This window comes from Synechococcus sp. YX-04-1 (genome assembly GCF_030546365.1).
Taxonomy (GTDB): Bacteria; Cyanobacteriota; Cyanobacteriia; order PCC-6307; family Cyanobiaceae; genus Parasynechococcus.
This window is the reverse complement of sequence record NZ_JAUONZ010000005.1, coordinates 1-57,373: the sequence shown is the minus strand read 5'-3', so window position 1 is coordinate 57,373 and position 57,373 is coordinate 1. Positions and strand designations below refer to the sequence as shown.

At 60.5% G+C, this 57,373-nt stretch carries 53 protein-coding genes and 2 pseudogenes (1 of these 55 cut by a window edge); 35 read left to right on the top strand and 20 right to left on the bottom strand.

The annotated features are described in order from the left end of the window. The 3 genes from Q3Y53_RS09690 to gyrA form a co-directional block, all read right to left on the bottom strand. Positions 1-7,244: the 5' portion of an autotransporter outer membrane beta-barrel domain-containing protein gene (locus Q3Y53_RS09690; RefSeq protein ID WP_303535471.1), read on the bottom strand. It extends 3,448 nt beyond the left edge of the window; 7,244 of the gene's 10,692 nt are visible here — the first part of the coding sequence; its start codon is at positions 7,242-7,244; the stop codon falls past the left edge of the window. Between the two features lie 203 nt (positions 7,245-7,447). Beyond that, positions 7,448-8,686 (bottom strand): lycopene beta cyclase, encoded by a 1,239-nt coding sequence (gene crtL / locus Q3Y53_RS09685; protein WP_303535469.1) that lies wholly within the window; start codon positions 8,684-8,686, stop codon positions 7,448-7,450. Positions 8,687-8,688: 2 nt separating this feature from the next. After that, positions 8,689-11,286 carry a DNA gyrase subunit A gene (gyrA, locus tag Q3Y53_RS09680; protein WP_226424376.1) on the bottom strand — a complete coding sequence of 866 codons (2,598 nt, stop codon included), beginning with the start codon at positions 11,284-11,286 and terminating at the stop codon, positions 8,689-8,691. Between the two features lie 72 nt (positions 11,287-11,358). Here gyrA and Q3Y53_RS09675 point away from each other — a divergent pair, with 72 nt between their 5' ends. From Q3Y53_RS09675 to rsmD, 5 genes and pseudogenes are all read left to right on the top strand, one after another. Next, the gene (locus tag Q3Y53_RS09675; RefSeq protein ID WP_303535466.1) at positions 11,359-11,922 is read left to right on the top strand and encodes a CAAD domain-containing protein; all 564 of its coding nucleotides are present in this window, start codon (positions 11,359-11,361) and stop codon (positions 11,920-11,922) included. Positions 11,923-11,971: 49 nt separating this feature from the next. Next, complete coding sequence (locus tag Q3Y53_RS09670) at positions 11,972-13,135, top strand: GuaB3 family IMP dehydrogenase-related protein (RefSeq protein ID WP_303535464.1); 1,164 nt, start codon at positions 11,972-11,974, stop codon at positions 13,133-13,135. 180 nt (positions 13,136-13,315) lie between these two features. Continuing rightward, positions 13,316-13,639: a thioredoxin gene (gene trxA / locus Q3Y53_RS09665; protein WP_009790257.1), complete on the top strand. Its 324-nt coding sequence runs from the start codon at positions 13,316-13,318 to the stop codon at positions 13,637-13,639. Between the two features lie 26 nt (positions 13,640-13,665). Beyond that, a complete protein-coding gene (gene hisH / locus Q3Y53_RS09660; RefSeq protein WP_303535462.1) occupies positions 13,666-14,307 on the top strand; it encodes an imidazole glycerol phosphate synthase subunit HisH in 642 nt (213 codons plus the stop codon). Further along, a pseudogene (gene rsmD / locus Q3Y53_RS09655) lies at positions 14,304-14,840 on the top strand (16S rRNA (guanine(966)-N(2))-methyltransferase RsmD); the annotation flags it as partial. The gene hisH and the pseudogene rsmD, both read left to right, overlap by 4 nt. Positions 14,841-14,853: 13 nt before the next feature. Here the strand turns inward: rsmD and petG are convergent. Next, complete coding sequence (petG, locus tag Q3Y53_RS09650; RefSeq protein WP_071823076.1) at positions 14,854-14,970, bottom strand: cytochrome b6-f complex subunit V; 117 nt, start codon at positions 14,968-14,970, stop codon at positions 14,854-14,856. A 56-nt stretch (positions 14,971-15,026) separates the two neighbouring features. Between petG and Q3Y53_RS09645 the strand changes: the two genes are divergently transcribed. The 13 genes from Q3Y53_RS09645 (at position 15,027) to Q3Y53_RS09585 (ending at position 26,145) form a co-directional block, all read left to right on the top strand. Next, positions 15,027-15,440, top strand: coding sequence for a c-type cytochrome (locus Q3Y53_RS09645; protein WP_025362444.1), 414 nt, complete (start codon positions 15,027-15,029; stop codon positions 15,438-15,440). A 9-nt stretch (positions 15,441-15,449) separates the two neighbouring features. Next, a complete protein-coding gene (locus tag Q3Y53_RS09640; protein WP_303535453.1) occupies positions 15,450-16,196 on the top strand; it encodes an RNA methyltransferase in 747 nt (248 codons plus the stop codon). Between the two features lie 28 nt (positions 16,197-16,224). Beyond that, complete coding sequence (locus Q3Y53_RS09635; RefSeq protein WP_303535450.1) at positions 16,225-17,373, top strand: serine hydrolase; 1,149 nt, start codon at positions 16,225-16,227, stop codon at positions 17,371-17,373. After that, entirely contained in the window at positions 17,370-18,722 is a 1,353-nt protein-coding gene (locus Q3Y53_RS09630) for a DUF3370 domain-containing protein (RefSeq protein ID WP_303535448.1), read from the top strand. Before Q3Y53_RS09635 ends, Q3Y53_RS09630 begins: the two co-directional genes overlap by 4 nt. A 20-nt stretch (positions 18,723-18,742) precedes the next feature. Continuing rightward, positions 18,743-19,831, top strand: coding sequence for a magnesium chelatase ATPase subunit I (gene bchI, locus Q3Y53_RS09625; RefSeq protein ID WP_303535446.1), 1,089 nt, complete (start codon positions 18,743-18,745; stop codon positions 19,829-19,831). An 18-nt stretch (positions 19,832-19,849) separates the two neighbouring features. Continuing rightward, positions 19,850-20,314, top strand: a complete 465-nt coding sequence (ruvC, locus tag Q3Y53_RS09620; RefSeq protein ID WP_226424384.1) for a crossover junction endodeoxyribonuclease RuvC — start codon at positions 19,850-19,852, stop codon at positions 20,312-20,314. After that, positions 20,311-20,859 carry a 5-formyltetrahydrofolate cyclo-ligase gene (locus tag Q3Y53_RS09615; protein WP_226424385.1) on the top strand — a complete coding sequence of 183 codons (549 nt, stop codon included), beginning with the start codon at positions 20,311-20,313 and terminating at the stop codon, positions 20,857-20,859. The genes ruvC and Q3Y53_RS09615 overlap by 4 nt, the downstream gene beginning before the upstream one ends. A gap of 11 nt (positions 20,860-20,870) precedes the next feature. Further along, a complete protein-coding gene (locus Q3Y53_RS09610; RefSeq protein WP_303535439.1) occupies positions 20,871-21,314 on the top strand; it encodes a hypothetical protein in 444 nt (147 codons plus the stop codon). 7 nt (positions 21,315-21,321) lie between these two features. Next, positions 21,322-21,744: a SufE family protein gene (locus Q3Y53_RS09605; RefSeq protein WP_226424387.1), complete on the top strand. Its 423-nt coding sequence runs from the start codon at positions 21,322-21,324 to the stop codon at positions 21,742-21,744. A 75-nt stretch (positions 21,745-21,819) separates the two neighbouring features. After that, positions 21,820-23,139, top strand: coding sequence for a homoserine dehydrogenase (locus tag Q3Y53_RS09600; protein ID WP_303535437.1), 1,320 nt, complete (start codon positions 21,820-21,822; stop codon positions 23,137-23,139). A 101-nt stretch (positions 23,140-23,240) separates the two neighbouring features. Continuing rightward, the gene (locus Q3Y53_RS09595) at positions 23,241-23,477 is read left to right on the top strand and encodes a hypothetical protein (protein ID WP_303535436.1); all 237 of its coding nucleotides are present in this window, start codon (positions 23,241-23,243) and stop codon (positions 23,475-23,477) included. An 89-nt stretch (positions 23,478-23,566) separates the two neighbouring features. Beyond that, positions 23,567-25,126, top strand: a complete 1,560-nt coding sequence (locus tag Q3Y53_RS09590; protein WP_303535434.1) for an ABC transporter substrate-binding protein — start codon at positions 23,567-23,569, stop codon at positions 25,124-25,126. Then, entirely contained in the window at positions 25,126-26,145 is a 1,020-nt protein-coding gene (locus Q3Y53_RS09585; RefSeq protein ID WP_226424391.1) for an ABC transporter permease, read from the top strand. Before Q3Y53_RS09590 ends, Q3Y53_RS09585 begins: the two co-directional genes overlap by 1 nt. Here Q3Y53_RS09585 and Q3Y53_RS09580 read toward each other — a convergent pair. Next, positions 26,139-27,785, bottom strand: coding sequence for an alpha/beta hydrolase (locus Q3Y53_RS09580; RefSeq protein WP_303535431.1), 1,647 nt, complete (start codon positions 27,783-27,785; stop codon positions 26,139-26,141). The two genes, Q3Y53_RS09585 and Q3Y53_RS09580, sit on opposite strands and share 7 nt — an antisense overlap. 5 nt (positions 27,786-27,790) lie before the next feature. Between Q3Y53_RS09580 and Q3Y53_RS09575 the strand changes: the two genes are divergently transcribed. Beyond that, positions 27,791-29,080, top strand: a complete 1,290-nt coding sequence (locus Q3Y53_RS09575) for an MFS transporter (RefSeq protein WP_303535776.1) — start codon at positions 27,791-27,793, stop codon at positions 29,078-29,080. Between the two features lie 6 nt (positions 29,081-29,086). Then, the gene (locus Q3Y53_RS09570; protein WP_303535429.1) at positions 29,087-30,223 is read left to right on the top strand and encodes a hypothetical protein; all 1,137 of its coding nucleotides are present in this window, start codon (positions 29,087-29,089) and stop codon (positions 30,221-30,223) included. An 18-nt stretch (positions 30,224-30,241) separates the two neighbouring features. Here Q3Y53_RS09570 and ychF read toward each other — a convergent pair whose 3' ends face one another. Continuing rightward, positions 30,242-31,333, bottom strand: coding sequence for a redox-regulated ATPase YchF (ychF, locus tag Q3Y53_RS09565; RefSeq protein ID WP_303535426.1), 1,092 nt, complete (start codon positions 31,331-31,333; stop codon positions 30,242-30,244). A gap of 51 nt (positions 31,334-31,384) precedes the next feature. On the opposite strand from ychF, the gene Q3Y53_RS09560 reads away from it, so the two are divergent. The 4 genes from Q3Y53_RS09560 to Q3Y53_RS09545 are packed head-to-tail and all read left to right on the top strand — an operon-like array spanning position 31,385 to position 37,327. After that, positions 31,385-32,551, top strand: a complete 1,167-nt coding sequence (locus tag Q3Y53_RS09560; protein WP_226424395.1) for an efflux RND transporter periplasmic adaptor subunit — start codon at positions 31,385-31,387, stop codon at positions 32,549-32,551. Between the two features lie 24 nt (positions 32,552-32,575). Then, a complete protein-coding gene (polA, locus tag Q3Y53_RS09555; RefSeq protein WP_303535423.1) occupies positions 32,576-35,536 on the top strand; it encodes a DNA polymerase I in 2,961 nt (986 codons plus the stop codon). Positions 35,537-35,582: 46 nt separating this feature from the next. Then, a complete protein-coding gene (gene cysS / locus Q3Y53_RS09550; RefSeq protein ID WP_303535772.1) occupies positions 35,583-37,064 on the top strand; it encodes a cysteine--tRNA ligase in 1,482 nt (493 codons plus the stop codon). Between the two features lie 20 nt (positions 37,065-37,084). Then, complete coding sequence (locus tag Q3Y53_RS09545; RefSeq protein WP_226424397.1) at positions 37,085-37,327, top strand: hypothetical protein; 243 nt, start codon at positions 37,085-37,087, stop codon at positions 37,325-37,327. Positions 37,328-37,347: 20 nt separating this feature from the next. Here the strand turns inward: Q3Y53_RS09545 and Q3Y53_RS09540 are convergent, their stop codons facing one another. After that, positions 37,348-38,667 (bottom strand): sodium-dependent transporter, encoded by a 1,320-nt coding sequence (locus tag Q3Y53_RS09540; protein ID WP_226424398.1) that lies wholly within the window; start codon positions 38,665-38,667, stop codon positions 37,348-37,350. Between the two features lie 79 nt (positions 38,668-38,746). On the opposite strand from Q3Y53_RS09540, the gene Q3Y53_RS09535 reads away from it, so the two are divergent. The 3 genes from Q3Y53_RS09535 (at position 38,747) to Q3Y53_RS09525 (ending at position 41,728) form a co-directional block, all read left to right on the top strand. Next, on the top strand, positions 38,747-39,994 hold the full coding sequence (locus Q3Y53_RS09535; protein ID WP_303535769.1) for a 1-deoxy-D-xylulose-5-phosphate reductoisomerase: 1,248 nt from the start codon (positions 38,747-38,749) through the stop codon (positions 39,992-39,994). 2 nt (positions 39,995-39,996) lie between these two features. Further along, the gene (locus Q3Y53_RS09530; protein WP_226424400.1) at positions 39,997-40,359 is read left to right on the top strand and encodes a ferredoxin; all 363 of its coding nucleotides are present in this window, start codon (positions 39,997-39,999) and stop codon (positions 40,357-40,359) included. A gap of 373 nt (positions 40,360-40,732) precedes the next feature. Further along, a complete protein-coding gene (locus Q3Y53_RS09525) occupies positions 40,733-41,728 on the top strand; it encodes a fatty acid desaturase (protein WP_303535419.1) in 996 nt (331 codons plus the stop codon). A gap of 35 nt (positions 41,729-41,763) precedes the next feature. On the opposite strand, the gene Q3Y53_RS09520 is transcribed toward Q3Y53_RS09525, so the two are convergent. From Q3Y53_RS09520 to Q3Y53_RS09505, 4 genes are read right to left on the bottom strand one after another with little or no spacing between them, the layout of a single operon-like run. Continuing rightward, on the bottom strand, positions 41,764-42,795 hold the full coding sequence (locus Q3Y53_RS09520) for an alpha/beta fold hydrolase (RefSeq protein ID WP_303535417.1): 1,032 nt from the start codon (positions 42,793-42,795) through the stop codon (positions 41,764-41,766). Then, positions 42,795-44,216, bottom strand: coding sequence for an NAD(P)(+) transhydrogenase (Re/Si-specific) subunit beta (locus Q3Y53_RS09515; protein WP_226424403.1), 1,422 nt, complete (start codon positions 44,214-44,216; stop codon positions 42,795-42,797). The genes Q3Y53_RS09520 and Q3Y53_RS09515 overlap by 1 nt, the downstream gene beginning before the upstream one ends. Continuing rightward, entirely contained in the window at positions 44,216-44,512 is a 297-nt protein-coding gene (locus Q3Y53_RS09510; RefSeq protein WP_115025338.1) for an NAD(P) transhydrogenase subunit alpha, read from the bottom strand. The genes Q3Y53_RS09515 and Q3Y53_RS09510 overlap by 1 nt, the downstream gene beginning before the upstream one ends. Further along, the gene (locus Q3Y53_RS09505; protein ID WP_303535412.1) at positions 44,512-45,651 is read right to left on the bottom strand and encodes a Re/Si-specific NAD(P)(+) transhydrogenase subunit alpha; all 1,140 of its coding nucleotides are present in this window, start codon (positions 45,649-45,651) and stop codon (positions 44,512-44,514) included. The genes Q3Y53_RS09510 and Q3Y53_RS09505 overlap by 1 nt, the downstream gene beginning before the upstream one ends. Before the next feature lie 125 nt (positions 45,652-45,776). Between Q3Y53_RS09505 and Q3Y53_RS09500 the strand changes: the two genes are divergently transcribed. Further along, complete coding sequence (locus Q3Y53_RS09500; protein WP_226424405.1) at positions 45,777-46,355, top strand: EF-1 guanine nucleotide exchange domain-containing protein; 579 nt, start codon at positions 45,777-45,779, stop codon at positions 46,353-46,355. A gap of 34 nt (positions 46,356-46,389) precedes the next feature. On the opposite strand, the gene Q3Y53_RS09495 is transcribed toward Q3Y53_RS09500, so the two are convergent. Continuing rightward, positions 46,390-46,623: a hypothetical protein gene (locus tag Q3Y53_RS09495; RefSeq protein ID WP_303535409.1), complete on the bottom strand. Its 234-nt coding sequence runs from the start codon at positions 46,621-46,623 to the stop codon at positions 46,390-46,392. A 45-nt stretch (positions 46,624-46,668) separates the two neighbouring features. Between Q3Y53_RS09495 and Q3Y53_RS09490 the strand changes: the two genes are divergently transcribed. The 3 genes from Q3Y53_RS09490 (at position 46,669) to trxB (ending at position 49,954) form a co-directional block, all read left to right on the top strand. After that, the gene (locus tag Q3Y53_RS09490) at positions 46,669-48,120 is read left to right on the top strand and encodes a DEAD/DEAH box helicase (RefSeq protein ID WP_303535767.1); all 1,452 of its coding nucleotides are present in this window, start codon (positions 46,669-46,671) and stop codon (positions 48,118-48,120) included. Between the two features lie 96 nt (positions 48,121-48,216). Continuing rightward, positions 48,217-48,465 carry a hypothetical protein gene (locus Q3Y53_RS09485; RefSeq protein WP_226399074.1) on the top strand — a complete coding sequence of 83 codons (249 nt, stop codon included), beginning with the start codon at positions 48,217-48,219 and terminating at the stop codon, positions 48,463-48,465. Between the two features lie 106 nt (positions 48,466-48,571). Next, positions 48,572-49,954: a thioredoxin-disulfide reductase gene (trxB, locus tag Q3Y53_RS09480; protein WP_303535404.1), complete on the top strand. Its 1,383-nt coding sequence runs from the start codon at positions 48,572-48,574 to the stop codon at positions 49,952-49,954. 12 nt (positions 49,955-49,966) lie between these two features. On the opposite strand, the gene infA is transcribed toward trxB, so the two are convergent. Next, positions 49,967-50,236, bottom strand: a complete 270-nt coding sequence (infA, locus tag Q3Y53_RS09475) for a translation initiation factor IF-1 (protein WP_006041809.1) — start codon at positions 50,234-50,236, stop codon at positions 49,967-49,969. A gap of 200 nt (positions 50,237-50,436) precedes the next feature. Here infA and Q3Y53_RS09470 point away from each other — a divergent pair, with 200 nt between their 5' ends. Next, positions 50,437-51,084, top strand: coding sequence for a pseudouridine synthase (locus tag Q3Y53_RS09470; protein ID WP_303535364.1), 648 nt, complete (start codon positions 50,437-50,439; stop codon positions 51,082-51,084). On the opposite strand, the gene Q3Y53_RS09465 is transcribed toward Q3Y53_RS09470, so the two are convergent. The 5 genes from Q3Y53_RS09465 to Q3Y53_RS09445 are packed head-to-tail and all read right to left on the bottom strand — an operon-like array spanning position 51,032 to position 54,392. Further along, a complete protein-coding gene (locus Q3Y53_RS09465; protein WP_226424409.1) occupies positions 51,032-51,844 on the bottom strand; it encodes a methyltransferase domain-containing protein in 813 nt (270 codons plus the stop codon). The two genes, Q3Y53_RS09470 and Q3Y53_RS09465, sit on opposite strands and share 53 nt — an antisense overlap. Continuing rightward, a complete protein-coding gene (locus tag Q3Y53_RS09460) occupies positions 51,844-52,059 on the bottom strand; it encodes a hypothetical protein (RefSeq protein ID WP_303535362.1) in 216 nt (71 codons plus the stop codon). The genes Q3Y53_RS09465 and Q3Y53_RS09460 overlap by 1 nt, the downstream gene beginning before the upstream one ends. Before the next feature lie 53 nt (positions 52,060-52,112). Next, positions 52,113-53,075: an NAD(P)H-binding protein gene (locus Q3Y53_RS09455; RefSeq protein ID WP_226424410.1), complete on the bottom strand. Its 963-nt coding sequence runs from the start codon at positions 53,073-53,075 to the stop codon at positions 52,113-52,115. A 56-nt stretch (positions 53,076-53,131) separates the two neighbouring features. Further along, positions 53,132-53,233, bottom strand: coding sequence for a cytochrome b6-f complex subunit PetM (petM, locus tag Q3Y53_RS09450; protein WP_226424411.1), 102 nt, complete (start codon positions 53,231-53,233; stop codon positions 53,132-53,134). Between the two features lie 28 nt (positions 53,234-53,261). After that, entirely contained in the window at positions 53,262-54,392 is a 1,131-nt protein-coding gene (locus Q3Y53_RS09445) for a N2,N2-dimethylguanosine tRNA methyltransferase (protein WP_226424412.1), read from the bottom strand. 37 nt (positions 54,393-54,429) lie between these two features. On the opposite strand from Q3Y53_RS09445, the gene Q3Y53_RS09440 reads away from it, so the two are divergent. Beyond that, a complete protein-coding gene (locus Q3Y53_RS09440; protein WP_226424413.1) occupies positions 54,430-55,395 on the top strand; it encodes an alpha/beta fold hydrolase in 966 nt (321 codons plus the stop codon). Beyond that, the gene (gene ilvN, locus Q3Y53_RS09435; RefSeq protein ID WP_226411007.1) at positions 55,367-55,897 is read left to right on the top strand and encodes an acetolactate synthase small subunit; all 531 of its coding nucleotides are present in this window, start codon (positions 55,367-55,369) and stop codon (positions 55,895-55,897) included. The genes Q3Y53_RS09440 and ilvN overlap by 29 nt, the downstream gene beginning before the upstream one ends. 2 nt (positions 55,898-55,899) lie before the next feature. Here the strand turns inward: ilvN and Q3Y53_RS09430 are convergent, their stop codons facing one another. Further along, positions 55,900-56,571 (bottom strand): peptidylprolyl isomerase, encoded by a 672-nt coding sequence (locus Q3Y53_RS09430; protein WP_226424414.1) that lies wholly within the window; start codon positions 56,569-56,571, stop codon positions 55,900-55,902. 4 nt (positions 56,572-56,575) lie between these two features. Beyond that, positions 56,576-57,112, bottom strand: coding sequence for a photosystem I assembly protein Ycf4 (locus Q3Y53_RS09425; protein WP_115009215.1), 537 nt, complete (start codon positions 57,110-57,112; stop codon positions 56,576-56,578). Between the two features lie 131 nt (positions 57,113-57,243). Here Q3Y53_RS09425 and Q3Y53_RS09420 point away from each other — a divergent pair. After that, positions 57,244-57,373 (top strand): annotated as a pseudogene (locus Q3Y53_RS09420) (photosystem II D2 protein (photosystem q(a) protein)); the annotation flags it as partial.

Below are 57,373 nucleotides of genomic sequence, written 5' to 3'. Positions count from 1 at the left end.
CCGGTTGCATTCACATCATCTTGATACTTGAGCTCACCAGCGATCTCGATGGTGCCGCCCAAATTTTTCAGAGATCCCTGGGCTTGGATTTGGCGCAGCGGTGAATCTTCATCAAGCACTCCACGACCCTCCAGAACATCCAACAAGCGCTTCATGCCATTGTTGACCGTGAGCGAATCAATCTGAACATCACCAGCATTAGCAAGACTTGTAATTGAGAGATCACCGTTCTCAAATTGGCCCTCTTTGCCAACAAGCAAGCGTTTTGCAAAATTTTGTGCAATGGTTCCCGTCGATCCATCACCAATCGCCAAACGACCACGAACCAAGGTGGGTGATTCAGGGCTGATCGCATCGGCATAAAGCGTTTGAAGACTGCCATCTGTCATCACCACCGTGGCGCCTCGGTAGGTACTCGGTGTTTGATCACTTTGCCCCTCTACATCACCTAAAACCATTTCACCATTGTTGAGAATGGCTGCTTTATTCGATATTTCCGTGAGCGAACTGTCATGCAATCCCTCGAGGATGGTGAGCTTGCCATCCTGTCGTGCACCAACCAACAGACGACGATCACCAGCAGCAGTAATCGATTTAAACGTCACCTCATCAATATCGTCCTGTTCGCCATCATCTTTAATTGAAGTGTCGTCAGCAGATCGTGTTGTTGTCACGATGCCCTGGGCATCAAGATCAATATCACCAAAATCACCTTCATAACCCCACATGCCGCCCAGTTGGAGCGCTTTGGAATAGCCCTCAGTTTCATCGACCTTCAAAGAGCCTTTGACAGCACTGCTGGAGATCTGTTCAACCAAGGAAGTTGATCGATCAAGTGATATAGACGAAGGATCGATCGAAGCACCAATCTTAAGCTCCGGATTCTGGCCGATATCCTCCAGATCAGTTGCATGCAGAAGATCAGCATCCAGGAATCCATTCACAACATGTATCGAAGCAATATTATGAATCGCCTGTGCATTCACAGATGCGGAAGAAGAATTATCGCCAACAACCAAAGAGTCGAAAGAGTTGTTAACAGTGCGATCAAAAGTGATATCACCAGAATTGACATTAATTCGCTCACTTCCAATAACTCCATCGATCAATCCAGCCGTCAGAGATCCACCATCAAGCACTTCAATGCTGTTACGACTAGAGCGTCCCAGCTCCATCACGCCAGTTTCAACATTGGCGCCATTCGTTATTTTTAAAAACTGAGGCTTTTTCTTTTGACCAACAATACCGACACAATCAGTTTTATCCTCACTAAAAATGCGGCCATCGCCAGTCACACGGCAGTCGTTGCCCTGCGGGAAGATCCAGTCACCTCCAGCCTCTAACTTAATAGCAGCAAAATTGACTAGTTGAGACTCTACTAAACCCGATGAATTGGAAGAAGGGTTTTCAGAATTAATGGAGAGGCGATCATACCCTTGTCTAAAGATATTAAGGCCCTTAACGGTACGAGTATCGCGGTTAAGAATCGAACCCGTAATTTCTAGCTTCTCACCACCATCAATGATGGATTGCCCAACATCAAAGCTCCCGCGATTCAAAATTAGATCGTTACCACCACCAAGGTTGATTGAGGTCTCACCTGCATTTCTTATTGTGGTCTTGATTGTTCCACTGTTGGAGATGATATCTCTATTCTCCCCCATAGTAATTTTTTGAGCCGTCAATGTTCCGGGCTGAGGCTTTTCACCACGACGATCACCATTTAAGTATTGAATAACTTCCCTGAGATTACGAACATTGATAAGTGCATGCCCATCCGTTGCGTCGTCATTGTCTTGGTACTTGAGTTCACCAGCGATCTCAATCTCGCCACCCAAATTTTTCAGCGATCCCTGCGCTTTAATTTTGCGTATTGGCGCATTAGCATCAAGACCCTGACGAACCGCCAAAACATCCAACAATCGCTTCATCCCGTTGTTGATCGTGAGCGAATCAATCTTCACATCACCAGCATTAGCAAGACTTGTAATTGAGAGATCACCGTTCTCAAGTTGGCCCTCTTTGCCAACAATCAAACGCCGACCAAAATTCTGGCTAACGCCAGAATCACTTTCTTCACCAATCTGAAGCAAGCCTCGAACCAGTGTGGGTGATTGAGGACTAATTGCATCATTTTCAAGGGTCTTGATTGCCCCATCCTTCCCTACAACTGTGAGACCTTGATATGTGCTTGGGTTCTTGCCACCCGAGGCACCCAAGACCACAGCTCCATTGGAAATCAGAGAAGCCTTTGATGCATTCAGGAATCCAGAATCGGGTGACCATGAATCGTGAATGCCATTGGTGACGGACAGCACCCCATCCTTTCTCGCACCAACAAGAAGCCGACGGGAACCATCTGCTGTGATCGACTTGAACGTTGCGGATGATTCTGCATCATCGTTACCATCACCAACGACGACAACACCTTGGCCAGAGAGATCAGTGGATGAGTAATCGCCTTCATAACTCCACAGCCCACCCTTTTGCTTGATCGTCGCAATGGATTGGTCAGACGCACCAATGGACAAGCGGCCTGACGCGACCTGATCCAAATCAGCACCACTGCCAGGACTGACCATTGATTCACGCAACGTTTTTAGTGACGCGTCGGAGGACACCTCAAGTGGTGCGCCAAGAATGAATTCGTGGGTTTTACCCTTGGGATTTGACTGGAGAGCAGCAACATCCAGTGATCCTTGCCTTAGGTGAATTGTTGAATCACCATTCAGTTGGAGCAGGCCAACATTGATACCGTCCTCAGAATCTTTAATAGTGGTGTCGGAACTAAAATTTAGCTCGTAGTTGGTAGCCGTAGAAACAATCGATCCGTATTCTTGGTAAATAAAATTATCAACATCACGGCTAGCAGCAGTGATAATCAGGCTCGCCTTATCACCAAGATAAGCAAGGCCCTCGCCTTTCAAGTCAACAATCTCGAAGCCTTGAACATTGGATGAATCAAAGGAAAGCGATGCATTTTGATTCCAGAAAACGTCGAATTCACCAGATCCACCATCAATCTTTTCTCCAGCATCTAAATTGATTGAGGCCCGATTACCAATCCGAATCAGATCATTACCAGCATCCAGATCAATTGAGCCGCCAAGCGTCAGCGATCCTTGAACATCCAGCTTGTCATGCAGTGACGACGCAGGTTTAACAGCTTTCCCATCAAAATCTCCACCCTGAATTCCCTCCGACAAAGTCAAAGATGCCCCCTCTGCGATCTCAACAAGAGCACGGTCAATAGATAGAGACTTGAATTTATTACTACCTAAAAACTGTAGTTTGACATCATCAATTCCAGCGTGATTAACCTCAACAAAGGCGCCAGCCTCACCATCAATATCTTGAATGACATTATCTAAGTTTTTTGAATTTGATTTTGAAACAACAACTTTGTTTCCTGCGGACAAGCTGCCATTGCGAAGAGCACCACTATGAAGGGTGATTTTGTCGACATCTTGGGAGGTGCTGCCTAAATCAATCGTTGATAACCGTGACCCACCGTTAGCAATCAGTGGCGTTGCTTTCCTGAGCTTTCCATCCGAACCGAGACGAAGGGTTCCATTACGAACACTTGTACGACCAGTATGGTTCAAAGTTCCATGGATTGTTGTTGTCTTCGTACCGTGCTTATGCAATTCCCCATTCCCTGAACTATCTCCGTAGTAATCAACATCCGTATTCAACTTACCAAAACTTAGAACAACACCGTCACCAACAATCACTTCACCAGTATCTTCAGAACTCAACAGTTGGCCAATATCCTGGCTGAACTTCAAATTCAATTCACCGTCAACTTGATAGGATGCCCTACGGCTTAAAATCCATGCTTGAGCATCAAGTAAAGTTCCAGACTCATCAATTTTTGTTGTACCGCTATACGTGCTCAGTGTTGTCTGACTTCCCAAACCATCTACAGGATGATGTTCAAACACACCCAATTCAGGGTCGCCGCCCAGTGTGGCTGTTGCCGAATCAGAAATTGTGAAGTCGACATTATCCCCATGAATGGCTCGAACAGAAAAATTCGTTCCCTGATCCAGTGAGATTATCTGTGAATCACCTTGTCCCAGATCTAAATCACCAACAATCTGTAGATCAGCGCCATAACCCAGATCCTTATAGTCTTCAAGCCGTAACGCATCGTTCGAAGCGCCTAATTCAACGGAACCCCAAATCGCGACGGGCTGCGTACCATCGCTCTTCTTTTTCACCCAAATACTATCTTTACCTTTACTACCGACAATGGCGGCATAACCATATCCACCGTCGTCCCAACGACAGCCATAATCACTGCGGCCTGTTGTCGACTTTTTACCACCACAATTCTCTAAGTCTTCTTTGACCCCCCAACCCAAAGAATTGCGGTAAGAAACCACCGCGTTTCCAAACAAATTGAGCTTATTGACATCAGTGTCTAGAGAATTATCATTTTCGATCTTGATTGCTGTGCCTAGGGCAAGCCGATCATCGAGAACACCAATTCCACGCGATTTACCATTATTGCTTGCACCACCTCCTTGAAAAGTAACCGTATCACTTCCCTTACCCATCACAATATTTCCACGAATAACACCCTGGTTCCCTAACTCGTCATCACCCGATTCTCCATAAAAACTACCTCTGAGATAACTTTCTTGGTGATTGGTGAATTTATCATCTCCAGACCCCATAAAAACATTGACTGTATAATTTCTATTGGCATCCTTACTGTTTGCCTCCGGCAAATTACCACCTGTTTTTCCATTCGCTAGATCACAGGTATTTCCAGATTTATACCCATTAAATCCATCATCAGCGGCACCAGCCGTCACACATCCAAGCCAACTTCCAGATCTACGGTCCGGCCCCTCACTTAAGCCGTTATTAAGAGTGTCATTACCACCTTGAAAACGAAGCTGCAAATGATTACCAGTTCCTGATTCACCAGGCCCTACAACCAAACCATTGTTGAACATTGAATCGGCGCCATTTCCGAACACTATTTGCGGTCGAATGGAGTAGCACGTTTCTTTACCTGACCCTTCTTTGCAGTTATCTTTGTAGGAGGCGTCATATTCGGTCGGCAATGCACCGGAAAAACTAGCCACCAATAGGCTGCCATTCTCGACAGTTAATTCATTGATTGAATCATCGAATTCAATAATTGGTGAAGCATGGTTTTCGATCTTAGCTATCGTGCCTTCCGATGAGGCTTCCTCACCAGGTGTCCTTGGGCCATACTCTGTATGTACATCATGTCCAGTAACCCGTAAAGCAGTACCACCTTTTACGGATAGGTCATGTCCAAGTCTGAGAGATACTGAAGCCTCAGATGGATCCATACCATCAGGATTAATATTCTCACCATTAATATCCAACTGACCTCCTTCAACAATCAAGGATCCATAGGCATTTTTTCCCGACAGGATTAATTTTCCAGAACCATCCTTGATGAAGGTTCCTTGCAAAGAATTAGCTTCAGGACCGCCAAGAATGGACCCTTCAAACTCAGGATTTTTACCCTCCGGGACATTAACACTGAGGTGCGCATTATCTGTATTTAAGACAATTCTTCCTTCCCCTTCGATAGAGCTAACGGTATTGAGGACGCCAACTGTATCTGGTCCTCCCATCAAGCGCAGTGTTGCGCCTTTATTTACCGTTACCTCAGTTGTGCTAGGGGTGGATGTGGTATCTGCAAAACGCAGTTCACCCGCCTCAATGATCGTTGCTCCCTCATAGGTTTGAGGTTTTACACCGCCAAGGCGGAGAAAGCCCTTGCCATCCTTAATCAGACCGCCTTCACCAGAAATTATACTTCTCGCGAAGACTTCAGTACTACCATCTTTAACCCTAATAGTTGAATTAACACCTTCACCTTCTAAGACAGCGCCATTTTTTAGATCAATATAGTTGCCATTCAGATCCAATTCACCACCAGCCAAGGTGATTTCTTCATTGATCTTTGCGTCGTTACTTGCTGAACCCTGAGGTGTTGACTGGCCACTGACGGAAATTCTCAGAACGGCACCCTTTTCAACACGGGTGCCTGCATCAGCAGAACCCAAGCCGTTGACATTGGTAATTTCAAGAACACCCTCTGTAACTGTCGTAGGGTTGATATAAGAGTTGTCGCCCTGAAGAGAGGTCAATCCTATGCCCTCAAAAGACAGTGGGCTGGGATTTTCAGATGTATTAGCAATCGATTGAATCGCCCCCTGCAGAACAAGATTTTTCCCCTCATTATCAACCACTCCACCTTGATCCGTAACAAAAAACTGATTGGACAATTCAACCTGATTTTCATTTGACTTATCAGCAGAAAGCTCCCCACCATCTAACAGCGGCACATAATAATCCGAAGAAACTTTTTGACCATCCCAACGACAGAGATCATCTTTAGGAAGAATCTTTGATGTACTTACCGTTTTACCTTGCGAAATCGTATTGACCTCACAACCACCAAAGGCTTGGATTCGGCCCGCACCACCACCCACACCAATCGTGTGATAGGAAATATTATTGTAAAAATAAAGGAGGCCCTCACCAGCTGTTGAATCTTTATCTACATCTGGACGTTGATTGCCATCGGGCAATTCATTTCCATCGTGGCGGCCATAGACAAAACCACCTCCATTATCATATCCATAAAGGTTGATATTGTCAGAAGCATCTAACTTATCCCTAAGCCGAGTTTTAGCATATTGTTGGTAGCCAGCAGAAAGCCCTTGAGCTAGCTCAACATTATTTCTCCAAGGAAAGAATTTGCCAGTTGTCTCTGCTTCTTCATACCATTTGCCGACAGAAATTCCCGGAAGATTCCCCTCATTGACTTGTGGTCTTGACCACATGGAGTAAGAAATTCCAAAAAATGTTTTACCGTCCTCACCAGGCAAGATTACTTTGTATTCATCTGGCAATTCATACACGTCAACCTGTTTAGAGTTGACAATTGGATCTCGATCAACGGGGGGCTTTTCACCGGAAATATTTTCTTCAGACTCGCATTCCTGGCCAGATTGATTATTGTTATTTTTGTCATTATTGCAAGTACCACCACCCGGTGGCTTATTACCATTACCTCCTTTATCGGCGATTAAAACTTCTTCAGAGCTGAATTCTTCAGCAAAAGCATTAAATGTATTATCGGCAATATCCTTAAAACCCTGAGGAGCAGCTTCAGCGCTTTGCGCTAACGACACACTGATCGCTCCACACGCAGCGAGAGCACTGAGCCAATAACGCGCTGCCATGCAAAGAACACTTGATCAATTGCTTCTTAGACCGTATGCAGGTGATGGAGGGTCCGAAAAGAACAAGTCTCATGAGACTTAGTAGCAACTGTTGTATTCAGGCTTATCTCGGCAGCAGCCACAGCTGAATTCAATCCACAACGAACGCTTCGCCGTCAACATCGAAACGGATCACCGGGAGCGAACCAAGCTCTGCGCGGATCTCAAAAACGTGGAGCTTGATCCTGCGCCGCCCCCAGCACCAGCCCCTGCCGCAACTGCCAAGGCGATAGGGCAAACAAGCGCAGCATCACCGCCATCAAGCGTGGCAGCGGCAACGTGTTGGTGAGAAAGCCAAACCACTCCTCCCGCGGCAGGGAGAAGAACGTTGAGAAGTGGGTGCGCAACAACGCTTCGTTGAACCCCATCAAGCGGCCCAGGCCAAATTGATAGAGCTGATGGCGCAGCACCAACTCGATCGGCCAGAGCGCCTGCCAACCCCGTTGCGCCAAAGCAGCTGAGCCAAGGTTTTGATTGGCGAGAGCTTCGGAAATGGCCTGGGCCAGATCAGGTCCGCGGCGCAACAACGATCCCACCATGTAGCCCGAGGCCGGATGCACCATGCTCGCTGCACCTCCAAAAGCCAGCACCGGCTGGCTGCGATCCGGCAGCGGCAGATTCATCGGGAAGAGGCAGAACTCCTCATGGATCACCTCGGTGATCTCCACGCCGCGCAGATCCAGGCGCTGTTGGAGCCGTTGCTTAAGCACGTCGTAGGGAACACCGGGCGCCAAAGCGAGCGAAGTTTCTTCCACGAAGAACACCCCATCACCCAGATCCATCGCATACAAGAACGTGGGTGGTTCGCTGCGCTGCTCCGCGCTGAGGTGATCACAGCGGTAGTCCATCAACACAAACCGGCCCGCCTCAATGGGCGGTTTGGAGAAACGCCCGACCACGCCATAGGCCGCCTGGCCCGCCACCGGCCCCTGATCCGGGCGACGAATGTGGGGCGTGCGCGAACCGGAGGCATCAATCACCAAGCGCGCCTGCAATGTGGTTCCCGATCCACAGCTGACGCTGGTGGTTGAACCATTCAGCTCCACCCGTTCGGCCGTGTCTTGATGCCAGACCACGCCATCGACCCGCTCAAGCCAGTAACGCTGCAAGGCAGCCCGATCGAACAGGCCGTAGTCGATCCCGTGGGTATGGCTCTGATCCTGAGCCCTTGAACCGCCGTCGCCGAAATAACTGACGGTGTCGCTCCAGCGGTGCTCCAGCAAGTGCTCGAGCCCAACCATCTTCAATTCATCGGCCCAGATGCCGTAGGTGTTCGGCCAGGGATTGACGACTGGGTCGGGGGCAATGCCGGCAACCGCCACGCCCCGTTGGTTCAGTTCCGAGGCGATGCAGAGGGCAGCAGGACCACCCCCCAGCACAAGCACATCCACCGGCTCAGCCAAGGTCAGCTGTCCTGCGCTTCAGCTTCAGTGTCGTTGGACTCGGTGTCGTCAGCGGAGTCGTCGTCCGCTTCCGGCGGCACCAACACCACCTTCAGCAGCCGGTCGCCCTTGTCGAGCTTCTGCAGACGCACCCCTGTGGCCGCACGGGATTGCTGGGGAATGGCATCGGCGCTGGTGCGCACGATCACCCCCTTCTCGCTCACCAGCAGCAGCTCTTCACCGGCACCGAGCACGCTCAGCCCCACCAGCTGATCGGCGTCAGTGCGGAACTTCATCGCCCGCAGGCCCATGCCGGCCCGCTTCTGCAAGCGGAATTGCGTCACCGGCACCCGCTTGCCCAGACCCGAAGCCGATGCCACGAGCACCCAGGGCCCCTCGGTGGCGGCATCCTCTTCTTCCTCTGCGCTGGCGGCCACCTGATCGGCGAGTTCCACCGGAAGCACATCCATGCTCACCAGGGCATCGCCATCGCGCAGGTTCATCGACCTCACGCCGCGGGCCGTACGGCCCAGAGGCCGCAACTCCTCATCACTGAGGCGGAAGTGGATGGTCATCCCGGCTTTGGAGCCGATCAAGACGCTGTCGCCGGGCACCGCCAGGCGCACCCAGGTGAGGGCATCGCCTTCCTCCAGGTTGATGGCGATCAGACCATTGGAGCGGATGCTGCTGAAGGCCGAAAGGCGGGTGCGTTTGATGAAGCCACCTCGGGTGAGCATCAGCAGATCGGTGTCGTCGCTGAACTCCGACACCGGAATCAACGTGGTGATCGCCTCTTCCCGGGGAATCGGCAACAGCTGCACCACCGGGGTGCCCTTTGCCGTGCGGCTGCACTGGGGCACGCGGTAGGCGGGGAGCGCATACGACACACCGCGGTCGCTGAACAGCACCAAGGTGTCGTGGTCGTTGCAGCTGATGAACAGCTTCACCGCATCCTCACCCTGGCTGCGGGTTCCGGCCTTGCCGCGGGTGCCGCGACTGGTGGCCTCGAATTCGCTCACCGGCATCCGCTTGAGGTAACCGGTCTCAGTGAGCAGCACCACCGAACGCTCATTGGCGATCAGATCAATGTCGGAGAGCCCACCGCCGAGGTCAAGGATCTCCGTGCGACGAGGGATGGGGTAGCGCTCCTGCAGCTGACCGAGCTCGTCCTGGATGATGCCGAACACCCGCTCACGCCGGCCAAGGATGTCCTTGTAGTCGGCGATCTTGGTGACCAGATCCTCGTGTTCAAGACGGATCTTGTCGGCCTCCAGAGCCGTCAGACGACGCAGCTGCATCTGCAAGATGGCGTCGGCCTGGACGTCGGAGAGGCCATGGCGCTCCTGCAGCTGTTGCCGAGCCGTGGCCGTATCGGGAGCAGCCCGAATCAAGGCAATGATCGGATCCAGCTGATCAAGCGCCAGCAGCAGGCCCAGCAGGATGTGGTCGCGCTCTTCCGCCTTGCGCAGCAAGTAGCGGGTGCGGCGCTCGATCGTCTCGACCCGGAAGTCGAGGAACACCTCGAGCATCTTGCGCAGGGTGAGCAGGATTGGCTCGCCATTCACCAGCGCCAACATGTAGGCGCTGAAGTTGCTCTGCAGCGGGGTGAGCTTGAACAGGTTGTTCAGCACCACCTGCGGGTAGGCGTCACGGCGCAGTTCCACCACGATCCGCATGCCATCGCGGTCGCTTTCGTCGCGGATGTCAGAGATGCCCTCGAGCTTTTTGTCGTTGACCAGCTCTGCGATGCGCTCGATCAGCGCCGCTTTGTTGGTTTGATACGGCAACTCCGTGATGATCACGGCATCGCGATCGGGGCGTCCCGGCACCTCGAGCGTTTCAATGTTGGCCACTCCGCGCATGGTCACCGAGCCGCGGCCGCCCAGGTAGGTCTCGCGGATGCCTTCACGCCCCAGGATTTGACCACCGGTGGGGAAATCCGGGCCAGGGATCAGTTGGATTAACTCCTGATCGGTGATCTCCGGGTTCGCGATCAACGCGAGTAAGCCATCAATCAGCTCATTGAGGTTGTGGGGCGGAATGTTCGTCGCCATCCCCACGGCGATGCCCGCTGAACCATTCAGCAGCAGCTGCGGGATCCGAGCCGGAAGCACGGTCGGCTCCTGCTGGGAGCCGTCGAAGTTATCGGCGAAATCAACCGTCTCCGCCTCGATGTCTTCCAGGAGGCTGTCGGTGGTCAGCGCCCGCAACCGCGATTCGGTGTATCGCATGGCCGCCGGTGGATCGTTGTCCACCGAGCCGAAATTGCCGTGCCCATCAATCAGGGGCATCGACATGGAGAAGTCCTGGGCCATGCGCACCAGGGCGTCGTACACGGCGGTGTCGCCGTGGGGGTGATATTTGCCGAGCACTTCGCCCACCACACGGGCGCATTTGCGGTAGGGCCTGTCGCTGGTGAGGCCCAGCTCATACATCGCGTAAAGGATCCGGCGATGCACCGGCTTGAGGCCATCGCGGGCATCGGGCAAGGCCCGACCCACGATCACACTCATCGCGTACTCCATATAGGAGCGCGACATCTCGTTGCGTAAGTCCGTCTGAATGATCCGATCGTCGGAACCGCCGGGACCGCCGCCTCCAGGCCCCAAAGAATCCGTCATACGTGCATCAGACGTCCTTTATCAGTCTATCTCGGACGGTGGAAGCAACAGAAAAGTCCGGATAAAATCCCGATGCTTTCCACTGACGTGATGGGTCCTGTCGACGAGCCGCGCCCTGAAGCCGAAATCCCAGGCAGCGACCCCACGCCAACCCCGGAACCCACTCCTGCGCCCACGCCGGAGCCTGAACCGACGCCGGCACCCACTCCTGCCCCAACACCCGCGCCCACTCCTGCGCCCACGCCCGACCCGGTGATCGCCTCCACCGTGTCGATCCCTGCTCAGGAGAGCACCGATCAGGACGGCGATCCATTGGACGGTGGCGAATGGGAGCTGCTGGTGGGCAAAGTGAAGGACTGGCTCGAGCAGAACGATCTGGCTGAGCTCTGGAGCAAGGCCCAGCTGCCCCTGCGGGTGGTTGGCGGCCTGATCGTCTTCAGCCTGGTGGCGACGGTTTATTCCGGTGTGCTCAGCACCATTAACAGCATCCCTCTGGTGCCAGGCCTGCTGGAGCTGGCCGGCGTGATCTGGTTGGTGAACTTCGCCCTGCGCAACCTGATTCGCAACAGCGACCGGGACAACTTCATCAAGGGGGCCCGCTCAACCTGGAGCCGTGTGACAGGCCGATCAAGCTGAGGCGATCATCCCGATTGGTAGCTTGATCTGACTTTATTGAAGTCGCGCGGTGGACATTCAGCTCGGACGCTCCAAGACCGTTCGCCGGGCCTACGGAATCGATGAAATCGCTCTGGTGCCTGGGGGTCGCACGGTGGACCCCGAGGTCACCGATACCCGTTGGACCCTGGGGGGAATCGAGCGCGAGATCCCCATTATCGCCAGCGCCATGGACGGCGTGGTGGACGTGGGCATGGCCGTTCGCCTGTCCCAACTGGGCGCCCTCGGCGTGCTCAACCTTGAGGGTGTTCAGACCCGCTACGAAGACCCCAACCAGGTTCTGGATCGCATCGCCGCCGTTGGCAAGGACGAATTCGTCCCGTTGATGCAGGAGATCTACAGCCAGCCGGTTCAAGAGGCGCTGGTCCGCAAACGCATTCAAGACATCAAGGCCCAGGGAGGCATCGCTGCCGTCAGCGGCACACCAGTGGCCGCCATGCGTTTCGGCAAGGCCATTGCCGAAGCCGGAGCCGATCTCTTCTTCGTGCAGGCCACCGTGGTCTCAACGGACCACACCGGACCTGAAGGCCAAGAAACCCTGGATCTGGAAGCCCTTTGCCGCGACATGGGCGTTCCCGTGGTGATCGGCAACTGCGTCACCTATGACGTGGCCCTGCAGCTGATGCGCGCAGGCGCAGCCGGTGTGATGGTGGGCATTGGCCCCGGTGCCGCCTGCACCTCCCGCGGCGTTCTCGGCGTGGGCATTCCCCAGGCCACGGCGGTTGCCGACTGCGCCGCCGCCCGGGCTGATTACGAAAAGGAAAGCGGTCGCTATGTGCCGATCGTTGCCGACGGTGGCATCGTCACCGGTGGTGACATCTGCAAGTGCATCGCCTGCGGCGCCGACGCCGTGATGATCGGCTCGCCCATCGCCCGTGCTGAGGAGGCTCCCGGCCGGGGCTTCCACTGGGGCATGGCCACCCCAAGCCCGGTGCTGCCCCGCGGCACCCGCATCAATGTGGGCAACACCGGCAGCATCGAACGCATCCTCCGCGGCCCGGCCAAGTTGGACGACGGCACCCACAACCTGCTGGGCTGCCTGAAGACATCCATGGGCACCCTGGGAGCCCAAACCATCAAGGAGATGCAGCAGGTGGAGGTGGTCGTAGCACCCTCCCTGCTGACGGAGGGCAAGGTCTACCAAAAGGCCCAGCACCTCGGAATGGGCAAGTAGAGCAGCGCTAAATTGGAGGTGTGCGGGCTTCGGCCCACACACTCCTCACACCCCCCGGCCCGGCGCGATCGGGCTTTCACTCTTTGTGGAGAGCGACTGTCACAGATCCCTTCCCAGCAGGGAAGAGCTGTGTGTTCGCTTGAAACCGTTGCTAAATTCTCCCTAAATCTTCCTGCTCATATGTCCAGCGCTGCTGCTGTCACCGACGCATCCTTCGAGCAGGACGTGCTCCAAAGCGACGTGCCCGTTCTCGTGGACTTCTGGGCTCCCTGGTGTGGACCTTGCCGCATGGTGGCTCCGATCGTTGAGGAAATCGCCAAGGAATTCGAGGGTCAGATCAAGGTGTTCAAGCTCAACACCGACGAGAATCCCAACGTTGCCAGCCAGTACGGCATCCGCAGCATCCCGACCCTGATGGTGTTCAAGGGCGGGCAGAAGGTGGACACAGTTGTGGGCGCTGTTCCCAAGGCAACCCTCTCAGGCACCATCTCCAAGTACCTCTGAATCCGTCTCCAGAACGGATCAACCGGTTGAGTCTGAACCTCGGGTTAATCGATTACGGCATGGGCAATCTCCACTCCGTGGAGAAATGCCTTGAGCGGCTTGATCAAGGCTGCTCACTGATCCAGCACGCCGAAGATCTGGACGGAATTGATGCGCTGATCCTGCCGGGGGTCGGCGCCTTTGATCCGGCCATGGCCAACCTCAGGGCCACGGGGCTCGTGCCCCATCTGCTGCGCTGGGGGCAAGAGGACCGCCCCTTGCTTGGCATTTGCCTTGGCCTGCAGCTGTTGTTTGAACAGAGCGACGAAGGCAACGATCCAGGCCTGGGGCTTCTGGCCGGACGGGTGGAACGCCTTCCCAACAACAGCGGCGAGCGCATCCCCCACATGGGCTGGGCCCCGTTGAAGCATCACGGCAACTGCCCGCTGCTCAACAGCGAAGCCCTGTCGGAATGGGTGTATTTCGTGCACAGCTATGCCGCCGTTCCCACCGACCCGAAAAACCTCAAGGCCTCGGCCCCCTTCGGCGATCAGGAGGTCACCGCTGTTGTCTGGCGGGGTCGAGTCGGCGCCTGCCAGTTCCATCCGGAGAAGTCGTCCGATGCCGGGGAACAGATGCTCAAGCGCTGGTTGATCTGGCTGCGCAACGGGGCTGCGCCCTTCCCATGAGCGGTGGCGGGCAACTGCGTCTCAGCGGTGGTCGACGTCTGCTGAGCCCAGGGGGACGCACCGCGCGGCCCACCACCTCCAGGGTGCGCGAGGCCGTGATGAACATCCTTGCCCCGCAGCTGCATGATTGCCGTTGGCTCGACCTCTGCAGCGGCAGCGGCGTGATGGGCTGCGAGGCGTTGCAGCGGGGTGCCAGCTGTGTGGTGGCCGTCGATCAAGATCCGCAGTGCATCCGCGTCAGCCGCTCCAACCTCAGTGCGGTGGCAGCAAGCCGATCACCGGCTCCGGAGATCCGCACCGAACGGCGGGAGCTGATCGGATGGCTGCGCAAAGGGTGGAGCAAGGCCCCCTTCGACATCGTCTACTTCGACCCCCCCTACGACCAGGGCCTCTACGAACCCTGCTTTCTCGCCCTCGCCCAGGGGAATTGGCTTCACCAGGACTCTCTGGTGGTGTGTGAACACCGCTCCAACCTGAACCCCTTACCAGGTGCAGGTTGGACGGTTGTGGATCAGCGCCGCTATGGCATCAGCAGCGTGCTGCTGCTCAACCCCCCAGAGCGCTGCCACCACGGCGGTACTGGTTCCATGCCGCAACGAACAGACCCATCAGCGTGACGGGGATCAGACCCAGAACGATGCCGCAGAGCAGAGGTTCGATCATTGATTCGCGTCAGCAATCAGAATTAGGGAGAATTCTCTCATTGGAACTCCAGGTCTGTGGTCCAGCCGTCACGAATTGCGGCCGAATCGGCATCAGCTGATGCAAATGATTCGAGCGATCGGGGTCGCGGCCTGATCGCGGCCCTTGTGGTGTCGGCTGCCACAGCCTGCGTGGTGCTGGTGCTCTGGGTTCTGGGGAGCGCCCAGCAGGACCCCTACATCAAGGCCAGCCTTGAATTGCAAGGGGCCGTTGACCACGGCGGACAGCTGTTCCGGATCAATTGCGCTGGTTGTCATGGTCTTGCCGGCCAGGGATTGGTGGGCCCTCAACTTCAGGGCGTCAGCAACCAGCTCAAAGACCCCGTTCTGGTGCACCAGATCATCAGCGGCGAGACTCCCCCCATGCCGAGCTTTGAGATGGAACCACAATCCATGGCCGACCTGCTGGCCTACCTGCACACCCTCAGCTGAGCCGCTGCTTTGAATGCCGTCGTCGTGCTGGTGGAGCCGGCCGGCCCCCTGAACATTGGAAGCGTGGCCAGGCTGTGCGCCAACTTCGGCGTGAGCGAACTGCGGCTGGTGGCCCCCCGCTGTGACCATCTCAGCGAACAGGCCCTACAGATGGCCGTGCATGGGCAGGCACTGCTTCAGGCCGCCGTCGTGGTGCCCGACCTGCTGACGGCCATCAACGACTGCCGTCGCACCGTGGGCAGTTGCGGACGCCTCGACCATGGTGAGATTCCCCTGCAAACACCCGAGCAGGCCCTGGCTTGGTTGCTGGCCAGCGATGGCATCAGCTCCAGCGCTGACGCCCCCGTGGCCCTGGTGTTCGGACGGGAAGACCGCGGCCTCAGCAACAGTGAGCTACGGCTCTGCCAACGGGTTCTCTGCTTGCAAAGCGGTGAGTCCTATCCCTCGCTGAATCTGTCCCACGCCGTAGCTGTGGTGCTGCATGAGTTAGCCCGCCTTAACAGCGGCACAACCGAAACCCGCAGCATCGAACCCCCATCGCCGGACCCGGCGGCCGCCAAAGCACTGTCAGCCTTGCTGGACGACGCAACCGACCTGCTGCTGGAAGCCGGTTTCCTGCTGGAGCACACCGCCGCCGCACGCATGGCCAAGGTGCGGGATCTGCTGCAACGCGCCACGGTGCGCGCCGAAGAAGTCGCTCTGCTGCGGGGGATGGTGCGCCAACTGCGCTGGGCCATCCGCGCCAACCGCCCCTAATCTCTGCCGAACATTCACGGCTGAAAGGTTGAGCAGCAGTCGTTCTTCACGTCGCTCCGCCGGTTGGAGAGGACCGGCCCAGCTCATCCTGCGGCTGGTCTTAATGGGGGTGGGTCTGGGACTGCTCACCGGCACAGGCCTGCGGCTACTGGCCCCGCGCGTGCAACAGCAGAAAATCTCACTGCCCAGCTGGCTGGCCGATCAAGCCTTGATCACCACGCTGCTCGGCGACGCCGTGGAGCCGCCCAGCGCTGAGGACGCCGAAAAGAACACGAAGGCTGCGCCAGCCATCGCGAAGGGCCTCAAGCAGGCACGCTTTGCCCCAAGGCAAGAAATCAAGGCGCTGTCGCAGCGATGGGTGGAGCTGGCCGCGCAACAAACCGATCTGCAGGCCAGCGCCTACATGTTGATCCTTGACGACGGACGCTTTGCGGCCATGCAGGCGGAGCGACCAATGGCCGCCGCCAGCTCGATCAAGACGCCGATCCTTCTCGCGGTGCTGGAGCTGCTGGATCAGGGAACGCTTCAGTGGAACGAGCCGCTCACGCTCACCGAGGAGCTTGTGGGGGGAGGGGCCGGTTGGATGGCCTCCCGGCCGCTGGGCAGCCGCTTCCCCACCCATGAGGTGGCGACGGAAATGATCCGGGTCAGCGACAACTCCGCCACCAACTTGATGATTGCTCGGGCGGGGGGAATGGACGCAGTGAATGCCCGCTTTCAAGAGCTGGACCTCCCCTCCACCGTGGTGAACAACTGGCTGCCGGATCTCGACGGCACCAACACCACCAGTGCCCGGGATCTCAGCCGGGCCATTGCCCTGGTGGATAGCGGCGAGCTGCTCGCTCCCCGCAGCCGGGATTTGTTTCGCGAGGTGATGGGGACGTCGGTCACCAACACGCTGCTCCCCAGAGGCTTGATGCGCGGCCTCGGTGGGGCGCAGGGGGCACCTGACGCGAGCCTGGCCCGCAAGGGTTACCGCGTCTACAACAAAACCGGTGACATCGGCATCGCCTACGCCGATGCCGGGCTGATCGAACTCCCCGACGGCAGACGCGCTGTGGCGGGATTTCTGGTGGAAGGCCCCTTCAATGACCCCCGATCCACCGAACTGATCCGTCAGCTCGCCGCCGCCATGGCACCGCACCTCAAACCCATCCCTGTCCCGCCCAAACCATGAAGCTCGCCCCGCTGTTGTCTGCTGCCTGGCTGACCGTGATGGGACTGCCTGGCGCTGCGGAAGTGATTGAGCGTCAGCAGAGCGTTCGCCCCTTACCGGGAGCCCTCGACAGCGTGTTGATGGTGAACGACAACAACCCCGAACTGATTGATGACGACGGCATCCTGATCTCCACCTTTCCCGACGGGGAAGAGGCGTCAGTTCCGGTGGTACTCAACGGTCGCTTTGACCTGTTCAGCCACCACGTGTATGCCGGGGATGCCGAAGGCAACCCCAGCTCAACCCTGTGGCTGGCGGTACTGGCGGCTCCGCTGGGGAACGCACCTGTGACCCTGCAGCTGATCTCGGGCAGCACCTCGCTTTCGCAGGCCACGGAGCCCGGCCAGACCCAGGCCCCCTTCTTGCCCTTGCCGAGCCTGATGCCAGAGACCACCGACGTGGTGGCGGCAGGACCCGGCAGCCGCGTTGCCGGAGATCTGTTGGCCGGTCGCAGCGCAGCGGAACTCGCCAAGCGCCGCTGGACCCTGGCTCCAGGCTCACCCACACAGCTGCTGCTGTTACCCATACCCGTGGCCGGTCTCGACCCCCTTCTCAACGGCCGCAACCTGCAACTGCGCTTCCACAGCTCCGGGCCGGTGGCGATGGCCACCCTGGCCGCCCATGGCAACGATGGGAATGCGCCAAGCGAGCAGCACTGGCTGCAGCTGCTGAAAGACCAGCGCATGAGCAGTAAGGAGCATCAACCCACCCCACGGGGCAGCAAGGGGAAAATCATTTATTCCCGGGTGAGCGGCGTTCAGATCGGCAGCAGCTGGCGGGCGCGCATCACCGACCCGGGCAGCTCGGTGCTTGCCGCACCCAAGGCCCCCATCTCCTGGCCGATCAGCAGCCTGGAGCGCGGCACCCTCGCCACCAACCAGGTGCAGACCGCTGAACTCAAGAGCTTTTATCCCGGCACCGCCTGGGCCGCCCATGGCAACTACGGGGTGGAATACGACCTCACCCTGCCGCTGAAGAACACCGGTTCAGCCGTGGTGACGCTGCAGTTGTCGCTGGATTCGCCCCTCAAAGGCAACAGCCAACCCTCTTTCCTGCGCTTCCGCGATGACCTCAATGGTCCGGTGATGTTCCGCGGCCCCGTGCAGACAACGGGTCTGGAGGATCCAGAGGGTGTTCCCAAGGGACGCCAGACCCAGCACCTGGTGCTGCGCCAGGGGCAGCAGGGGCCGTCCTTGGGACAGCTGATGCTCAAGCCAGGGGAAGCCAAGCAGGTGCGCGTTCGTCTGGTCTATCCCGCTGATGCCACGCCACCCCAGGTCATCACCGTGCAGCCTGTGAAACAATCCTGAGCACGCCAAGAGAATTGCTCGTGACTGCACCCCGGAAGCGCAGGGTCTTCCCCTTCACTGCAGTGATCGGTCAAGAGGAGATGAAGCTGGCCCTGCTTCTCAACGTGATCGATCCGCGCATCGGCGGCGTGATGATCATGGGGGACCGCGGCACCGGCAAATCCACCACGATCCGTGCCCTGGCCGATCTGCTGCCGGACATCGACGTTGTCGCCGGCGATCCCTACAACAGCTCTGCCAGCGATCCCGACCTGCAGAGCAGTGAGGTGCGCGAGCGGATGCAACAGGGGGAAAGCCTGAGCACCGAACCACGGCAGGTGCCGATGGTGGACCTGCCCCTCGGTGCGACGGAAGACCGCCTCTGCGGCACCATCGACATTGAAAAAGCGCTGAGTGAAGGCGTGAGGGCCTTTGAGCCCGGCCTGCTGGCCAAAGCCAACCGCGGCCTGCTCTACGTGGATGAGGTGAACCTGCTCGACGACCACCTCGTCGACGTCCTCCTTGATTCAGCCGCCTCAGGCTGGAACACAGTGGAACGGGAAGGCATCTCCGTGCGCCACCCGGCGCGTTTCGTCTTGATCGGCTCCGGCAACCCCGAGGAAGGGGAACTCCGCCCCCAGCTACTCGACCGTTTCGGCATGAGCGTGGAAGTGCGCACCGTGCGGAATCCAGAGCTGCGGGTGCAGGTGGTGGACCAGCGCACCGCCTTTGACAGCGATCCCGATGGCTTCAGCACCGCCGTGGAGGGTAATCAAAACGCCCTGCAACAACGGGTGGTGGAGGCCCAGCAACGCCTCGACCAGGTGACCATTGATGAGGATCTGCGCCTGCGCATCTCCGCCGTCTGCGGCGAGCTCGATGTGGATGGTCTGCGGGGTGACATCGTCACCAACCGTGCCGCCCGAGCCCTGGCCGCCTTTGAAGGGCGCACGGAAGTGAGCGAGGACGATGTGGCCCGCGTGGCCTCCTGCTGCCTGCGCCATCGCCTGCGTAAGGACCCCCTGGAGCAGGTGGATTCCGGCGACCGGGTGGTGAAGGTGTTCTGCAAGGTGTTCGAACGCAGCGAGAGCAGCGACCGCGCTGATTTCGAACTGGCCCTCGCCGCCTGATCCCCCCACAATCAGCCCATGCGGATCCTCGGCATCGACCCGGGCCTCGCCCGGGTGGGCTACGGGGTGATCGACATCCAGGACGGATGCCAGCGCATGCTCGATTGCGGCATCATCCAGACCGATTCCGGTCGCTCCGATGGTGATCGCATGGTGGAGATCGCTGGCGACCTGCGCCAGCTGATTCGGATCTGGCGACCGGAACTGGCGGCCGTGGAAAAGTTTTTCTTCTACCGATCCAGCAACACCATCAATGTGGTGCAAGCGCGCGGCGTGGTGGTGATGACCCTGGCCCGCTTCAAGATTCCGATGGTGGAGTTCCCTCCCATGCAGATCAAACTCGCCGTAGCGGGGTTCGGCCATGCCGATAAGGATGAAGTGCTGGAAGCGGTGATGCGGGAGTTGAACCTGGATGAACCGCCCCGACCGGATGATGCGGCCGATGCCCTCGCTGTGGCGTTGACGGCCTGGTTGCAGCGATGAGCGCCAAGGCAACCCTGCGCCTTCACTACAGAGGGCAGCGCCATCTGGACGAGACAGCCACGCGGTCCATTCAGGACGCGGTGAGGGAGCTAATCGGGCGCTCCAACTGCGGCAACAGCCATCTGGGGATCTACTGGCCCCTGCCGGGGGAGGCGGATTTACGGCCGCTGCGGGATGGCCCCCATCCGCCGTTGGCCTTGCCAGTGGCCGATGGCAGCGGCGGACTCATCTACCGGAGCTGGGACCAAGACCCGCTTCAGCCCGATGGCTGCGGCATTCCCGCGCCTGCCGCGGGAGACGCCCTTGGGCCCGATCAGCTGGCGCTGCTGCTGGTACCGGCGCTGGCGGTGGATGGCGCTGGAATCCGCCTGGGCTACGGCGGTGGGTATTACGACCGACTCAGAGCTGATCCCGCCTGGGCTGCCGTGCCGGCCTGGGTGGTGCTGCCCTCAACCTGCCTTGCGGCCGAACCGTTGCCCCGAGAGTCCTGGGATGTTCCGTTTACCGGCTGGATCACGGAGCAGGGTGCTGGTCGGCCCGCCTGAGGGGCCGCATCATGGGCACCATTGATCGCCCTTCCATGCTGCGTCTGCTGGCTCCACTGGTTCTGCTCAGCTCGGTGCTGCACGGCGCAGTTCTCGCTCCCGCCAAGGCCCATCAGATCGAAAGCGCTTTGCACTATCTCGATGGCGACCTGCAATTGAGCAGCAGCTTTTCCAACGGTGAACCCACCCAAGGGGCCGTTGTTCGCCTGCTCAATGCCGATGGCACTCCAGGGCTGGAACTGGGCCGAACCGATACGGAGGGACGCTTGAGTATCGATCTCAGCAGCGTGGGCAACGGCACCGTTGATCTCCAAGTGGACGGTGGTCCAGGCCACCGCGACTACCTCGAACTCCCCGTTCAAGATGGCGAAGTGGATCTGAACGAGGTGGTCGTGTTCCCCTTCAGCCTGGTGATGGTGGGGCTGCTGGTTAGCGTGCGACGTCGAAACCACTGAGCCCCGCATGGCCACCAGCACCGGCAGTGATGCCCTCGACCGGATGGTGGAGCGCTTGGGCGGCACCGCCGATCCAAAACGCCGCTACGAGTACGTGCTCTGGTTGGCCAAGAAGCTCGCTCCCATGCCGGCCGAGGAGCAGACCGACGACATCAAGGTGAAGGGATGTGTGTCGCAGGTGTTCGTGCGGGGTGCCCTCGATGAGGGGGTGATGCGCTGGCAGGGCGACTCCGATGCGCTGATCACCAAGGGACTGCTGGCGTTGTTGATCCAGGGGCTGGATGGATTGACGCCGGCCCAGGTGCAGGCGGTGGACCCGGCCTTCATTGCGGCAACAGGCCTGCAGGCCAGCCTGACGCCCTCCCGCGCCAATGGCTTCCTCAACATCCTCCTGGCCATGCAGGAGCAGGCACGTCAGTTGGGGAGCTGATCAGAAGGAGAACCGAAGCAAAGTCACGTCAATACATAGAGTCGCTCGCAATCGTTCCAACACGGATCACAGGGGATGGCAGGAAAGGTCGGCGTGGGTCTGCTGGGGCTGGGCACGGTTGGCGGTGGGGTGGCTTCAATCCTCCAGAACCCCAGCGAACGCCACCCGCTGGTGGGTGAGCTTGAGCTGATCCGTGTTGCCGTCCGCGATCTGAACCGTCCCCGGCCCGTGGCCTTGGACGAAAGCCTGCTGACCACCGATCCATCGGCGGTAATCCAGGACCCTGCGGTGGACGTGGTGGTGGAGGTAATCGGTGGCCTGGAGCCGGCCCGCAGCCTGATTCTCCAAGCGATTGCAGCCGGCAAATCCGTGGTGACCGCCAACAAAGCCGTGATCGCGCGCCACGGTCAGGAAATCGCTGAAGCCGCGGCCGCCGCCAGGGTTTATGTGCTGATCGAAGCTGCCGTTGGTGGCGGCATTCCCATCATTGAGCCGCTGAAGCAGTCCCTGGGCGGCAACCGCATCAACCGCGTCAGCGGCATCATCAACGGCACCACCAACTACATCCTCACCCGCATGGCAGAGGAGGGAGCCGCCTATGACGCGGTGCTCAAGGATGCCCAGGAGCTGGGCTACGCCGAAGCCGATCCGGCAGCGGATGTGGACGGTCTTGATGCAGCCGACAAGATCGCGATCCTGGCCACCCTGGCCTTCGGCGGCAGCGTGGATCGCGCCGCGGTTCCCACCGACGGCATCAGTGGCCTGCAGGGCGTGGATGTGGATTACGCCAACCAACTGGGCTACGGCGTGAAGCTCCTGGCCGTGGCCGAGCGAATGGCCGAACGCATGCCCAACAGTGGCGATCCCCTGCCGCTCTCCCTGCGCGTGCAGCCCACGCTGGTTCCCAAGGACCACCCCCTGGCGGGCGTGAACGGCGTCAACAACGCCATCCTTGTGGAAGGAGACCCGATTGGCCGGGTGATGTTTTACGGCCCGGGCGCTGGTGCTGGACCAACGGCCTCTGCGGTGGTGGCCGACATCCTCAACATCGCCGGTATCCGTAAGGCCAGTGACGGGCCTGGGAAAGTGGATCCCCTCTTAGCAGCAAGCAGCTGGCGGCCTTGCTCCCTCGTCGACTCAGACGACATTCGCCAACGCCACTATGTGCGTTTCAAGACAAAAGACGCGCCGGGCGTGATTGGCAACGTTGGCGGCTGCTTCGGCCAACGCAATGTCTCGATCCAGTCGATCGTGCAATTCAATGCCAGCGACGCCGGCGCCGAGATCGTTGTGATCACCCATGAAGTGAGCCAACGCCAGATGAATGAAGCCCTCGAAGCGATCCAGGCCCTGCCGGAAGTTTCGGGCCTGGCCGCTCACCTCGGCTGCCTCTGAGGAGTCCGCCAGTGCTGGCGCCCGTGCCCGGGCATGCGTCAGAGTGTCAAGAACTTTCACTGCACAGGTCTGAATTCTCAGATGTGTGCTCGAAACGGTTCATGCAGAACCTCACTCGATCGAAACCGGGTCAAGGCTGTTCCCTAGAAGAGGGGTTCAGTCCGATGTCTGTTCACCAGGGAGATTGCGTCAACCTCGACAGTGACGACGACACCTATCAGGTAATCGGTGTGGATGGCGACCACGACCGCTGCTGGGTGCGCCGCTGGCCTCTGCAGAGCAACGAGGGATCACCAGTGTTCGAAATCTCTCTGGAGAGGATTCGCCAGGTCGGTTAACTCCCTGTTGAATGGGCCGATCTGTTGATGGTTGAGGCCCGTTGAAGCGCATCGATCGCCCCACGAGATGGACGTTCGCTGGCGCACTGATGGCCCTCGCCCTGGCCTTCACTCAGGTGGGGTGTCAGGCACCGCCCCCCACCAGCCGCATCACAGTGGCCTCAGCAGGGCGGATCAGCTCCCTGGATCCAGCCCAGGCCAGCACCCTCAGCGCCATACAGCTGATCAGCGCCCTAGGGGACCCGCTGTATCGCCTTAAGCGGGATGGCTCGCTGGAACCCAGGCTGGCGGCATCGGCTCCTTTTCTGAGTGATGCCGGCCGCACCGTCACGATTCCCCTGCGCACCGATGTGCTGTTCCACGACGGAACGCCGTTTAACGCGGCAGCCATGGCCTTTAGCCTTCGGCGCTTCCTCAGCATCGGGACCCTCAGCTATGTGGTGGGTGATCGCATCGCTTCGGTGGAGGAAGCCGACACCCACACCCTGCGGCTGCGCCTCAGTCGCCCCTCTACATCCCTGCAGGGCCTGCTGACGTCGATCAACCTCACCCCCATTTCACCGACGGCCTACAGCAACCACCAAGACCGCTTTCTGCACGAACGCTTTGTTGGAACAGGCCCTTACAAGCTGACCCGTTTCAGCGAACATCAGCAACGCTTGGAGCCCTTTACCCAGTACTGGGGTGAAGCACCACGCAACGACGGCCTCGATCTGATCACACTGAGCAACTCCACGGCGCTGTATGGGGCGTTGCGCAGTGGCGAGGTGGATCTGCTGCTCTCCGCCTCGATCGATGAAGACCAGCGCCACACCCTGCATGAACGGGCGATCGCGGGGGATCTGCACGAGTCGGTGGGTCCGGCGATGGAGATCGGCTACATCACCCTGCTGAGCAACCAGAAGCCGTTCCAAGACCCCAACCTCAGGCGTGCCCTGGCCGTCAGTCTCAATCGAAAGGAGATCAGTGAACGGGTGAGCTACGGGCTTCGCCGTCCGTTGCGGGCGTTGGTGCCTCCCAGCCTTGCTGGCGGCGCGATGGCCCCCTGGCCCGAACACAACCCCGAGCAGGCCCGCGAGCTGCTCCAGGCAGCGGGCTACTGCAACAGCAGCCCGTTGCGCTTTCCGCTCACCTTCCGCTCGAACGTGCCCGCCGACAAACTGCTGGCCCTCACCTGGCAGGCCCAGGTGCAACGGGACCTGTCCGACTGCCTTGTGTTGGATCTGGATGGCGTCGAATCCACAACCATCTACCGCCAGCTGGGGGAGGGTGCCTTCAAGGCCGTGATGCTGGATTGGCGCGGCAGCTACCCCGATCCGGAGGCCTATCTGACGCCGCTATTGAGCTGCACCTCAGTGGAGGGCGACACCTGCGTTGATGGAGAAGCAGCGATCAGCGGCAGCTTCTGGAGTGCCCCCGGATTGGAGACAGCCCTGCTGGAATCCGACACGCTGACGGGCGATGCCCGCCGCGCCGCCCTGGATCGTGTGGACCATCTCTCTGCCGATGGTGCCGCCTACATCCCCGTCTGGCTGGATTCACCTCGGGCCTGGGCCCAGCTGAACCTCAACCCTCCACAATTTGATGGCAGTGGTCAGTTGATGCTCGCTGAACTGGAGCGCCGCCACGAAGGAGCGACGAACAACTGATGGGACGCGCCCGAGACCTCGCGCGCTACAGCGCCACCCGCCTCGCCCTGGCGCCATTGATGTTGTGGCTGATCGCCAGCCTGGTGTTCCTGTTACTGCGCGTTGCCCCAGGGGATCCTGTGGATGCGGTGCTCGGCAGCCGGGCCCCCGCTGCCGCCAAAGCCGCCATGCGCGCTCGGCTGGGCCTGGATCAGTCGTTGCTCGACCAATACCTCAGTTATCTCAACGGCTTGATCCACGGCGATCTGGGGCAAGCCCTGATCAACCAAGAGCCGGTTCGAACGATCATCGGCAAAACCCTGCCAGCCAGCCTGGAGCTGAGCGTCATCGCCCTGGTTGTTGCCGCTGTGGTCGGGCTGAGCATTGGCTTCAGCGGCATCGCACGGCCCGAGGGAAAGATTGACCTCGGAGGTCGCCTCTACGGATTGGGCACCTATGCCCTGCCGCCCTTCTGGGTGGCGATGCTGGTGCAGCTGGTGTTCGCCGTCAGCCTGGGCTGGTTGCCTGTGGGCGGGCGATTCCCCCCCAGCCTTCTCCCCCCCGAGGGCAGCGGATTTTTCCTTCTGGATAGCGCTCTTCAGAACAACTGGGCCGCCTTCCGAGGCACCGTGCGTCACCTGATCCTGCCCGCAGGAACCCTGGCCCTGCTGCTAAGTGGCACCTTCACAACAGCTCTGCGACTCAACCTGCGACGCACCCTGCGCGGCGATTACGTGGAAGCGGCACGCAGCCGCGGCCTGAGTGAGCGCCAGGTGATCCTTCGCCACGGACTGCCCAATGCCTTGCTGCCGGTGCTCACCATCGCTGGCATCACCGTGGCTTCCTTGATTGGTGGGGCCCTGCTGATCGAGGTCACCTTTTCCTGGCCAGGCATCGCCCTGCGGCTACAGGAAGCCATCAATCAAAGGGACTACCCCGTCGTTCAGGGGATCGTGGTGGTAATCGCCGCCTTGGTGGTGCTGGTGAGTGTTGCCGTTGACTTGCTGGTGGCCGCCCTCGATCCGCGGGTGCGCTACTGATCCATCAGCTGCAAGGCCGGGCGACGGCCCAAGCGATGCCAGCGCGTCTTGGAACTGGCTTCGATCAGGTGAACGGCATCGTTGCGCGGTGACTCTGAGCTGAGGGTGTCAAGGAAACGGATGACTTCATGGGCAATCACCCGTTGAACGCTGAGGGGATTGACCCCCACCAACTCTTCGCCGAGCTGGAAGAGGTCGTCCCCCTCTGACGCCTTGCCCTGGCCATCCACACGAATCGGCGAGAAGTGACTGGCACCCTCAACCACCACCACCCGGCTGTAGGGATGCTCCGCCAATCCAGCCAAAAGAGGCAGCTGCTCGTCCAAAGGAGGGGTGATCAGATCGAGCGTCCCACCCACAATCAACAGCGGAATCGGCAACGCCTGGCGGGAGCGGTGCGGCCAGATCAGACCGCCAAAGCTGTTGAGCCCCACCACCGCCCGAGGCAACGAAGCCATCGCGTTGCCCTCGAGCGCGCGGCCGGCCGCCAGTTCGCACTGGAGCAATTCCGAGAGGTTGGTGAGGGGCAAGCCCACCAGGGCCCCTTTACAGCGCTGCTCCATTCCGGGCACCTGCTCCAACCCACTGGCCAAGAGAGCCGTTAAGGCACCCAGGGAATGCCCCATCAGCACCACCTCGGTCCCAGGGATGTTCAAATCGCCCCGTCGTTGCGCGTCCAGCACCGCAGCAAGATCAGCCAACCGATCGCGGAGTGCTGCGGCGCCGTCAAACGACTGACGGCCCTCAAGCAACGCTTGGACGGCGGCCGCATCACTGCCGGGATGCTCAAGCACCGCCACGGGCCAGCCCGCCTGCATCAGCGAACGCGCCAGCCAGTGGAAGTGGTTGGGGTCCCCGCCCAGCCCCGGCATCATCAAGACCCAGGTCCGGTCCTCACGGGGCGACTGGGGGATCCAGCGTTCCACCTGCAACGGACGCGAACGATGGTCCACCGCAAGCGTTGACTGACGAGGCGCTTCGGCAGAGACAGAACGCTCAGCCCCCTTGAGGAGCTGCAGGCGGACCTCTTTCTGAGCCAAGGTCCGCATCAAGGTCTGATGTCGCTCCAATTCCAGCCGCCAGCGGTTGGCGGCAGCCACCAACGCATCCAAATCAAGACGCAGCTGCTGGGTGGGCAACGCTTCCAACACATCCAACGTCGAAACGGTTTCCTGCCGTTCGAGCAACTGCTCCAGCGTGGAGAGCACCAGCGAACGATTGATGCGTTTGCCATCCTCCACGCGGATCAATTCCCCCAGCGCATCCAGAAGCGGACCCGCCCCCCAGCTGCTCAGCAGCTGACGCCCAAGGCTGCGCCGGGAGAGAATCGGTGCCTTGAGCAGACGGATCAGCCCCTGTCGGCTATCGGGCGCGAGAAGACCCATCCAGGTGGACAGCTCCGATCGCGAGAGCTGCGCTGGATCAGCCGTCGGCGAGCGCACAAACGCACCGAGCTCCGCCACCGAAACCGGAAGAACCACGCCGTCAATCTGGACCTCCACACGTTCTGTGGAGCCAACAGGCCACGATGGACACGTGCTGAGCAGCAGACTGCCCATCAAGCCCATCGCGATGGATCGTCCTGTTAAGCGTCCGCGCAGCAACGCCTGACCCTCTGCGGTGGTGGAACCAGTTTCCATCACCGCTGAGAAACGTCACCCGACTGAGGTTTCTGGCATCTATCGGTGCCGGCGGGGTGATGTTCATGACGCCGCTGATCTTTCATGCAATCGACTTTTCAGCGCGTGAAGTGGGCAGCGGCCTGGCCGTCTCAGCCCTGATCGGCACGGTGGTGCGTCTGCTGAGCGGAGCACTGCTCGATCGCGGCATCCGCTGCTCCTGGCCGGTCAGGGGCACAACCCTGTTGGCCATTGCGGCCGATCTAATCCTGCTGCAGGCCGACAACTACAACAGCTACCTGCTCGGACAACTGCTGCTGGGCTGTGCAGCGGGTTTGTACTGGCCTGCCATCGAATTGGCCGTTCCCTTGAGTTGCGGCAACCTGCCCTCCGGACGGGGCTACGCCTTGGTGCGCAGTGCCGATGCTCTCGGCATTGGCATCGGCACGCTGATCGGAACCGCTGCCGCCACTCTGGGAGTGCTGCGGACGGTGTACAGCGTTGAAGCGGTGTGCATGGGCGCTGTGTTGGTGCTGATCAGCCTTGTCCCCCTCCAGGACGGTCCGCCTTACCGCAACCTCAGCGGCAATAGCCCAGAGCCGGGTGATCCACGGCTAACGTCCCGGCTGCCTTGGTTGCTTCCCCTGCTGCCGGTGCTGCTGATCAGTGTGGTGGCCACCGGAATCCTGGCTCTTCAACAGAGTGCGCTTCCCCTGGATCTGGTGCGCGGCGGGCTCTTGCGACCGGCTCTGAGCGAAAGCCACAGCAGTGCCCTGATCGCCCTCCAATTGACCTTGCTGGTGAGCCTGCAGTGGCCGGTGGGCCGTTGGCTGTCAGAGCGCAGCGTTGCCTTCGGCCTCGGCTTAAGCCTGGCGGGATTCAGCCTGGGCTGCAGCTTGCTTGCCCTGTCCTGCCTGTTCGAAAACGGAACGGTCTTGGTGCTGGCAGCCCTGCTGCCGATGGCGTTCGCCCAGGCCGCTTTTCTGCCCACGGCCACGGAAGCCGTTATTGAAGAGACACCACCACATCACCGTGGATTGGCGATGGCGCTGTTTTCCCAGTGCTTCGCCATCAGCGCCATCGTGGCTCCCCTGGCTGGAGGAGCCTTGCTGGATCTTCAGAACAATGGCCTGCTGCTCTGGCTGTTGATGGGTGGGGCCTGCCTGATCGTGCTCCCCACCCTGCGCAGCCTCAAGCCGCGCTACAGGACAACGGCAGCCGCTGACGCTGCACTCCCGCAAGAACCGCCAGCAACGGTCGCCAGAGCTAATGGCTCTGTTGGTTCAGCAGAAACGAGGAGAATGACTCCGCACTGAAGGACCATGACGCAGACCAGATCAGGCCAGGCAGACCAGCCCCTTCAGAGCCAACGGCCACAACTGATCGTGCACGCCGGCACGCACAAAACAGCCTCCACCTACATCCAGGAACGGCTGCACCGCAATCGCGATCTTCTGAGCAGCCATGGCGTCAGCCTGCAGGACCCCCTGGGATGCAAACCCAAACCGAAAAAACTGGCCGCTGAGCTGTGCAAACGGAGGAGCAAACGCTGGAAGGCATTCTTCAAGCAACAACCAGAGGGCCCGCATCGTCTGCTCAGCGCCGAGCAATTCGCTGTACCACTCACAGATCCAAACTGCATCCGACAGCTTGAGGCCATGGCCGATGCGGCGGGCTATGAGCTTCACATCGTGATTTTCATTCGCAGCCAGCTCGATTACATCAACTCGCGCTACATCTACTCACTGCGGCGTTTTTATCACCACCAAACCTTTGAGCAGTTTGTTGACGATGCCTTGCAGGGAAAACTTCAAAACGAAAAACCCAAGCGCGGCAAAATCAAACGCCGGCAAGATGTGTTTGATTTCTGGAACTATTTCCAGCCTTTACTGAAGGCGAAGGCCAAGGGTTTGAAGGTGAGTTTCCTGCCATTCCGCCAAGGAGGCGTAGATCCTTTTGAGCAGTTCATTCTCACCATCAACCTTTCAACAGCACTGCCCTGGAAACCCTGCCCCCAGAAGCACTACAACCGAAGTCCAGGAACCCGAGGAGTGTGGCTAGCCCGGGTGCTCAGCCAACTCCTCAGGGAAAACAACATTTCCCCCAAGACCATTGGCAATTCCTCCCAAATCATCCTCAACGAGGAGCGTCAGCGACGCTGGAACGACCCATCCTTCTGGGGTTATTCACGCAAGCTCACCAAAAAGGTGATGCGTCATTTCGAAACAAACAACGCCAGGTTTGCCCAGGCTGCTTGGAACTGCAGCTGGGACGAGGCCTTCTCCACAACCAACTCAGCCACACAACGCAGGCGAACGGCCTATGCCCCTCAATCCATCGAAGCCGAAGTTCGCATGCATGCTGCGGCGCAACGCTTGCTGGATCGCATCAAGCGACAACAAATATCCGGCACAGCCTCACCACTGAAACAATTGATCAGGATGACGTTGGGCACATAAGACGGGCACCGGTCGTGATCAGACGTTGAAGAGGAACTCCATCACATCGCCTTCATCAACCACATACTCCTTTCCTTCACTGCGCAGCCAACCTTTGTTGCGTGCTTCCACCAGTGAGCCTGCTTCCAGCAGCTTCTCCCAACCGATGGTCTGAGCGCGGATGAAGCCTCGTTCGAAATCGGTGTGGATCACACCGGCAGCCTGCGGAGCTGTCATCCCGGCCTTGAAGGTCCAGGCCCTTGTTTCCTTTTCACCGGTGGTGAAGTAAGTGCGCAGCCCCAGCAACCGATAGGTGGCCCGAATCAGGCTTTGCAGACCACCTTCCGTCACCCCGAGACCTTCCAGATAATCCGCGGTTTCCTCATCTCCCAGTTCCACCAGCTCTGCTTCCACCTGGGCAGAGATCCGCACCGTTTCGGCACCTTCCTTGGCGGCCAGTTCAACCACCTCGGCGCAGAAAGCATTGCCCTCAGCCAGGTCGTCCTCACTCACATTGGTGGCGTAGATGATCGGCTTGGCGGTTAACAGCCCCAGGGGCTTGATCATCGCCGCTTCTTCATCGCTTAAGTCGACGCTGCGAGCCGCACCACCGTTCTCGAGCACCGCCTGAATCCGCTCAAGAGCAGCGTCTTCCACCTGCGCCTCCTTGCTGGTGCGCATTTGCTTCTTCAGACGCTCCCGGCGCTTCTCGACCTGACCCAGATCAGCCAGACCCAGCTCCAGGTTGATCACCTCAGCATCACGGGACGGACCCACGGTCCCCGAAACGTGGATGACGTCATCGTCCTCGAAGCAGCGGATCACGTGAACGATCGCGTCCACCTCGCGGATGTTGGCCAGAAACTTGTTGCCCAGGCCTTCGCCCTGGCTGGCACCTTTCACCAGTCCGGCAATGTCCACAAACTCCATCCGGGTTGGAATGGTGTCCTGGCTCTTGCTCAGTTCCGTGAGCCGGTCCAGTCGCTCATCGGGCACCGCCACGGTGCCGACGTTGGGCTCGATCGTGCAAAACGGGAAATTGGCAGCCTGCGCCTGAGCGTTGGCGACCAAGGCATTGAACAAGGTGGACTTGCCCACATTGGGCAATCCGACAATTCCGGCTTTGAGCATCGGCGGAATCTACCGGCCAACGGCGAGACTGTTGTGAAGTTTTGTGGGCCCATGCTGCAGTCCTTGCGCTCCCCTGCGTCCCCATCGCCTGAAGCAGAGCTGGCCTCAGTGGCAAAAGCACGATCCAGACGGCCCAAAGCCGCGATGGTGGGATTACTGGTGCTGGCCCTGTGCGGCGGTGGGCTGCTGCTGCGTTTCGGACCCTGGAGCAACCGTCAACGGGATCTGAAGCCCTTCACCACCACCGCGGAACGTGGCGTGCTTTCTGGGGTGATCACTGCCAGTGGTGAACTGCAGGCTCAGCTGAAGGTGAATGTGAGTCCGCGCAAGCAGGGTCTGCTGGCTCAGCTGAAGGTGGATGAGGGGGATGTGGTGGAGAAAGAGCAGGTGCTGGCGGTGATGGATCGCGGCGATCTCGATGATCGGCTGCAGGAAAGGCAGGCTCTGCTGCGCCAGGCCGAAGCCAATTACCAGAACAAGAGGGAGGACTTCGAGCGTCGCAGCCAGCTGTATGGCAGCGGCGCGATCAGCGCTGATGACTTCAGCGATGCGCGCTTCGAATTGCTGGCCCGACAGGCGGGCCTGGCTGCAGCCAGAGAACGGGTGGAGCAACTGGAACAGGAGAGCCGCGAAAAGACGATCCGTGCCCCCTTCTCAGGGACGATCACAGCTCGCTACGCCGAACCGGGATCGTTTGTGACCCCCACCACCGCCGCCTCGGCCACAGCCGGTGCCACCAGTGCCTCGATCGTTGAGCTCTCGCAAGGCTTGGAGGTGAGGGCCCGCGTTCCAGAAAGCGACATCGGCCGCATCATGACCGGCCAGAACGCCGAAATCCGGGTGGATGCCTTCCCCGATGAACGCTTCCAGGCAACGGTGAATGAAATTGCCCCCCGCGCCGCGAAAGAGAACAACGTCACCTCCTTCGAGGTAAGGCTGAACTTCGTCAACCCGCAGAAAGCACTGAAGATCGGCATGACCGCCGACATCAATTTCCAGACTGGGCGCAGTGCACCAAAAATCCTGGTGCCCACGGTGGCGATCTTGATCGAGGACGGCAAACCTGGCGTGTTGCTGGTGGATGAGCAGCAGAAACCACGTTTCCAGCCGGTGGAACTGGGCAACAGCAGCGGCGACCAGACTGCGATCCTGAACGGTCTCGAATCAGGCACTCGCGTGTTCATCGATCTGCCCCCCTGGGCTGATCGCCGCGATTGATCCACCCACGTCTCCACCAAAGTCATGCCCGAGGCCACCGCCAAGCCCCTCCTGCTGCTTGTGGATGGCCATTCCCTGGCATTCCGCAGCTTCTACGCCTTCAGCAAAGGAGGGGAAGGGGGTCTGGCGACCAAAGACGGCCGGCCCACCAGCGTGACTTATGGCTTTCTCAAAGCCCTGCTGGAGAACAGCAAATCCCTGAAGCCCGAAGGTGTTGCCATCGCCTTCGACACGGCCGAACCCACCTTTCGCCACAAGGCTGACGCCAACTACAAGGCCCATCGGGATGTGGCGCCTGAGGTGTTCTTCCAGGACCTCGAACAGCTGCAGCAGATCCTCGAAACGCACCTGCAGCTCCCCCTCTGCATGGCACCGGGCTACGAAGCCGACGATGTGCTGGGAACCCTTGCGAACCGAGCGGCCGACTCGGGATGGGGCGTCCGGATCCTCTCGGGCGACCGCGACCTGTTCCAGCTGGTGGATGACAGCCGCGACATCGCGGTGCTCTATATGGGCGGGGGGCCCTACGCCAAAAGCAGTGGCCCAACGCTGATCCGCGAAGAGGGGGTGCTCGGCAAGCTCGGCGTCATGCCCGACAAGGTGGTGGACCTCAAGGCCCTCACCGGTGACAGCTCCGACAACATCCCCGGCGTGCGTGGTGTTGGCCCGAAAACAGCCATCAACCTGCTGAAGGACAACAGCGACCTCGATGCGGTGTACGCCACCCTCGAGCAGGTGGAAGCGGAAGGGCCGAAAGCCAGTCGGGGAGCCATCAAAGGTGCATTGAAAGGAAAGCTGCGCGCCGACCGCGACAACGCCTACCTCTCCCTCAAGCTGGCCGAGATTCTCGTGGATGTTCCCCTGCCCAAGGAACCCAGCCTGCCGTTGTCGTCGGTGGATGCTGATGGCCTGAGCAGCTGCCTGGAAGACCTCGAGCTCAACAGCCTGCTGCGCCAGGTGGGGAGCTTTGTGGCGGCCTTTTCGGAAGGGGGCTATGGGGCCAATGCGGAGGCTGCTGCCGCCAAGACCACCCGCCGCGCAGCCAGCTCGGAACAACCCGCTGTCGAGGCCGCAACCGAGCCGGCAACCAATGACGACGTGGGGCTGCCAGCCCTGAAACCGCAGCTGATCCAGACCGAGACGGCCCTGGACGCGTTGGTGCAGAAGCTGATGGCCTGCACCGACAGCGACATGCCTGTCGCCTTCGACACCGAGACCACCGACCTCAACCCGTTCCGCGCTGAACTGGTGGGCATCGGCCTCTGCTGGGGAGAGGCCCTGGATGCGCTCGCCTACATCCCCCTGGGCCACAAAGGCAGCGAAGACAGCAGCCCGGAGCAGCTTCCGTTGGAAACCGTGCTCACCGCCCTGGCTCCATGGCTGGCCAGCAGCAACCACCCCAAGACCCTGCAGAACGCCAAATACGACCGCTTGATCCTGTTGCGGCATGGCGTTGCCCTGGAGGGCGTGGTGATCGACACGCTGCTGGCCGATTACCTGCGCGATGCCGCAGCCAAACATGGCCTGGAGCTGATGGCCGAACGTGAATTCGGCTTCCAGCCCACCGCCTTCACCGATCTGGTGGGCAAGAAGCAAACCTTCGCCGATGTGCCGCTGGAGCCCGCCAGCCTGTACTGCGGCATGGACGTGCACGTCACCCGCCGCCTCGCCCTGCTGCTGCGCCGTCAACTGGAGACCATGGGCCCCCAACTGCTGCCGCTGCTGGAGCAGGTGGAGCAGCCGCTGGAACCGGTGCTGGCCCGGATGGAATCCACTGGCATCCGCATTGATGTGCCCTATCTACAGAGCCTTTCCGAGGAGATGGGCACCACCCTGCAGAGACTGGAATCCGACGCGAAAGCAGCCGCCGGAGTGGAGTTCAACCTTGCCTCGCCCAAGCAGCTGGGGGAGCTGCTGTTCGACACCCTTGGCCTGGATCGCAAGAAATCCCGCCGAACCAAAACCGGCTTCAGCACCGACGCCACCGTGCTGGAGAAACTCGGCAACGACCACCCGGTGGTACCCCTGGTGTTGGAGCACCGGGTGCTCAGCAAGCTCAAGAGCACTTACATCGACGCCTTGCCGCAGCTGGTGGAGGCGGAAACCGGGCGGGTGCACACCGATTTCAACCAAGCGGTGACGGCCACCGGGCGCCTGAGCAGCAGCAACCCCAACCTGCAGAACATCCCCGTGCGCACCGAGTACAGCCGGCGCATCCGCAAGGCCTTCCTGCCCCAAGAGGGCTGGACGCTGCTCAGCGCCGACTACTCCCAGATCGAACTGCGCATCCTCACCCACCTCTCGGGCGAAGAGGTGCTGCAGGAGGCCTACCGCAGCGGCGATGACGTGCACGCGCTGACAGCCAGGCTGCTGCTGGACAAAGACGAGGTCAGTCCGGACGAGCGTCGGCTCGGCAAAACCATCAACTTCGGTGTGATCTACGGCATGGGAGCCCAGCGCTTCGCCCGGGAAACCGGCGTAAGCCAGAGCGAAGCCAAGGAGTTTTTAGCCAAGTACAAACAGCGCTACCCGAAGGTGTTCGCCTTCCTCGAACTGCAGGAGCGGCTCGCCCTCAGCCGCGGCTACGTGGAAACCATTCTCGGCCGCCGGCGCCCATTCCACTTCGATCGCAACGGCCTGGGCCGGCTGCTGGGCAAAGACCCATTGGAGATCGACCTGGATGTGGCCCGCCGCGGTGGCATGGAGGCGCAGCAACTGCGGGCGGCTGCCAACGCCCCGATTCAGGGGTCGAGTGCCGACATCATCAAAGTGGCGATGGTGCAGCTTCAAGACGCCCTGCAACGTCAGGGCCTACCGACCCAACTGCTGCTGCAGGTGCACGACGAACTGGTGCTCGAGGTGGCACCGGACGCCCTGGACGCCACGCGAGAGCTGGTAGTGAAAACCATGGAACAGGCCGTCGAGCTGAGTGTTCCCTTGGTGGTGGAGACCGGCGTCGGCGCGAACTGGATGGAGGCGAAATAAACGCAGCCGAACAGGCCGTAGCCTCAGCCGCAGCTTCTGAATGGCTGTGTCCCTGCGGCTCACCAACACCCTCACCCGCCGCACCGAGCCGTTCACACCCCTAACCCCGGGGAAGGCCAGCATCTATTGCTGTGGCGTGACGGTCTATGACCTCTGCCACCTGGGCCATGCCCGCAGCTACATCAACTGGGATGTGCTGCGGCGTTATCTGATCTGGCGCGGTCTCGAGGTGACCTTCGTTCAGAACTTCACCGACATCGACGACAAAATCCTCAAACGGGCCGGCGAGGAGAACTCCTCGATGACTGAGGTCAGCGAGCGAAACATTGCCTCCTTCCACCAGGACATGGACGCCCTGGGGATCCTGCGGCCCGACCGGATGCCCCGCGCCACCCAGTGCCTGGATGGCATCCGCGCACTAATCGGAGAACTGGAAGCCAAGGGAGCGGCCTACAGCGCTGAGGGGGATGTGTATTTCGCGGTGATGAAGCATGCCGGTTACGGCAAGCTCAGCGGACGGGATCTGAGCGAACAGCAGGACAACGCCGCCGGGCGCGTGGCCGATGCCGAAGAGGCCCGCAAGCAGCACCCCTTCGATTTCGCGCTCTGGAAAGGGGCCAAACCCGGAGAACCCAGCTTCCCCTCCCCCTGGGGTGAGGGACGCCCCGGCTGGCACATCGAATGCTCAGCCATGGTGCGGGCGGAACTCGGCGACACGATCGACATCCACCTGGGTGGAGCCGACCTGGTGTTCCCGCACCATGAAAACGAAATCGCCCAATCCGAAGCCGCCACTGGTCAGGACCTGGCCCGGGTGTGGATGCACAACGGCATGGTCAATGTGGGCGGGCAGAAGATGAGCAAGTCGCTCGGCAACTTCACCACCATCCGTGCGCTGCTGGAAAGCGGCGTCTCGGCGATGACCCTGCGTCTGTTTGTGCTGCAGGCTCACTACCGCAAACCACTTGATTTCACCGCCGAAGCCCTTGAGGCCGCAGCCACTGGCTGGAAGGGGCTGAATGCAGCCCTGAGCCTTGGCGATCGCCAAGGCGACAACCTCGGCTGGAGCACCGCCGCACCGCTCACAGAGGGGGCTATGACCGCCGATGGAGGTCCAGTCGAGACCGCTCTGGTGGAGCTCGAACAACGCTTCATCAGCGCCATGGACGATGACCTCAACAGCTCGGGAGGACTGGCCGTGCTGTTCGATCTGGCCAAGCCCCTGCGGGCCCTCGCCAACCGGCTGGAACGGGGGGAAGACGCCGCCCTGCCTGAGCCGGAGTTGAAGGGTCTGGAGGGGCGTTGGCAGCTATTGCGACACCTGGCGGCAGTACTGGGACTGCGCGCGGAAGCGGAAGCTGCCACCAGCCTCGACGACGGCGCCATTGATGCAGCCATCGCGGCGCGCAAGGCAGCGAAAGCGGCGAAGGATTTTGCGGAGGCCGACCGGATCCGGGATGAGCTCGCCGCCCAAGGGGTGGAGCTGATCGACAAACCCGGCGGGGTGACGGAGTGGATCCGCGCCTGATCCCGGCAGACTGAACCCCAATGCTGTCGCTCCCCATGCTCTGGCTGAAGAAGCTCAACTTCATGGAAACCGCCAAGCTCGAGATGGAGCTGATGAAGGCCCTGGATGCCGGCGAGGATCTCGAGGCGAAGCTCGCGGCTCAGAAGCAGTTGGCTGAATCCAGTGGCGATGCGGAGCAAGCCTGGAAAGCGGAGGTCTGGGACAAGATGCTTGTCAGGATCCGCAAGATGGAATCCATGCTCAATTCTTCGGATCAGCCGTAGGCACTGGCGAAGCGAATCCTTCAGCTGGGGATCAGATCAATCACGCTGATCACCAGACCAACAGTGATCACCGGCGGCGAAATCCAGCGCAGCATCACCAGCAAAAAGCGCTGCAGCCAGATCGGGCTCCCCGAATGGCTGAGCTCCTCTTGAAAACGAGCTGGAAGCACCCAACCCAGCAACAAGGCCAGGAGCAAGCCCCCCAGAATCAGCAACAGGCCCCCAAACACGGAATCCATCCAGCCGAGAACCTCCATCGAGGTGGCCGCTGGAAGACCCGCCACAAAGATCAACGCCGTGGACACCCAAACGGCCCGGGACCGGCTCCACCCCAGTCGATCGATCAAACACGCCACCGGCACCTCCAGCAGCGACACCGCTGAGGTGATCGCAGCAATCAGGGCCAGCGCGAAAAAGAGCACTGCCACAAGCTGACCTGTGGCGCCAAGCGAGCCGAGTCCCGTGGGCAGAGCGATGAAGATCGTGCCCAGGGTGGAGCCACTGATCACATCCTGGAGGCCAAAGCTCATCACCACGGGGAAGGTGACCATGCCGGCCAGCAATCCGACAGCAGTGTCCATCCCCACCACCGCCACGGCTTCCCGTGGCAGGTGAGCGCGCCGACTCAGGTAGGCCGAGTAGGCCAGGATGCAGCCGATACCGGTGCCAATCGAGAAGAAGGCCTGGGTGAAGGCATTGCGAACCGTGGTGGGGTCGTGAAGCTGACTGTTGTCCCAGCGGAGCAGGAACGTGCGATAGCCCTCGGAGGCTCCATCAAGACCAGCGGCCCAAACCGCGAGACCAATCAGCAGCACAAACAACAGCGGCAGCCCCCAACGGGACAACCGCTCAATGCCTCCACGTACGCCGGCGGCCACCACAGCAGCGGTCGCCACCAGGCTGAGCAGCTGGCCGATCAAGGCGGAGCGGCCGCCACTGAGGCCGGCGAAAAAGGCTTCCGCCGAGGCGATATCCGCCGGAAGTCCCTGAGTGAGGGTCTGCACCAGCGTCGCCCCGGTCCACCCCATCAACACGGCATAGAAGGCCAGGATTCCACTGGCCGCTAAGACGAACAGCCAGCCCATGGGCTGCCAACGGCGACCGGCTGCCGCGACTGGCGCGAGCAAGGGGCTTTGGCCGGTGCTGCGCCCCAGCACCATTTCAGCCACCAGCACCGGCAGGCAGACCAACAGCACAATCACCACGTAAAGCAGCAGGAATGCGCCGCCACCTCCCTGGGAGGCGCGGTAGGCAAAACCCCAGAGATTGCCCAGACCCACGGCACTGCCCGCAGCCGCCAGGACAAAACCCAGTCCCGATCGCCACTGTTCCTTCGCCATGCGCGCTCCACAAGCTGTGCGCCAGCTTGCCAGCGTTCAACGGTCCTGGTGGGAGACTTGTCGCAACTGCCGGAACAGCATGAAAGCCATCAGCGTGCTGGGATCCACCGGTTCCATCGGCACCCAGACCCTTCAGATCGCTGAGGAGTTTCCAGAGCAGTTCCGGGTTGTGGCCCTCACGGCCGGCCGCAACCTGAAGCTTTTGGTTGAACAAGTCCAGAGGCATCGCCCTGAGGTGGTGGCCCTGGCGGATGCCGATCTCCTGCCCGAACTGCAGGAGCGTCTGAAGGACGCTGGCGTTTCAGGCACCGATGCACCCCAGCTGGTGGGAGGTGCTGACGGCCTCAACGTTGCTGCGGCCTGGGACAGCGCCGACCTCGTGGTGACGGGCATTGTTGGTTGCGCTGGACTGTTGCCGACCCTGGCGGCGATCCGCGCCGGCAAAGATCTGGCCCTGGCCAACAAGGAAACGCTGATTGCGGCCGGGCCCGTGGTGCTGCCGGAGCTGAAGAAGAGCGGCAGCCGACTGCTGCCGGCGGATTCAGAACACTCGGCGATTTTCCAGTGCCTGCAGGGAACCCCCTGGGCTGAAAACGCACGCTTGTCCACCGGCATACCCACGCCAGGTCTGCGCCGGATTCAGCTCACAGCCTCTGGCGGCGCATTCCGCGACTGGACAGCCGCCGACCTTGAAAAGGCCACCGTGGCCGATGCCACCAGTCATCCCAACTGGAGCATGGGCCGCAAGATCACCGTGGATTCCGCCTCCTTGATGAACAAGGGTCTGGAGGTGATCGAAGCCCATTACCTGTTCGGTCTGGATTACGACCACATCGAGATCGTGATCCATCCCCAGAGCATCATCCATTCGATGATCGAGCTGGCGGATTCCTCTGTGCTGGCCCAGCTGGGCTGGCCCGACATGAAGCTACCCATCCTCTACTGCCTCAGCTGGCCGTCACGCCTGGAGACGCCATGGCGGCGACTGGATCTCACGGAAGTTGGTCAGCTCACCTTCCGGGCCCCCGATCCCGCCAAGTACCCCTGCATGGAGTTGGCCTACGCCGCTGGACGCGCAGGCGGCACCATGCCTGCGGTGATGAATGCTGCCAACGAGGAAGCCGTGGCGCAGTTCCTCGAGGAGAAGATTCACTTCCTCGACATCCCCACGGTGATCGAGGCCGCCTGCGAGCGGCATAAACCCGATCTGATGGCCCAGCCCCAATTGGACGACGTGCTGCGGGTGGATCAGTGGGCGCGAACCGCCGTGCGGGAACAGGTGGACCGTGGTGTCACCCGTTTGCCCATGGGAGCGCTCGCCGCTTAGGCATGCAACGGGTCAGCCATCACCTCCTGCTCTGCGCAACCGCCACCAAAGCCAAATGCTGCGATTCAGCGCTTGGGGCACAAACCTGGAATGAACTGAAGAGCGTTGTTCGTGAACTGAATCTCGAAAACACGGAGCGCCCGGAGGGGATTGTTCTGCGCAGCAAAGCGGACTGCCTCAGGGTGTGCGAACGAGGACCCATTCTTTTGGTCTGGCCAGACGGGATTTGGTACGCGGATGTTTCACCGGACCGGATCAAAAGAATCATTGAACAGCACATTATTGGCCAACAACCTGTCGAAGAATGGGTTTTAAAAAGAACACCTTTCGAGAAAAACAACGATCTCCCTGCAGGCAAGATTTAATCCCCACAAAACCCCATAAAGCGATGCCGAAAGGCTCAATCCATGTCTCAGAAATAGCCCCTCGAGCCAAGGGGCTTGAAATTCAGACTGAATTCTGAACAACAAAATCAACACAATTGCCTTTAGCCCCCTTCAGCACCACGGCTTCCACGGACCGCAGCCCAAACAATTATGATGAAATTCTTAAGCGCCAATCAATGAGCGCTTGTCTTGAGGCTTCCATTTGGCATTTGCAACATCGATCCGACCAGCAAATACAGCCCCTGAAGACAGCGCTGATTCAATCTCCTATCCCAGCAAAGCTGAGCTGCTAAGCGCTTTGCCTGCAGAGCTCTCCAAGTTGAGCCCGGCGAAGTCATGGTCGAGTCTGGCCATGTCCGTTGGCCTTTCGCTGCTGGCCGTTGGCATTGGAACCCGACTTCCGCTCTCTGCAGTCGCCGCACCCCTCTGGCTCCTCTACGGCGTGATCACCGGCACGATCGCGATGGGCTGCTGGGTGATCGCCCATGAATGCGGACATCACGCTTTCCACCCCAACCGCCGAATTGAAGGCGTTGTGGGTTTTGTGCTTCACAGCATTTTGCTTGTGCCTTACTACAGCTGGGCCCATAGCCATGCAGTGCATCACGCCCACTGCAATCACCTGGAGCAAGGAGAAACCCACGTCCCGCCACGGTCAACATCACCGATGGGACGAACCACCGAGCGGCTCAAGAGGGATATGAATCCCACACTCTTCGGGATCATTTCTCTCTTCAATCACCTTGTGATTGGCTGGCAGCTCTATCTCTTTCTGGGCGCCACTGGCGGCGAAGATTACGACTCCCCCACCTCTCATTTTTGGAATCGCAAGCGGAATTTCAACGGCAAACGCCGCCTTTTCCCGAATTCATTCGGCAAGTGGATGGTGCGATCCAATCTCGGATTGCTCGCCATGGTTGCCCTTTTGATCATCGCCTCAGTGCAGTTTTCCCTGCTCCGGGTGCTGTGCGTCTACGGCCTGCCTTACCTGGTGATCAACATGTGGCTGACGACCTACACCTGGTTGCAGCACACGAATGCAGACATCCCTCACTTCTCCAACGAGACCTGGAGTTGGTCGAAGGGAGCACTACAAACGGTTGATCGTCCCTACGGGCCAATCCTCAACCTGCTGCACCACGGAATCGGCTCAACCCATGTGTGCCATCACGTCAATTCATCGATTCCGCATTACAACGCCTGGCGAGGAACTCAAGTTCTGAGGCAGAAGTTCCCTGAGCTGGTGCGCTACGACTCAACCCCGATCCACAAAGCACTGTGGAGGATTGCAACACGCTGCGGTGGAGCTGTTTACCAGAACCCAACCGATCAAGCGTTCTACTACTGAAGAGCAGAAGGCTTGCATCCAGAGGGGATCACGGCTTAGCCAGCAACAACATCCCTGAGCCAGGCCGCCGCCAGCTGATCTCCCCAGCAGCCGTCACGGCCATGGAAGCCGTTATGCCCTCCCCGAGATGTGAACAACGTGCGAATCGCAGCATCCGGCGGCAGCACCTCAGCGAGATCCATCGCAGAGGACGCAGGAACCCAGGGATCATCCAGAGCCTGCAGCAGCAAGGTGGGCGGCATCGCTTTGCAGGCAGGCACCAGATGCTGCAGGGGTGAGGCTTCGCGGTAGTAAGCCTCCACATCCGCAAACCCCCAGCGGGGAGCCGTCACGGCACTGTCGAAATCACGGATCGAACGAGGGGGCGTTGCTTGCAGCGTGACCTGCTCTTCATCGCTCACACCAAAGGGATCCGCCAAGGTCTGACGCACCAACCGCTTGAGCAGCCAGCGTTGGTAGACCCGATTGCGCGGTCGCTCGATCGAGGCGCTGCAGGCGGCCAGATCCAGGGGACTGCTGGCACAGAAGAGGCCATCAAGCACGCCGGGCGAGGCCAGAGCAGCATTGAGCAGCATCGTGCCGCCCAGGGAGATGCCCGCCCCCAGCAGCGGTCGACCCGCCGCCAACATGCGCGCCCGGGCAATCACCGGCAGCAGATCGCTGTTGCAGCGCGCTGCGTAGGTGCCACCCGCCAAATGCCGGCCTGGATCAGCACCGCGCAGATTCAGCCGCAAAACGGCGAAACCCGCGGCTTGCAGCGCTACCCCCATCCGCCTCAGACCTTCCCGAGAACTGGATCCCCCCAGGCCATGGAGCAGGAGAACCAAACCTCTGGCGTCCCCTTCCGGCTGATCGAGCAGGGCAAGCAAAGACCCTGCAGCCGCAGCTCCACTGGGAAGGGCTGGCACGGGAATTTCGATCGGAACCCCTTGATCGTGGGGAAGATCCACCTCACGCAGGGTGTCGCGGAGGGTTTGCAGGTCACCACCGAACCAGGGCCAGCGCTGCTCAAACGACGGAACCCCCAGCCGCTCGCGCAGCTGGGGGTTATCCACGCCGCGCTCCATCACTTCTTGCCCAGGCCCAGATCCTTGAGTTCCACCAGGAGATCGCCGAGCACCTTCTTGGCATCACCAAACAACATCGAGGTGTTGGCTAACTCGAACAGATCGTTCTTGATGCCGGAGTAACCAGCGCTCATGCCCCGTTTCACCACGAACACCGTGCGGGCGTCCTGCACATCCAGAACGGGCATGCCGTAGAGCGGCGAATTGGGGTCGCTCTTGGCCTGGGGATTGACCACATCATTGGCACCCAGCACCAACACCACATCGGTTGCGGGGAACTCGGGATTGATTTGATCCATCTCCTGAAGCTGCTCGTAGGGCACATCCGCCTCAGCCAGCAGCACGTTCATGTGACCCGGCATGCGGCCGGCCACCGGGTGAATGGCGTAGGCAACATCGATGCCAGCACTTTCGAGCACCCGAGTCACTTCCCTGAGCGTGTGTTGCGCCTGAGCCACGGCCAAGCCGTAGCCCGGAACAATCACCACCCGTTCAGCAGCCTCAAGGGTGAGGGCGCATTCTTCAACACTGCAACTGGTGATGTTGGTGTATTCACCACCGCCACCACCGGTGGCCGCCGTGGCCCCGAGGGCGCCACCAAACAGCACAGACACCAGGGAACGGTTCATGCCATTGCACATCACCTGGGTGAGGATCAAGCCCGCAGCACCAACCATGGCTCCGGCCACGATCAACAACTGGCTGCCCACCACGAAACCGGCAGCAGCCGCAGCCACTCCGGAATAGCTGTTCAGTAGGGAAATCACCACGGGCATGTCGGCGCCGCCGATCGGCAGCGTCACCCCGATCCCCAGCAGGCCGGAGGCCACCACCACCAGCCAGAGGCCGGTGCTCGAATCAGCGTTGCGCAGCATCTCAACAGCACCCACCAGGGATGCCACCGCCAGCGCGATGTTCACGGCATGGCGAGCCTTGCTCTGCATCCAGGTCGGCGTGGACAGCCAACCCTGCAGCTTGGCCATGGCAACGATCGAACCAGTGAAGGTGATCGCACCCACGAACACGGAGACAACGATCGACACCACGGCCACTGGGCCTGCCGCATCAAGGACCGCCGGGTAAAGCGCCGCAGCTAAGGCCACCAGCAGCGACGACATGCCACCGCAGCCGTTGAAGAGGGCAACCGTCTCCGGCATCGACGTCATCGGCACCCGTTGGGCGGTGATGGCACCGAGCACACCCCCCACCAACGTTCCAGCAATGATCCAGGTCCAGGCGGCGATGCTGATGCCGCTGGTGCCGAGGTAGTTGAGCAACAGACCAAACACCGCAAGGCCCATGGCCAGAGCGGCAAGCTGGTTTGCACCCCGGGCGGAACGCACCTTGGAGAGACCCTTGATGCCGAGTGCCAGCAACAGAACCGCAACCAGCTCGATCGCGTATTTGAGAAGGTCAGTCATCAGCGGTTCTCCTTACGAGCAGGCTTGCGGCTGAACATGGCCAGCATGCGATCGGTCACGAGGAAGCCCCCGATCACGTTGAACAGGGCAAAGCCCAGCGAAACGGAACCCAGCAACAACACCACGGTGTTATCGCCAGCCTTGATGATGGCGGTGAGCGCTGCCAAAACGGTGATGCCCGAGATGGCATTGGCACCACTCATCAAGGGAGTGTGCAGGGTGGGGGGGACCTTGCCGATCAACTCCAGCCCAAGCAGGCTGCCAAGCAGGAGAACCCAGAGGAATTCAACAAACATCAGTTGGAACCTGGGGTAAGGACATCGCCACGACGGATGGTGCCGTCCTGGGCAATCAGACAACCGGCGATGAGTTCATCCTCGGGATCGAGGCTGAGAATGCCGTCTTTCAAGGTGGGCTCCAGCAGAGCCACAAGGTTGCGGGCGTAAAGCGCACTGGCGTGATTGGGAACGCTGCAGGGCAGATCGTTGCCACCGATCAGCTTCACGCCCTTGCGATCCACGGTCTGACCCGGAACGGTGTCGGCACAGTTGCCGCCCTGGGCTACGGCCAGGTCAACCACCACCGCGCCGGGGCGCATCCGATCAAGCATGTCTTCACTGATCAGACGCGGAGCGCGACGGCCCGGCACCTGGGCGGTGCAGATGGCCACGTCGGCCTCGGCCAGCTGATCCGACAGCTGCTGACGCTGGGCCGCCAGGAAGGCGTCGGAAGCCTGTTTGGCATAGCCACCGGATTCCGCAGGCTTCTCCTCCAGCTCTGGGGGCTCGATGAAACGAGCTCCCAGGGATTCGACCTGTTCTTTCACCGCCGGTCTGATGTCACTGACATACACCACTGCACCCAAACGGCGCGCTGTGGCCACCGCCTGCAGCCCTGCCACACCGGCTCCGAGAATCACCACCTTGGCCGGCTGAACGGTGCCCGCCGCCGTCATCAGCATCGGGAAGTAACGGTCCAGCGCGGCGGAGGCCAGCAGCACCGACTTGTAGCCAGCGATGTTGGCCTGCGAGGACAGCGCATCAGCAGACTGCGCCCGGCTGATCCGGGGCAAAAGTTCGAGCGCCATGGCGGAGAGGCCGCTGCGCTTCAGGGCGGCCGTCAGCTCTTCGTTGGCGTAGGGGGAGAGCAGACCGACCACCAGCGCTCCCTGGCGAAGGCGGCCCAGAGTGGATGCACTCGGGGTTTGAACGCAGAGCAGAACGTCTGCCTGGTTCCAGGCCGACGTGTCTCCCGACTCAATGAGATCCGCGCCCTGCTGCGCGTAGGCCTCATCAAGGTATCCGGAGGAGGTACCGGCTCCGCGTTCGACTGAGACGCTGCAGCCCAACGAAATAAATTTCTTGACCGTGTCCGGTGTTGCCGCGACACGGGTTTCTCCCGGTGTCGACTCCACCGGTATAACAAGTCTGGGCAAGACGAACACAACCACCGACCCGAGCAAGGGTAGAAGGTCGCCTTCTCGAGATCGAGGAAACTTCCTGAAGAACGCACAGAGCTTCTGTCGTTCTTGCTACGTGAAGTGCACCCTCTGTGCTCCCCATGGGTCTCAGCGCAATCGAGTGTCCCGACGGCCTCTGTCACAGCCACCACGGTGGCCATGCCGTCGAACGGGAAACCATGCAGTCCACCCTCCAGTTGCACGGCAAAGGCTGGTGTGAACGGCTGGCGGAGCGGATCTATGAAATCTCCGTCGACACCTTCTCGCAAAGCGTGATGCCGAGCCTGCATACAGCCGGCTGGCAGCGGCGACATCTCGACTGGGAGTTCAAGCTCAATGACGGCGAAAGCGAGCCCGATCGCACTCTGGTGGACGGGATGATCAACGCCACGGAAAGCTTCTTGCGCAGCAGTGAAGTGCACCGCCTGTTCATCCAGGAACTCGTGCAGGGAACCTTCGCGGAAGCGGAAAACGATGACCTACGCATCAAGGCGGTGCGCACCCTGGTGGAAACCGAAATCGTGGCGATGCTTGAGGAACGGAAAGAAGAGCTGCTTGATCGGCTCGCTCAACAGCTGCTGGATTCAGCCAATGGGGATTTCACCGCCGCCCGCACCGCCTCGGAAGAGGCCTTGATGGAGGTGGAGCACCTGGTGGTCAACCACGCCGAAGCGCTCTGAACCAAGCGCTCATGAGTCATGACGTGCTGCCAGATCAAACGATCGGCAGCACTTCCTGTTCGAGGCCGACGGCCCAGTTCACCTCGCCGCGGCGGTGCATGACGCGTGCCCGAATAATCAACGGATCGATGTCGCAATCGAGTTCCCAGCAGCCATCGAGTTGGTCGCGCTGCTGGTCGAGGGGGCTGCTGAAAAAACGACGTTGGGCCATGGCGATGGGCGGGACCCGATCCCGATGGGGCTGATGGCCGGACAGTAGAGATGCCACAGCGCAAAAGAATGGTTAAAAAGACTCATCTTCCCAAGAGGTGATATCTCAGCCGTCAGCTTCAACCTCCCGGGAACGCACAAAGCCGAGCTCAGCCGCTCCACCGTCCAACCCCGGCAGTGGCAGCAACAGCTGATCCAGCTGCTGCGGCGCAGGCTCGAGCTTGAGGGCAGCAGCCGCGACCTGTTGGTGTTTGCAGGCCCAGGGGCAGGCAAAACCCTCGGGGCCTTGCTGGGATTCCGGGCCATGCGCGATCAAGGCCGGCTGGACCATTTCGTGGTCTTTTGCCACCGAACCTCAATCCTCAATCAGTGGAAAACCGCCGCGGCGCGTCTTGACTTGCGGCTGGAGGAGTGGCCCTGCCCGCCGGAGCAAAGCCAGGGAGCCGATGGTTTGTTGGTGACCTATCAGGGTGCCGGTCGCCAGCGTGAGGCTCTGGGGGCACGGCTCGCGCAATGGGACCTGAGCGCCTGCATGGCGATCGCCGATGAGGCCCACCATCTCGGCGTTGATCCCGACGAGCCGGACGCCACCGCCTGGGGGCAGACCTTTCTGGAGATCACCAGCAGCCTGCGGCTGCGCCTAGGGCTCACGGGCACCCCCTTTCGTGCCGACAACCTGGCGTTCTGCGCCGCCCGGCGCATGCGCGTGCGGCTGGATGACGGTGGGTGGGTTGAGCAAATCCGTCCGGACCTCTGCGTTGAACCCAGGGACTTGATCGCCGCAGGGGATGTGCGCCCCCTGGAGTTCCGCTTTCAGGACGGCTGGGTGGAACACAGCCGCGAAGGACAACCCGACCGCGACGTTTCGCCCCTATCGGCTGAACAACGGGAAAGCTGGCGCGCGCGCAACCTGCGTCGCGCCATCCGCCTGGCCGACAGCAGCAGCATTGGCCAGCAGGTTCTGCTGCGCGCCCAGCAGAAGCTGAATCAGTTGCGCGAGCGGCAGCCGAAGGCTGCTGGCCTTGTGATCGCCCGCGACATCAGCCACGCCGAGGCCATCAGCCGAGTGTTGATTGACGACGGCAACCGGGTGGAGTTGATCCATTCCCAGAGCCCCCAAGCAACGGAACGCTTGAACGCCTTCCAAAGCGGTAACGCCGATTGGCTGGTGAGCATCGACATGTGCGCGGAAGGTTTTGATGCACCACGCCTGCGGGTGGTGGCCTACCTGACCACCGTGGTGACCCGAAGCCGTTTTGTGCAGGGCATCACCCGAGCCGTGCGGATGACCCCCGAACTGGCCGCCCGCGAAGCCATTCCCAGGGAAGCCTCCTTCGTCTTTGCTCCAGCGGACCCACTGCTGATGGACTACGCCCGCTCATGGTCGGTGGCGGAGCCCTACGTGCTTCGCCCTCTTGAGCAGGAGGCCGAGGACGAGCAGCCGGGGGTTGGAGCCTGGCGCGGACCAAGCCTTCCCCTGGAAGCGGTGGAGGACGGAGCCGGCGCTGTCATCCGGCTGAAAACGCCGGAATTGCCCGCTTTTTTGCAGCGCTGAGCACAGCATTGGCCAGAGGAAAATGCGAATTTGTGCAAATGGACGGCCGAATGGGGCCCCCGATCCGCCAACCTGATCAACATCGAGGAGACAATCATGGATGCTGCAATGGAACGCCGGATCGTCGTTGCAACGGGCTGGGCATCCACTCGCATCGCAGTGCTGGACAAGGAAGAGCGCTATGAAGACAGTTATGCGATAACGCAAGAATTCTGCGAATGGATCACATGCATTGGCGAAAACGTGGAGATGCTTGAGGCCAATGTTTTGGCAGTTCCGCGCAACCCAAGCAAACGACGCCCGATTCACGACCCCACATCGAACGACTCACAAGTTGAAATCTGAATCTTTTCTTAAATTCTTCTGAATCGCATTCATTCGTCTTCAAGCCTTTTCTCGCGCAGGCTCCGGCAGGGCTTTAGATTTAACTCATAGTCAGTTCGCTTAAGCGGTGGGTCAAGCCGGTACGGATCGCATCGAAAATCTGGTCATCGTTGGCTCAGGACCAGCCGGTTACACAGCTGCCATCTACGCAGCACGGGCCAACCTGCAACCACTGCTGATCACTGGATTTCAACGCGGCGGCATCCCTGGCGGCCAGTTGATGACCACCACCCATGTTGAAAATTTTCCGGGCTTCCCTGATGGTGTGCTCGGGCCCGACCTGATGGACTTGATGAAGTCCCAGGCGGTGCGGTGGGGCACCCACCTGCTGGAAGCAGATGCCGACGGCATTGATCTCAGCGCCAGGCCCTATCGCATTGAGGTCGAAGGTCAGACCATCCGCACCCACGCCCTGGTGATTGCCACCGGAGCCAGTGCCAACCGCCTCCAACTTCCCTCGGAAGAAACCTTCTGGAGCAAGGGCATCAGCGCCTGCGCGATCTGTGACGGCGCCACACCGCAGTTCCGTAACGAGGAACTCGCCGTGGTGGGCGGCGGCGACTCCGCCTGTGAAGAGGCGGTGTACCTGACCAAATACGGAAGCCATGTGCATCTGGTGGTGCGCTCCGACAAACTCCGCGCCAGCGCCGCCATGGCTGATCGGGTGTTGGCCAACGACGCGATCACGGTGCACTGGAACAGCGAAATCGACGACGTGAGCGGGGACGACTGGATGCAGTCGATGACCCTGCTCAATCGCATTAAGGGCAGCTCAACCACCCTCTCGGTCAAAGGACTCTTCTATGCCATCGGACATACCCCCAACACCGATCTGCTTCAGGGGCAACTGGATCTGGACGGGAAGGGTTATCTGAAAACGGAAACGGGACGGCCGGAAACGTCCATGGAAGGCGTCTTCGCGGCCGGTGATGTGGCCGATGCCGAATGGCGACAGGGCATCACCGCAGCTGGCAGTGGGTGCAAAGCGGCCTTGGCAGCAGAGCGCTGGCTGAGTCACCACAACCTGGCTACCCGGGTGCAGCGTGAGGAAGTGGAGCCGGCGGTGGCGGAACGTCCTGTGAATGTGGATGTGACCACAGAAGCCACCTACGACCCCCAAGCTCAGTGGCAGAAGGGAAGCTTTGCCCTGCGCAAGCTGTATCACGACAGCTCAAAGCCTCTGCTGGTGATTTACACCTCACCCAGCTGCGGACCTTGCCACGTACTGAAGCCCCAACTGCAGCGGGTGATTCAAGAACTTGGTGGATCCGCCCAAGCCGTTGTCATCGACATCGAAGCGGATCAAGAGATTGCCGAACAGGCCGGAGTCAACGGCACACCCACGGTGCAGCTCTTCCACAACAAGGCCATGGTGAAACAGTGGCGCGGCGTGAAGCAACGCAGTGAGTTCAAAGCTGCGATTGAAGCTTGTCTTCAGGCTGCCGTCTGAGGGCAGCGGCTCTCAGCGACGGCGGGGACCACCGGGGCGATTACCGCCGGGACGACCGCCGGGGGCGCCAGCGTTGCGCTCGCGGTAGGTGATTCGGCCGCGGGTGAGGTCGTAGGGGCTGATCTCCACAAGCACCTTGTCACCAGCGAGCAATTTGATCCGGAACTTGGTGAGCTTTCCAGCGGCTCTGCAGAGACATTGGTGACCAGCAGGCTGCTCGAGGGTGACCAGATAGAACCCGTTTCCCTGTTCCTTCTCGATCACGCCCGAGGTTTCGATCATGCGCTGGTGGCCAGTTCTGTCTTGCTGGAGTCAGTTTAGAAGGCCACTTGCACACCGCAGAGAGAACACAGCCCTTAGGCTCCAACGCCGACACACACCCACTGCCGTGATTCTCCCCCCGTTGAGCCTGGATCTCGGCCTGCTGCTGATCTCCATCGGCGTGGTCAACCTGTGGAGGATGCGCGAAAACGCAAGCTGACTTGACGACGCTGCTGCTGAACAAACCTTTCGGGGTTTTGAGTCAATTCACGCCGGAGGAGGGAAGCCGCTGGCGTTGCCTGAGCGACTTTGTTGATGTGCCGGAGGTGTATGCCGCAGGACGGCTCGACGCCGACAGCGAGGGGCTGCTCATCCTCACCAGCAACGGCCGACTGCAACAGCGCCTCACTGACCCTCGCTTTGGCCACCGGCGCAGCTACTGGGCACAGGTGGAAGGAACCCCCAATACCGATCAACTGCAACAGCTTCGCGATGGGGTTGTGGTTCAGGGTCGCCGCACCTTGCCAGCGAAGGCGCAATGGCTTCAGGGTCAGGAGCAACCGCAGTTGCCCAACAGAACCCCTCCAATTCGTTACCGCGCTGCGATTCCCACAAGTTGGCTACAGCTGTCCCTCACCGAGGGACGCAACCGGCAAGTGCGCCGAATGACAGCGGCTGTTGGCCTGCCAACGTTGCGTTTGGTGCGCTGCTGCATCGACTTGATGGACAACGGTCCACCGCTGGACCTAGCGGGCCTTCAACCCGGTACTTGGCGTGCGGTGACTGCCGCCGAACAGGAACGGCTGAACCGCCTGATCAGAAGCAGCTCGAGCGCTGGGCCTCGGCGGGGAGGGCGCCGACGAGGGTGACCGCCCGGAATTCAATACCCTCAACCACACGCCAGGGCTGCTCGCTGCGATCGGCGTAGCGAACCTGCTCAAAGCCAAGAGCTTCGAATGCCTCCAGGAAGGCCTGCTCTTGCCAGGCGCCGCTGATGCAGCCGCTCCAGAGATCAGGGTCTTGCTGCAAACGCAGTGGCACCACTTGATCGCAAACGATGTCGCTGATAGCGACGCGACCACCGGGGGCCAGGACCCGGCGAATGTTGGCAAGGAGCCTGTCCCGCGCCGATGGATTCACCAGGTTGAGCACACAGTTGCTCAGCACCACTTCGATCGAACCGTCAGCGATCAGGGGTTCACCTGAAGCCGTGGGGGCATCCAGGGCTTCGATGGCTCCATCAACAAAACAGACGTTGTCGAAGCCCACGGCTGAGGCAACAACCGGGATCGCCTCTCGCGACAGGGCCAGCATGTCGGCGTTGCGATCCACACCGGTGACACTGCCGGATGGCCCGACAATTTGGCTGCAAATGAAGGCGTTTTTGCCGCTGCCGCTCCCCAGATCGAGCACGCGGTCCCCCTGCTTCACCCAACGGGTGGGATCACCACAGCCGTAATCACGCTCAATAACAGCTTCCGGAATCACCCTGAGCAGGGCAGGGTCGAAGCCGACCGGGGTGCAAAGGCAGGCTTCCTGCTCTTGGGCAGCAGCTCCATAGCGGGCTTCAACCGCCTGGGTTTGATCCAGAGACTGCGGCACTGGGGACGAACAGCACGACTCCGCCATCAGCCGATTGCCTCCTGCAGCTCACGCACAACATTCCACTGGCCATACCAGTAGTTGGCCTCGGCCCGTCGGTCGGGATCCGCCATAGCATCCACCGCATCAGGACCCACCGACTTCCACAGCTCATGGCCGCAAACGCGGTTGAGGCCCTGTTCCGCCTCATCCGACAACAACTGCAGACGCCGCTGCAGATTTTTGAGCTGAGCGACAGCCATCAGAAAAGGATCAATTGAGGCGATAGTACAAAAGAACCAAGAGGGATCAAGGCTCAGAAGGGCAGCTTTTTCTTCGCGTCCTTGTCGAGATCGGCTTCCATCTCGCGCAGGCGCTTCAGGATCGTGTCGTAGTACTCACCGATGTAGGCCTCCATGTCCGTGGTTTCCGAGGCCTCAAGACCGAAGGCGGCATAGCTGTTTTGCATGGGGGCATCCAGGGTCTGACCGCTACCGGTGACCTCCGCAAAAGCCAACCGCTCCGCCACGTTGACGGCAGGTTCAAAGAAGGAGGCCACCCCCTGCATCAGGTTGATCAGGAAGGGCTGCACCCGAAACACGCGGGCCGTCCTGCCACTGCAGCGTTCACAGAGCTGCACCAGTTCACCGGTGTTCCAGGCCTTGGGGCCAACAACGGGGTAAGTGCCCCGCACGGTTTCCTCACGCTCGAGTGCCGCAACGGCGAAGCGGGCCATGTCCTGAGTGTTCATGTAGGCAATGGCCGTGGGGCTGCCACTGACCCACACGGTCTGGCTCTCCAGAACAGGAATGGCGAACTGACTGATCACCCCCTGCATGAAGGCAGCACCCTGAAGGATCGTGTAGTCGAGATCCGACGACTCCAGCAGTTTCTCCGTGCAGGCCTTGATGTCCATCAAGGGAACGTCGCGGTGCTGATGGGCGCCCAGCAAGGAGAGAAAGACAAAACGCTTCAACCCTGCTCGATCACAGGCATGAAGCAGATTGAGTTTTCCGTCCCAATCCGTTTCGTAAATACTGCGGGGGTCGTTGGGGCGACTGGTGGATGCATCGATCACCGCATCCATGCCCTCGAGGGCGTAATCGAGGCTGTCGGGCTCCAACAGGTCACCCCGGGTCAGTTCACAACCCCATTCCTGCAGGAAGGCAGCTTTACGAGGGGTCCGCACCATGCAGCGCACCTGGTGGCCGGCATCAAGAGCACGACGGGCGATCTGTCGTCCCAGGGTGCCCGTGCCACCCACCACAAGCACTTGCATCGGCGCCTTCCTTACGAAGAGGGGAGCCTAATGGGCCCAGCTTCGAAGCGACTGCTTCAGTCTTCGCCCTGCAGTTTCAGCAGCAGAGCACCGCCAGCGAGGCCGATGGGAATCAACACCCAGAAGATCGCAGCAGTTCCAAAAATCTCAGCAGCCATGGTCTGGGCAAAGCGATCACCCGCCCATTTAAATCCCTTCCCCCCGCAGGCTGGTGCAGATCTGTAACAGCTTCGGTAATTCAGCATCGGTTCGCACCTGCCCTGCCATGACGCCGCTTGCACTGGCGCGATAGCCCGCGGCCTGGAGCGCCTTCACCAATGGCCTCAGCGCTGGCGGCCCGCCGATGCCCAGCCGCCGGGCCAGCTCATCGGTGGGCCAGACCGTGGGGCGATCGCCGGGATCCGCCTGCAGGCGCTGCATCAGCCGAAGCGTGGCGGGGCTGATTTGCTGACTCCCCAGCTGCTGAGCATCGGCAAGCAGCTGCTGCAAAAGCTGCGGCTCCTGCAAGGGACCAATCCACAACGGGCCGCTGATGCTCCACCGCCCCTGTCCAGCCGCGCAGTCACAGGCCGGCCAGCCGCTGAGCTTCAGCAGAGGCTGCACCCGTTGGGCACCGCAGCTTTCGCAACGGGCCACCAGCCCAAGCTTCTGTTCATCGCCCGCTGGAATCTGGCGCCGCAGGCGCAGGGCCAGACGAAAGGTGCGGCCTTCACTGAAGCTGAACAGCGGCTGCAGTCCGCGCCCCAGCATCCAGGCTTGCCGCGCCACCAGCCCGATCTGCTGACGCAGGGCCATTTCCCAGCTGGAAGGGTGGACGCGAGCGGCGGCTCCAAGACTGCGGATTGCGCCCGGCCGGTCATGGCCGGTGGGGGACCGGCCATCCGTGGAGGCCAGAAACAACAAGCCGTCGAAGCGAAGGGCCTGGAGCGCCGGCTGAATCAGAGGCCCAGGAGAACCGAAGGCATCAAGGTCGATGAAATCGAACCAGTGGCGCTGAACAATCGACCGGTGCAGCAGCAGGTCTGCGGCATCTGCTGTGAGCCGAGTTGCACACTCCAGCCCCTGCACATTGGCCTGGATCAGCGGCAGCCGATCTGGATCCCCATCGTTGATCCAGAGCTGTGTCTCAACGGACGGGTTGCCCAGCGCCTCCAACCCCCAGCGCAGGGCCCGGATCCCGCAACCGGCCATCAGATCAAGCCAGCGCAGGGGCTGCGTGGCGTGGAGGATCTGGTGACGGGCCAGCAACACCGACAGGTCCCGGGCCGGACGCGACTCGGACCTGAAAAAGCCTGGGCCAAGGCTGAGCTCAGCCAAACCTTCGCGATAGTGATGATCGGTTGAGGTCAGAAGGGTGCCGCCTGCTGCTGTCCAGACTGCCGAGTGGGGTGTCCAGAGCTCCTGGACGTGGAGAGGCTGGCCCTGCCACTGGCGGGTCAGCGGCCCTGAAGCGGGCCCTGCCCTGCTGCTGTTGCACGGTTTCGGCGCTGCCAGCGGACACTGGCGCCACTGCGCGCCGCGCCTGGCTGATCAGGGCTGGCGGGTCTACAGCCTGGACCTGCTGGGTTTCGGTCAATCCGCCCAGCCGGCGCGGCCGATGGATAACCGGCTCTGGGCACTGCAGGCGTGTGCATTCCTCGATCAGGTGGTGCAGGGGCCAGCGGTGGTGATCGGCAATTCCCTGGGGGGCCTAACAGCGCTCACCGCCGCGGTGTTAGCGCCGAACCGGGTGCGGGCGGTGGTCGCCGCGCCCCTGCCGGACCCTGCCCTGATTCAACCGCTGCCGAAACGACGGGCTCCCTGGCGGCGGCGTTGGCAGCGGCGCCTGCTCGCACTGGTGCTGCACTTGCTTCCGCTTGAGCTTGTGGTGCCCTTGATTGCGCGCACTGGCTTACTCAAAGCCGGGCTTCAGGGGGCCTATTGGCAATCGATCCAATCCGACCCAGAGCTGCTGCAGCTGATTGCCCGCCCTGCCCGGCGCCCCACAGCCGCCAGGGCCCTGAGGGGGATGAGCTTGGGCATGGCCAACCGTCCCCGTGGCGCTACAGCCCCTGCACTGCTCGAACAACTGCGGTCACCCATGCTTCTGATCTGGGGCCGTCAGGATCGATTTGTGCCCCTAGCCATTGGGGAATCCGTAGCCGCCAGCCACTCTGAACTCGAGCTGAAGGTGCTGGATCACTGCGGTCATTGCCCCCACGACGAAGCGCCCGATCGCTTCCTGGCTGTGTTGTTGCCCTGGCTGGACCGTAACTTGGGAGGACCAGACCGGCAGGGGACGACCAGCGGCGATGAAACACACCCTTTCGGTGGTGGTTGAGGACGAATCCGGCGCACTGAGCCGGATCGCAGGACTCTTCGCCCGACGCGGCTTCAACATCGACAGCCTGGCCGTCGGCCCAGCAGAAGCCGAAGGGCAGTCGCGCCTGACGATGGTGGTGGAGGGCGATGACCAAACGCTCCAGCAGATGACCAAACAGCTGGACAAATTGGTGAATGTGCTTCAGGTCCTCGACCTGACCCAGCGGCCAGCAGTGGAGCGCGAGCTGATGCTGCTCAAAGTTTCAGCACCGGCAGCATCCCGGGGCGCCGTGATCGAACTCGTTCAGGTGTTCAGGGCCAAGGTTGTAGACGTGGCCGATGAAGCCCTGACCCTGGAAGTGGTTGGGGATCCCGGGAAGCTGGTGGCCCTTGAACGGTTGATGGCCCCCTTCGGCATTCTCGAAATCGCGCGCACCGGCAAGGTTGCGCTTGAGCGAGCCTCAGGCGTCAACACGGAAATGCTGAAAGTGTCCCCAAGCCAGAACCGCGTGCCGGCCTGAGTTCACTCAGTTAATACAGCCTTGGTGATGCGATCTCCTTGCTGGATCGCATCAACCACTTCCATGCCATTCACGACACGGCCGAAGACCGCGTAACGACCGTCGAGTTCCGGCAAGGGACGCAATGCCACGTAGAACTGGGCGCTGGCGGAATCAGGAGCCTGGGAGCGGGCCATGGCCACCGCCCCACGCTCATGGGGCAACTCCAGACCATCAAGTTCAGCCGGATTGGTACTGACCCGGCTGTAACGGGGCTGCGGCTCGGATCGGAACTTGATCTCAAGCGGAATCATCCGCGCCTGACCGTTATCGGGATCCACAAAACTGCCGGTACCGAGCTGCCCCAGGGGAACCGATCGATCACTGGATTGCGGATCGCCCCCCTGCACCACGAAGGGGACGGGCTCGCGAACAACGCGGTGGAACATCGTTCCGTCGTAGGTCCCGCGCCGCACCAGATCAATGAAATTTCCGGAGGTGAGGGGAGCGGCATCGCCGTTCACCTCAATCGTGAACTCGCCCTGGCTCGTCTGCATGGTGACGGTGGCCAGCCCCTGCAGGCAGGCCGCCTGAGCGTCGGCACAACCCGTCACCACCGAAGCACGCGGGGAAGGACTGCAACTCACCAACAACGGGATGAGCAGCAGCAGCGTCAAGGAACGAAGACGACGCATCGGATCAAAGGCCCTCAAGGTTGACGCCCAGGAAGCGGGCAAGTTCAGCACCGTCCTTCTCCAGCTGCGCCAAGGGAAGCGGTTCACCAACGCGGGTGAGAGGCATGTCACGGCGTCCTTGGATTCTCAGGGCGACCCGGCGTCGGGCATTGAAGCCGTCACGCACCTCCACCTTCACCGCCTTGACGTCTTTGAGCGGAATTTCCACCAGAACGGGTTTGCGGAAACCGCGGCGGCTGATGGTCACTACACCGGCATCCTTATCAAAGCGATTGCTGCCGCCACCAACATTCACAGCGATCACATACCAGAGGTAGGTGGCCAGCAACGCCGCAGCAAGGCTGTACAAGCCCATCACCAACCCCTGCGGCACAAACACCAGCGCAGCGGGATGCCCCAAAGGAAGCAGGTCGCGACCGAGGTAGCTCGAGAGAGAAGCCAGGAGGAAGCCCACGCCCCCGATCGTGACGGCAGAGGCCACCAAAAAATTCGAGAGACGACGGGAGCCGAGCACGGGTTGCTCGAGCACTGCTGCGGACATGACCCAGCTAGAACGAAGCGCCATTGTGACCGCAGAATGGCTCCGACGACGGAATAGGAAAAAATCCCTAAGAAACAGAGCGATACAGCGGGTTTCAGCTCACGCAAATCAGCCCCGCAGGTCGCTTGAAGATTGTTAAGGTCGCGGCGTATCCCACAGCCTGCGGCTTTCCGCACCGTTCACCTCTCATGACGATCGCTGTAGGACGCGCGCCACAGCGGGGATGGTTTGACGTCCTCGATGACTGGCTCAAGCGCGACC

Bases quoted from the DNA above. Each gene is read 5' to 3' on its own strand.
- Q3Y53_RS09510 (WP_115025338.1), bottom strand. From the start codon at position 44,512: ATGTTTGTTGAATTCCTCTGGGTTCTCCTGCTTGGCAGCCTGCTTGGG.
- Q3Y53_RS09545 (WP_226424397.1), top strand. From the start codon at position 37,085: ATGCTGTCGCTCCCCATGCTCTGGCTGAAGAAGCTCAACTTCATGGAA.
- Q3Y53_RS09560 (WP_226424395.1), top strand. From the start codon at position 31,385: ATGCTGCAGTCCTTGCGCTCCCCTGCGTCCCCATCGCCTGAAGCAGAG.
- ruvC (WP_226424384.1), top strand. From the start codon at position 19,850: ATGCGGATCCTCGGCATCGACCCGGGCCTCGCCCGGGTGGGCTACGGG.
- Q3Y53_RS09455 (WP_226424410.1), bottom strand. From the start codon at position 53,075: ATGCAAGTGCTTGTGGTGGGTGGCACGGGCACCCTGGGACGACAGATC.
- Q3Y53_RS09630 (WP_303535448.1), top strand. From the start codon at position 17,370: ATGAAGCTCGCCCCGCTGTTGTCTGCTGCCTGGCTGACCGTGATGGGA.
- Q3Y53_RS09530 (WP_226424400.1), top strand. From the start codon at position 39,997: ATGCAACGGGTCAGCCATCACCTCCTGCTCTGCGCAACCGCCACCAAA.
- Q3Y53_RS09430 (WP_226424414.1), bottom strand. From the start codon at position 56,571: ATGCGTCGTCTTCGTTCCTTGACGCTGCTGCTGCTCATCCCGTTGTTG.
- Q3Y53_RS09525 (WP_303535419.1), top strand. From the start codon at position 40,733: ATGTCCGTTGGCCTTTCGCTGCTGGCCGTTGGCATTGGAACCCGACTT.
- petG (WP_071823076.1), bottom strand. From the start codon at position 14,970: ATGATCGAACCTCTGCTCTGCGGCATCGTTCTGGGTCTGATCCCCGTC.
- petM (WP_226424411.1), bottom strand. From the start codon at position 53,233: ATGGCTGCTGAGATTTTTGGAACTGCTGCGATCTTCTGGGTGTTGATT.
- Q3Y53_RS09590 (WP_303535434.1), top strand. From the start codon at position 23,567: ATGGCCCTCGCCCTGGCCTTCACTCAGGTGGGGTGTCAGGCACCGCCC.
- Q3Y53_RS09515 (WP_226424403.1), bottom strand. From the start codon at position 44,216: ATGACTGACCTTCTCAAATACGCGATCGAGCTGGTTGCGGTTCTGTTG.
- Q3Y53_RS09535 (WP_303535769.1), top strand. From the start codon at position 38,747: ATGAAAGCCATCAGCGTGCTGGGATCCACCGGTTCCATCGGCACCCAG.
- trxA (WP_009790257.1), top strand. From the start codon at position 13,316: ATGTCCAGCGCTGCTGCTGTCACCGACGCATCCTTCGAGCAGGACGTG.
- Q3Y53_RS09500 (WP_226424405.1), top strand. From the start codon at position 45,777: ATGGGTCTCAGCGCAATCGAGTGTCCCGACGGCCTCTGTCACAGCCAC.
- Q3Y53_RS09485 (WP_226399074.1), top strand. From the start codon at position 48,217: ATGGATGCTGCAATGGAACGCCGGATCGTCGTTGCAACGGGCTGGGCA.
- Q3Y53_RS09610 (WP_303535439.1), top strand. From the start codon at position 20,871: ATGGGCACCATTGATCGCCCTTCCATGCTGCGTCTGCTGGCTCCACTG.
- Q3Y53_RS09460 (WP_303535362.1), bottom strand. From the start codon at position 52,059: ATGGCTGTCGCTCAGCTCAAAAATCTGCAGCGGCGTCTGCAGTTGTTG.
- Q3Y53_RS09465 (WP_226424409.1), bottom strand. From the start codon at position 51,844: ATGGCGGAGTCGTGCTGTTCGTCCCCAGTGCCGCAGTCTCTGGATCAA.
- gyrA (WP_226424376.1), bottom strand. From the start codon at position 11,286: ATGACGGATTCTTTGGGGCCTGGAGGCGGCGGTCCCGGCGGTTCCGAC.
- Q3Y53_RS09540 (WP_226424398.1), bottom strand. From the start codon at position 38,667: ATGGCGAAGGAACAGTGGCGATCGGGACTGGGTTTTGTCCTGGCGGCT.
- Q3Y53_RS09675 (WP_303535466.1), top strand. From the start codon at position 11,359: ATGCTTTCCACTGACGTGATGGGTCCTGTCGACGAGCCGCGCCCTGAA.
- Q3Y53_RS09425 (WP_115009215.1), bottom strand. From the start codon at position 57,112: ATGTCCGCAGCAGTGCTCGAGCAACCCGTGCTCGGCTCCCGTCGTCTC.
- polA (WP_303535423.1), top strand. From the start codon at position 32,576: ATGCCCGAGGCCACCGCCAAGCCCCTCCTGCTGCTTGTGGATGGCCAT.
- ychF (WP_303535426.1), bottom strand. From the start codon at position 31,333: ATGCTCAAAGCCGGAATTGTCGGATTGCCCAATGTGGGCAAGTCCACC.
- Q3Y53_RS09580 (WP_303535431.1), bottom strand. From the start codon at position 27,785: ATGGAAACTGGTTCCACCACCGCAGAGGGTCAGGCGTTGCTGCGCGGA.
- infA (WP_006041809.1), bottom strand. From the start codon at position 50,236: ATGATCGAAACCTCGGGCGTGATCGAGAAGGAACAGGGAAACGGGTTC.
- Q3Y53_RS09520 (WP_303535417.1), bottom strand. From the start codon at position 42,795: ATGGAGCGCGGCGTGGATAACCCCCAGCTGCGCGAGCGGCTGGGGGTT.
- Q3Y53_RS09605 (WP_226424387.1), top strand. From the start codon at position 21,322: ATGGCCACCAGCACCGGCAGTGATGCCCTCGACCGGATGGTGGAGCGC.
- Q3Y53_RS09585 (WP_226424391.1), top strand. From the start codon at position 25,126: ATGGGACGCGCCCGAGACCTCGCGCGCTACAGCGCCACCCGCCTCGCC.
- Q3Y53_RS09600 (WP_303535437.1), top strand. From the start codon at position 21,820: ATGGCAGGAAAGGTCGGCGTGGGTCTGCTGGGGCTGGGCACGGTTGGC.
- ilvN (WP_226411007.1), top strand. From the start codon at position 55,367: ATGAAACACACCCTTTCGGTGGTGGTTGAGGACGAATCCGGCGCACTG.
- Q3Y53_RS09615 (WP_226424385.1), top strand. From the start codon at position 20,311: ATGAGCGCCAAGGCAACCCTGCGCCTTCACTACAGAGGGCAGCGCCAT.
- Q3Y53_RS09595 (WP_303535436.1), top strand. From the start codon at position 23,241: ATGCAGAACCTCACTCGATCGAAACCGGGTCAAGGCTGTTCCCTAGAA.
- Q3Y53_RS09570 (WP_303535429.1), top strand. From the start codon at position 29,087: ATGACGCAGACCAGATCAGGCCAGGCAGACCAGCCCCTTCAGAGCCAA.